Below are 57671 nucleotides of genomic sequence, written 5' to 3' on the forward strand. Positions count from 1 at the left end.
TACGAGCTGTTTCACGACGAATTGGGTCGAATCCAGAAAGGATTACTGCCTCTGGTGTATCATCGATAATTAAGTCAATACCCGTTAACGTTTCTAACGTACGAATATTACGACCTTCACGCCCGATAATACGTCCCTTCATTTCGTCATTTGGAAGATTTACAACCGAAACGGTTGTTTCAGCAACATGATCAGCTGCACATCTTTGCATTGCAAGAGATAAAATCTCTTTTGCTTTCTTATCCGCTTCTTCTTTCGCGCGAACTTCACTTTCTTTTACCATAACAGCGATTTCATGAGAAACTTCACTTTCTACTTTACCAAGAATAATTGCTTTCGCTTGTTCGCGTGTCAGATTGGAAATGCGCTCTAATTCTGTTTGTTGCTTTTGAACTAACTCTCCCACTTTGCTTTCCAACTCTTCAATCTGTTGTTGTCTCGCTACAAGAGATTCCTCTTTCTTCTCTAACTGTTGCTCGCGTTTATCGAGCGTTTCGTCTTTACGATCAAGGTTCTCTTCTTTTTGCATTAAACGATTTTCTTGTTTTTGTAATTCGCTTCTACGGTCACGAATTTCTAATTCAGCTTCTGTACGAAGTGTATGAATTTCATCCTTTGCTTCTAAAAGCGCTTCTTTCTTAAGTGCTTCAGCATCACGATTCGCTTCGTCTAAAATACGTCTCGCTTCATTAGCCGCACCATTAATCTTCGCTTCAGCAATAGACTTTCGAACAAAAAAGCCAACAACTGCACCGACTGTTGCAAGCAAAATGGAGATGAGTATCCAAACTGTACTCGTCATGATTTCACCTCCCCTTGCTATGAATGAAAAAAGACTGTCGGCATGTACATTGAATTACAACATACAGCAAAGACCGTCGTCCCGCTTTTTTAAGGGACTTTCTTCATTTCACAATTAAAATGTCATATTATTATTTCGGTAAGATTTAAACCTTACTCCGAATATTACTTCTCTTCTTGAGAAGAGTATATTGTATATAAGAAAAAATATACATTCTCATTGTATCTATCGTAATTTTCATTGTCAAGCGTTGTCTACTTTTACTTTCTTTGCCTTCAGCCTTGAATGTGACCTAAATTTTAAAAGTAAGGAGCCTACTATACTGGAAAACCTTAGTAATTCCCATTTCTTTTACTTAAAATATTTATATATCCCTCTTTACACAACGCATTTGAAGTAAAAAAATATTTTTTATCTATAGTATTATGCTCCTTAATAGTAGATAAAAAAATAAAAGACACGAGGCCGTGTCTTTTATTTTTTTAATCAAGAAGAGTTGAATCTTCTGCGCCCTCAGCACCAGAATCTTCACTAATTCCGTGATGCTCACGAATAAAGAAAGCAATTTCTTCTCTTAAATCTGTATTTTCTTTTAAGAACTGCTTCGAATTTTCACGACCTTGTCCTAGGCGTTCTTCATTATAAGAATACCAAGCACCGCTCTTTTGAACGATATCAAGCTCAGAAGCCATATCCAAGATTTCACCTTCTCTTGAAATACCTTCTCCGTACATAATATCAACTTCAGCAACACGGAATGGTGGTGCTACTTTATTTTTCACTACTTTTACTTTTGTTTTATTACCAACGATGTCGTTACCTTGCTTTAATTGCTCCGCACGACGCACTTCAAGACGAACAGTTGAATAGAATTTCAACGCACGACCACCTGGAGTTGTTTCTGGGTTTCCGAACATAACCCCAACTTTTTCACGAATTTGGTTAATAAAGATTGCAATTGTTTTTGATTTGTTGATTGCTCCTGAAAGCTTACGAAGTGCTTGTGACATTAAACGTGCTTGTAAACCTACGTGTGAGTCACCCATGTCGCCTTCAATCTCTGCTTTCGGTACAAGAGCTGCTACAGAGTCAATTACGATAATGTCAACCGCACCACTTCGTACAAGTGCTTCCGCGATTTCTAATCCTTGCTCCCCTGTATCAGGCTGTGATAATAGTAATTCATCTATGTTAACGCCTAATTTTTGTGCATATACAGGATCCATTGCGTGCTCCGCATCGATGAATGCTGCTTGTCCACCTTGACGTTGTACTTCTGCAATTGCATGTAATGAAACTGTCGTTTTACCTGAACTTTCAGGTCCGTAAATTTCGATAATACGGCCACGTGGATATCCGCCTACCCCTAGTGCCACATCAAGTGCTAAAGAACCACTAGAAACCGTAGAAACTCTACGCTCCGCTTGTTCTCCTAATTTCATAATTGAACCTTTACCGAATTGCTTCTCTATTTGTTTTAACGCCATATCTAACGCTGCTTGACGATCACTCATTCAAAATTCCTCCTTAACTGAATTGCTAATCTTATTATACCTATTTTCAATTCAATTTGCCAACAAAAATCGAACATTTATTCGATTTTTTTATTTTCTATCAAATAATATCTAAATTTAACCGTAAAAAAACTAGAAGAAACTTATATCTCTTCTAGCTTTTTATATAAATGATAAAATCCATATTTTGCTGTTCGTTCTCTAATTTGTTGACGACTTCCGCTTAAATTAAGAGAAAAGACTACAGTTGGTTCATCCTTAATCGAAAGCCCAACAAATACTGTTCCTGGTTCTTTCTGTTCTGAAGCATCTGGCCCTGCTACCCCAGTGAAACTAATTCCAATATCCGCTTTTAGTACATCCTTAACATTTTCAGCAAGATAACGAGCACATTCTTTACTAACTGCACCATCAGTATGCAACACTTCTTCAGGCACACGTAAAACATATTGCTTCACATCATTATGATAACAAATGACACCGCCTTTAAACACAGAAGAAACACCAGCGTTTTCAGTTACTTGATTTCCAAAAAGACCACCTGTTAAACTTTCTGCACACGCTAAAGTTAACCCTTTTCTCTTCAATAACTCGATTGCCTTATAATGCAAAAATTCTTGGTCATATCCGTAGAAAAATTCTCCTACTCTTTCTAAAATCAAATCTTCCACATGTTGAATTAGTTTCTCCGCTTCGCTAACATTTTGATGCTTAGCGGTTAAACGTAATGTCACTTCTCCATCATTTGCTAACGGGGCAATTGTTGGGTTTGTTTGTCCATCAATTAAATCTTGAACTTTCACCTCTAATTGGGACTCCCCAATGCCGAAGAAACGAAGCACACGAGAATAAATGTTTTCTCCTGTTGTAAAATTACGTAAAAAAGGCTCTACGTAACTTACATACATTGGTTTCATTTCTTTTGGCGGCCCTGGTAATAAAATATAAACTTTTCCGTTCTTATTTACCCCCATACCCGGCGCCATACCGTGGTCATTTGCAAATACTGTTGCTCCATTTAAAACGAGCGCTTGCTTTTTATTATTCTCCGTAAATTCACGGCCTGTACGCTTAAAGTAATTACTTATTAAGGCTAATGCCTTTTCATCATACACAAGCTCTTCATCTAAACTAGCAGCTATCGTTTCTTTCGTTAAATCATCTTTTGTCGGTCCTAATCCGCCTGTAAAAATAAGTATATCAGCACGTTCTTCCGCAGCTTCAATCGCCTTTTGCAATCGCTTATTATTATCACCAACAACAGTATGATAGTACACGTTAATTCCGATTGAAGCTAACTTTTCAGATAAAAACTGGGCATTTGTATTTGCAATTTGTCCAAGTAATAATTCAGTTCCAACCGCAATAATCTCAGCATTCATCCCAATTCCCCCATAAACTTCTATTTTGAGTTTACAAAAGCAGCTCTATTTTTCCAGAAATAATCCCATCCTGAAATAACAGTAAAGATTAATGCAATCCATATGAAGATATCCGCAACTGGAATATGGATTAAATTTAAAGGTACATCGTGTAATAAATATGCTGCAATCGCAATAATTTGTGTCCATGTCTTAATTTTTCCTAGCTGGTTTGCTGCAACTACTTCCCCTGTTCCAGCAAGTACAAGACGTAAACCAGTTACCGCAAACTCACGACTGATAATTACAATAACAATCCAAGCCGGTACATATTGCATCTCTACCAATGTAATAAGTGCTGCCGAAACAAGTAATTTATCAGCTAACGGGTCAAGAAACTTCCCTAAATTCGTTACAAGATTATATTTTCTTGCGTAATGTCCATCAATCCAATCTGTAGCTGAAGCAATGATAAAGATAAGTGCCCCCACTAAATGTTGAATCGGTAAATCAACATCACCAATTTTGTATGAACCCCAATCAAAGGGTGCTAACATAATTACCATAAAAATTGGAATTAAGAAGATTCTAGATATTGTAATTTTATTTGGTAAATTCACAGCTATTCCTCCATCATATCAAAAACATTTGTTCATCGAAAAAAAGTCATCGAAGCGATGACTGTTATTGTGCAGGTTGCTCTATCCCTTGGTTTTTTATCACCAATCTTTGGTGAAGTTCTTTTTCTGGATCCAATGGATAAGCGACCACTTGGCCATTCAGTTTAACTTCAACATTCGTTGCATTTCCAATATTAAGTCGCACTTCTTTTAATGTTGATACATCACGTTTTTCTATTTGGCCCTCTTGTACTGTAGCGTTTAGAATCACATTCCCAGCATCATCTTTAACATCTACATAACTCGCACCTTTACCCGATAATTCCAGTTCTAATGTTTTATTATTATGAATTTCCAAAGTAGATACCTTTCCAGTTGTTCCAACTACTTTCACTTCTTGCTGTCCAGTTGGTTGTGCTGGTTGCTCCTCTTTCTTTGGTTCTTCTTTCTTTGGTTCCTCTTTTTTTGGCTCTTCCGCTTTCACTTCATCTTTCTTCGTATCTAACGGAGAATCTTTCGCTTTTTGAACTTCAATTTTCTCACTTTGAGCACTCGGAACTTTTTCATCATCTTTTCCAGTTAACGCTTGAAACACAAACCAGATTACCACTCCAACTGCGATTACTAACAGCGCAACTAAGATTTTCGGCATGTGATCTGCAATTGGCCATGATGAAGATTTTTGCATTGTTTCTTGTGTTTTTTGTCCCGTTGATACTTGTGGAACTTCACGCTTTTCAGATTGTGGTATCGTACTCTGATGTTCTACGAGCAGTTCCTCTCCATTTAATCCAACCGCATCTGCGTATTGTTTAATGAATGCACGCGCATAAAAAGCTCCTGGCAATACATCATAATTGCCTTCTTCAATTGCCACTAAATGGCGTTTTTGAATTTTTGTAATCTCATGTAGCTGATCAATAGACAAGCCTTTCGCTTCTCTTGCTTCTTTCAGCTTTTGTCCCAATTCCGTCACTACTAACACCTCAATATTTCTTTAAAAGTCAAACATAGAGAAATTATTTTGCGTACCTTGCTCAATTTCATCTACTAAATTATATTGAATTTCTTCATCATAATCGTTACGCAACTCGATAATATAATCAAAATCATCCAATGTGTATTCTGACTGACTCACAAATACATCAGGATGTTCCACAACTTTCGTTGCAGGCAATCTCATAATTTCACGAACGAGCTGCCAATGTCTTTCGTTAGCACGCTTCGTTGACACAATTCCATCTAGGATGAAAATATTGTCATCGCTATACTCATCTTCAATTAATTGACTACGAACAGTTTGCTTAATAAGAGTAGATGATACAAATAACCACCTTTTATTTGCACAAACACTTGCAGCAACAATGGATTCTGTTTTTCCGACACGAGGCATTCCGCGTATCCCAATTAGTTTATGGCCTTCTTTTTTCATAATTTCTGCCATAAAGTCTACAAGTAAGCCTAATTCATCACGCACAAATCGAAATGTTTTCTTATCATCTGCATCTCGTTGTATGTACCTACCATGTCTAACCGCTAGCTTATCTCTTAGCTTGGGCGGACGATATTTCGTTACCGTTATGTTATCCATCGTATTTAAAATTGATTCAAGTCTAGAGATTTGCTCTTGATTATCACACATAAGAAGTAACCCACGTCGTGCATTATCTACACCATTAATTGTGACAATATTAATGCCGAGCATACCGATTAACGAAGAAACGTCACCAAGCAAGCCAGGTCGGTTTTTATGTATTTCATATTCAAAATACCATTCAATCATCCAAGATCACTCCCCTTGCTTACTTTACACCTACGTACTATATTATATGATTTCACCTTAATAGGGAAGCTAAATGTATAATCTACCCTGTGTAATTATTATACAAAAAAAGTAGAGAGGAGAATCTCCTCTCTACTTTTACTTATGTTGTACGAACTTAACCATTAAATTTGCAATTGTATGTTGCTCCTGTTCATCAGCAACTTTCCAAAGCTCAGCTAATAATTTCTCTTGGTCATTGCGTCCTTCTACCTCATTAGCAAGATAGTCGCCAACACGAAACGCCATATCTGATACCGCACCGCCATCTAAACCTTTGTCTTGCGCTTGCTCTAAACGTTCTCCTAAAAAGCTCTTCCACTGATCAAAATTATCTAATACTGACATAATTAAGCACCTCACTATTGAGTAATAAAATCATCCTTAATTTGTGCAACTATTCATTTTTTATGTAAGAATTTTTTAGCAGTGCCAACCGCCATTCACTCCGATAATTTGTCCAGTTATGTAAGACGCTCCTGGTGATACGAGGAATGAAACTGTTTTCGCTACTTCTTCTGGTAATCCTATTCTACCTAATGGTATATCTTCAGCAATTCCCATTTTATCTTCTTCAGAAAAAACACTTAACATTTCCGTTTCAATTGCTCCTGGTGCTACTGCATTCACACGTAATCCACTTAAAGAAACTTCTTTCGCTAAAGCTTTCACATATGAATTTTGTGCCCCTTTTACCATTGAATAAAGCACTTCACAAGAAGCCCCTATTTGTCCCCATATAGATGAAACAATTACAATATTACCACTTCTTCTCCCGATCATAGGCGGAAGTGCCATAGAAAGTAATTTATATACGTTCTTCACTTGAAGTTCTACCATATAATCCAATTCATCGTTTGTTACATCTGTTACTAGTCCAAAAATACTCTTCCCAGCTGCGTATACAATAACATCAATAGGATGTTCAATTTGTCCCCACAATTGCTCTGCTCCATCACTAGAAGCTAAATTCGCTTGAACAGGGATAACTTCTCCCCATGCCTTCTGCAATTCCAATACCTTTTCTTCACTGTTATTGTAATGAACATAAACTGTATATCCATCTTGAATTAATTGTTTCGAAATAGCAGAGCCAATTCCTCCGCTCCCTCCAGTTACTAACGCATACTTTTTCATAAAGTCCCTCTCTTATCTCTACAAGTTCAATTTTCACATAACTAAATAATACCCTCATCTTACAATTTTTCAATGATAAGATGAGGGTATCTTTTTAATTTTATTTTTTCGGTAACACCTGACAAATACTCATTTTGTCTTCTGATAACAATAATTTCGCTACTTCTTGTAAGTCTTGAACGGTTAGTCCTTCTAATACAGTCAATGCGTCAAATAGGCTAGATTCATTAAACGCGTATCGTGTAAATTGATTTGCAATATATTCTGGTGAATTCAACGAGCGTAAAAAACCACCAATTTTCTTTTTCTTCACTCGTTCTAATGCCGCCGCATCTAATTGATCATAATCTGTTTTTAATAAAATATCTTTTAAACGATTTGCCAATTCATCAGGTTGTTTCGTATCACCGCCAACCATTGCAAAACCGAAGTTATTTTCTTCTGTATAGTCATACGAGAATGAATCATCAATAAGCCCTTCATTATATAAAGTTTCGTAATGAACAGAACTTTTCCCAAATAAATAATCTAAGAGTAACGTAAGCGCAATTTCTTGTTTTAAAAGCGCTTGCCCCTTTTCCTTTAAATTAGTCGCTTTAATACCAACTAAACATTTCGGTGTTTGCACAGGCATTGAAATAATTTTTTTCTTTTCATTTACCTCATTTGGTTCTTCTTCAAATGAACGCACAATTTCTGGCTGGTTTTTATAATCTTTTTTCGCTTGATTTTCACGTACTAAATCCATTGTTTTCTCTGGATCAATTGCACCCACAACAAATAATAACATATTGCTCGGATGATAAAATGTTTCATAACATTCATACAATAAATCTTTCGTAATTTTACTAATAGATTCGATTGTCCCTGCAATATCAATTTTAATTGGGTGTTTTACAAACAAGCTATCAATTAACCCGAAGTACAAACGCCAATCTGGGTTATCTTGATACATTTGAATTTCTTGCCCAATTATCCCCTTCTCTTTTTCAACCGTTTTTTCAGAGAAATAAGGCTCTTGCACGAAGTTTAGCAATGTATTTAAATTTTGTTCTACGTTTGAAGTACATGAAAAAAGGTAAGCTGTTCGTGTAAAGGATGTAAAAGCATTTGCCGATGCTCCTTGTTTACTAAACAATTGGAAAGCATCGTGATCTTCTTTTTCAAATAATTTATGCTCAAGAAAATGTGCAATTCCATCAGGCACACGAATCATTTCTTCTTTCCCTAATGGTACAAATGTATTATCTACAGAACCATATTTCGTCGTAAACGTCGCAAATGTTTTATTAAATCCTTGTTTCGGTAAAACATATACATCTAATCCATTAGGAAGTTTTTCATAATAGAGTGTTTCTTTTAATTGCTCATAAACAATTTTCTCCATTTACTCTCCCTCCGTTCCTTGTAAAAAGTAAATTGTATCTAGTTCAATATTTTTAGCAACTTTTACAATTTCTTCTTTCGTCACACTTTCTATACCTGTAAGCCATTCTTCAACTGGACGTGTACGATCTGAAATAATACCATGATATAGCATTTCTACAAAGCCACGTGGTGTATCAATTGCCTCTAATATTTGATTTTGGATGACACTTTTTGTTTGATGTATTTCTTCTTCAGAAAACTCTCCGTTTTGCATCGCAAGCATTTGTTCTTTAATAATCTCAACTGCTTTTTCATAATTTTTCGCTTCGATTCCTGACATAACAAATAATAAACCTTTATGACTTTCAAAGCGCGATGCTGCATAGTACGCTAAACTATTTTTTTCACGCACATTTACGAATAACTTCGAATGAGAAAAGCCACCAAACAATCCATTGAACAATTGCAATGCAAAATAATCTTCATCTTTATATGTGACAAATGTACGATAACCGATGTGTAATTTACTTTGTTTTAATTCTTGTTTTTCAACAACTTCTTTTTCTTCATTATTTCGTCTATGAAGGAGTACATTTCTTTCTCTCACTGGACGAGTTGAAATAGAAAAATACTTACTTACAAGATCAACGGCGTTTTCTGAAATATCACCAATAATATATAGATCCATTTCATCTTCCGCTAACACCTTTTGATAATATTGATACAAACTTTCATTTGTAATAGACATAACACTCTCTTTTTTTCCATTTGCACTTAAACGATACGGTTCTACTTTGCACATTTCTTCAATTAAACGCTCGTTTGCATAACGCATTTTATCATCATAAGTAGCTTCAATTCTCTGTAACAGTGCTCTTTTTTCACTTTCTACGATAGAAGATAGGAAACCGTTCCCCTCCGTTGCTGGATGTAACACAATATCTGACAACATAGAAAGCGCTTTTTCAAATAACGGTGGTGCATCATGTAAATAAACTTCATTTGCAATGTCTACATAAATGGAGATAATATGGTCTTCCCCTTTTTTACTTACATCTACCGCTAAAGAAGATCCGTATAATTCTTCTAAATATTGACGAAGACGAATTACAGAAGGTAATTTTTCTGTCGCACTTTGCAATACGTATGGCAATAGGGCACGCTCTGTCACCGTCTCCTCATTTAAAGGCGCTTTAAAACGAAATACAAAGGTATTCGTTTTATATTTATCAGTCGGAATAATATGTACGCGCAAACCACCTAACTCATGTAGTTGTTGTTCCATTAGTTTCATTTATAGCCCTCCTTTACGTATATAGGAATATTCCTCTTCAATATACAGTTTTTAGAAATAAAAAATCAACTTTTCTCCCTTATTATGCTTACATATGATTCTTTCTAAAAACTTTAATATGTAAGGAACATAGTAAAATTCCGTATTAAATATATTCTATGTAAAAAAGCCCACACTAATGTGCGAGCTTTTTTATACTTATAAAATACTTATCGTTTTCCTTTTTCATAAGGAGTTCCTAAAGCTTTCGGAGCTTCAGAACGACCTACAAAACCGACAAGCGCTAATATTGTGAATATATATGGTAATATCGTTAATAAAACACTTGGAATTTGATCTAATACAGGGATTGTTCCGCCCGTTACACTTAGAGATTGCGCAAAACCAAAGAATAGAGCTGCACCTAGTGCGCCTAGTGGATTCCACTTTCCAAAAATCATAGCAGCTAAAGCTAAGAAACCTTGTCCTGTAATAGTTGCCCCTGAGAAGTTATTAGAAATTGACATTGCAAAAATCGCTCCACCAATTCCAGCAAACACTCCTGAAATACAGACTCCAATATAGCGCATTTTATATACGTTAATCCCCATCGTATCCGCTGCCATTGGGTGTTCACCAACAGCACGTAGACGAAGACCGAACGGTGTTTTATAAATAACATACCAAACAACGAATGCTAAAATAATGGCAATATATGACGTTATTGGTACGTTCGAGAAAAATATTTTCCCTAAAACCGGAATATCCGAAAGGCCTGGAATATCAATCTTTTCAATACGATACTGAATAAAGTCAGTCTGCCCTTTATCAAAAATCTTCTTAATTGCAAATACTGTTAAACCAAGAGATAAGAAGTTAATGGCTACACCACTTACAACTTGATCTGCTCGGAATGTAATAGAAGCTACCGCATGAAGTAATGCAAATAACCCACTACCAATTGCCGCAAATAGTAACGCAATCCACGGAGTCATCGTTCCCCAAGTATCACCCATTAATAAGTTTGTAACGACTCCAATAAATGCACCAAATAGCATTAGTCCTTCTAATCCGATGTTTACAACACCCGATCGTTCACTAAATACACCACCTAGTGCTGTGAAAATGATAGGTGCCGATGTATATAACGTACCCGTCACAAGAATGGCTAATATATCTAAAAAGCTCATTTATTTCCCCTCCTTGCTCATGCGTGTAAGCGCCCATCTTAACACATAACTACATGCAACAAAGAAGATGATACATGCAATAATTACATTAATAAGCTCTGACGGTACATCTGCCTCAAAGTTCATTTGAGGGGAAGCACTTTTCAAACCACCAAATAATAAAGCTGAAAGGATTATACCAAACGGATTATTCCCTCCAAGTAATGCTACGGCAATCCCATCAAATCCTACTCCTGTAAACGAAGACATCGCTGTCATACTCTGGAATGTCCCTAACCCTTCCATCGCTCCACCAATCCCCGCAAATGCACCAGCAATTGTCATGGAGAATACTACATTACGAGAAACTTTCATACCTGCATATTGAGAAGCATGCTGATTAAATCCTACTGACTTTAATTCGTAACCTAAAGTTGTTCGATCTAATAAGAACCACATTAAAATAGCGATTAAAATTGCTACAATAATTCCCCAGTGTAGACGTGAACCATCAGTAATAGAAGCAAGCCAGTCTGAAGATAGTGACGCACTCTCTTTAATATCATACGTTTTGTCATTACCCGCATGTAAGAAACGCTTAATGATGTCATACGTTACATACAAAGCGATATAGTTCATCATAATAGTTACAATAACTTCATTCACTTGAAACTTCCCTTTTAAATATCCCGGAATGAAGCCCCAAATTCCGCCCACCAATGCTGCAAATAAAATAGATAATGGAATATGAAGGAAAGCTGGTAGTGAGACTGCATAACCGAACCAAACCGCTGCAAGCCAACCAACTAACAATTGACCCTCTACCCCGATATTAAATAAACCTGTACGAAATGCAAACGCCACCGATAAGCCAGCAAGAATAAGCGGTATCATTGTACGAAGCGTTTCACCAATCGCACTTGCGCTGCCGAACATTCCTGTCCAAAGTGCACTATAACCAACAATTGGATCATAGCCACTAACTAGCATTACAATCGCTCCTACAAGTAAGCCGAAAATAACGGATAGTACTGGGACTAAAATATTTATCGTTCGTTCTGTTAAAAGCTTTTTAGCCATTTGTACCCACCTGCTCCTTCTTTGTTCCTCCAGCCATTAACAATCCAAGCTGTTGTTCATTCGTTTCTTTCGCATCAACTATTGCTACAATTTCCCCTTCATAAATAACAGCAATTCGATCGCTAACATTTAAGATTTCATCTAACTCTAATGATAAAAGTAATACACCTTTTCCTTTATCCCTTTGCTCTATTAATCTCTTATGAATAAATTCAATTGCTCCTACATCTAAACCACGTGTTGGCTGTGCCGCAATTAATAAATCTGGATTTCGGTCTACTTCACGTGCAATAATTGCTTTTTGTTGATTCCCCCCAGATAGAGCGCGTGCTAACGTTTGCTCACTAGGTGTACGCACATCAAACTGTTCAATAAGAGCCTTTGCTTTTTCTGTAATTTTGCTGAAATTTAAAATCCCTTTCTTTGAAAATGGATTTTTATAATACGTTTGCAGAACTATATTATCTCTAACAGAAAAATCAAGAACGAGTCCGTGTTTATGACGATCTTCTGGAATATGACCAATTCCTTCTTCTGTTATTCTTCTAACAGGCCAATTTGTTATTTCTTTTCCTTTAATTGCAATAGAACCTGACTCAACTTTTCGTAAACCAGTAATTGCTTCTATTAATTCACTTTGTCCGTTTCCATCAATCCCTGCAATCCCAACAATTTCCCCCGCACGAACAGTTAAGTCAAGGCCTTTTACAGCAGGTAGTTGACGTGCATCGTGAACAACAAGGTTTGCAATTGAAAGTACCTCTTCTTTTGGCTTCGCGTCTATTTTTTCTGTTTTAAAATTCACTTGACGTCCGACCATTAATTCTGCAAGTTTATTTTCATCCGTATTTGCAACGTCAACCGTTCCAATCCCTTTTCCTTTACGAATAATCGTACAACGATCGCAAACTTCCATAATTTCTTTCAACTTATGTGTAATAAGAACAATAGATTTTCCTTCTTGCACAAGCTTTTTCATAATTTGAATTAGCTCATGAATTTCTTGCGGTGTTAACACAGCTGTTGGTTCATCAAATATTAAAATTTCTGCACCGCGGTAAAGAGTTTTCAAAATCTCAACACGCTGCTGCATACCAACTGAAATATCCTGTATTTTCGCATATGGATCTACAGATAAACCGTATTGTTCAGACAGTTTTTGAATTTCTTTAGCAGCTTCCTCAACAGCAATTTTCCCTTTTTTCTTCGGTTCATTTCCGAGAATAATATTCTCTGTAACTGTAAAATTATGAACAAGCATAAAGTGTTGATGGACCATTCCAATACCAAGGTCATTTGCTATATTCGGATTTGTGATTTTTACAGGTTTACCTTTAATTTTAATTTCACCCTGCTCTGGTTGGTACAAACCAAATAGTACATTCATCAATGTGGATTTCCCTGCACCATTTTCTCCAAGTAAAGCATGTATCTCACCCTGCTTTACTTGCAGCGTAATATCATCATTCGCTACAATGCCTGGGAATACTTTCGTAATGTTATTCATCTCAATTACGTATTCCATTGTGTTCCTCCTTTTAACAGGGAACATTCCCTATTACACTATTAACTTATTAAGCAATTCGGAAGTTTTATACATACAAAGGTTAGTTCTATGAACTAACCTTTGCTATTTCTCTATTTATTTTTTTAGAGAAGCTTCATATTCTTTATACTCTTTATCTGTAGCTGGCACTTTAATTTCACCGGCTGTAATTTTCTTTTCAAGCTCTTCTACTTTTGTTAAAATTTCAGGGTTAACTTTTTTCACGTTATCAGTTGTTTTTGAAATACCAATACCGTCATCTTTTAAGCCAAACTCTTCAATTTTCCCGCCTTTTAAATTCCCATCTTTTGCTTCTTTAGCTACTTTTTCTACTGCTACATCAACACGTTTAATCATTGAAGTTAATGTTACATTTTCAGGCATACCTTCTTGATGTTGGTCACGGTCAACACCGATTACCCAAACATTTTCACCTTTTTTCTTACGGTTTTTCGCTTCTGTGAACACACCGTTACCTGTACCACCAGCAGCATGATAAATTACGTCTACGCCTTGACCATACATTGCTGAAGCAAGAACTGTACCTTTTTCAGGCTTATCGAATGCTTCTGCATATTCAGATACGATTTCAATGTTTGGATTTACTGCCTTTGCACCAGCTTTAAATCCATTTTCAAATTTACTAATTAAATCACTTTTCATTCCACCAACAAATCCTACTTTATTCGATTTTGTTGACATAGCTGCTACCGCACCTACAAGGAATGATCCTTCATGATCTTTAAACGTAATACTCGTTACGTTCGGTGCATCTACAACAGTATCTACGATTGCAAATTGTTGTTTTGAAGATTCTTTTGCTACTTCTTTAATTGCACCTTCTAATTTATAACCAATTCCGAATGTTAAATCATATTTATCTTTTGAGAATTTTTTTAAATTCGGAATATAATCAGCTTCTTTTTCAGACTGAAGGTAACGATAATTTGTCTTTTCTTTTAAACCATTATCTTTACCAAACTTTTGTAACCCTTCCCAAGAAGATTGGTTAAATGACTTATCATCAACGCCCCCAACATCCGTTACGAGACCAACCTTGAAGTCTTTATTGTCTTTCGTGTCTTTCTTGTCACTGCTCGCCTTATCCGAGTTACCACATGCACCTAAAACTGTACTTGCTGCTAAAGTTAATGATAATAAAAGGCCTGCTTTTTTCTTCATACTAGAAACCCCTCCAAAAATGATATATATTTATTTATTCTTACGCTGCTGTTCCTTACTTCTTGCTGTCACCTCCCTAAAAAGGAATTTACCTACATACGCTTTCTTAATACGTGGAAGCTAAATTTATCAGCTCTAAAGTAATTGATAGAATATAAGATTGGCTCATCATTTTGATCATAGTGCATTTGTTTTAATACAAGCAGTGCTGTTTCAGGCTCACATTCTAAAATTGGTGAGATTTTAGGGTGATAGCCAATTGGCTCAATGTGAGCAACCGCATATGTTATGCGCTTATGCGTGTTATTATGTATCACCGTTAATAATGATTCCTCATTGTAACCCGATAAGTCTGGCAATATTTCTTTTGCAAGTTTATCGATACAATACACAACAGGTTCCCCATCTGCTGTACGCACGCGTTCAATCATCACTGCATTAAAACCATCTTCACTATTAAACTTCTCTTTTTCCTCTTCTGTTAAAGTTGTAGTAGATGATGATAAAAAGATTGTTCCTGGTGTTTTCCCCACACTAGAAATCATATCTGTAATACTAGAAAGTTGTTCTATTCCAGAAGAAAATAATGGCTTTGCATTTACAAATGTCCCTACACCATGTCTACGAATGACAACATTTTCTTCTTCTAAAATACGCAACGCTTCCCTTAAAGTCGCTCTACTTACGCCAAGTTCTTTCGCTAAATCAAACTCTGATGGTAACTTTTGTCGTTCTTTATAAGCGCCATCTTTAATTTTTTCTTTGATGTGATCAATCACCCGTAGATATAGGTGACGACTATCAGATTTTACTGACATAAGACTCCCCCGCATTTCAATTATTCGACCTCTGATGTAAGACTTCTTTTCTCTTTTTTCAACTTACAACATAGTACAAATGACTAAACACCAAAATAAGTGTAATTGTCGAATAAATAATAATAATTTTTTAAAATAAAATTTTCACTCTTTATTGCATAAAAAAAACTTTGCACCATAAACATTCCTCATTTCGAGAAAAAGTTCGGCACAAAGATCCTTTACATCCTTTGTTACACACTTTTCCCCTCATAGTCTAGCAATTCATGGTTGCCAGGTAGAAACTTATGGACCTTATCTCCAAGATTATATGAGGCAGTGATTCTTTTCGAAGTAATCTTACCACTTGCTCTCATACGTGTCAACAAAATCTAACATTTTTCTGCATTAAATATCGAACATTTACATAAAACATACTCAAAGTATTCGTATTCTAAAGGGCACCCCTAAATGTAAGCCCTTTCTTTATCGCTGAGTATAGTATATAACAAAAACACTATATAAAAAAGCCTAATTGTAAAAACAATTAGGCTTTTTTTAAGAACTTTTTTCTTGTACATCATTAATGAGTACTTCTCTCGGTTTACTCCCTTCATACGGACCTACTACACCATTCATTTCCATTGCATCAATTAGGCGAGCAGCTCGCGTATAACCTACTCTAAACCTACGTTGTAACATAGAAACAGATGCTGTTTGCATTTCCACTACAAGTTGAACCGCTTCATCATATAATTCATCTTCTACTTCCTGCTTCGTATCAGGAACATCTTGCGGAATCATATCTTCTTGATATTGTGCTTTTTGCTGTCCAATAACATATTCTACAACTCTCTCAACTTCATCATCTGATAAAAATGCGCCTTGTACACGTACAGGTTTCGATGCACCAATTGGTATAAACAGCATGTCTCCACGACCTAGTAGCTTCTCTGCACCACCACCGTCAAGAATTGTACGAGAATCTGTTTGAGAAGATACAGCGAATGCAATACGTGATGGAATATTTGCTTTAATAACACCTGTAATAACGTCAACTGACGGACGTTGCGTTGCAATAATTAAATGAATACCAGCAGCACGAGCCATTTGCGCTAGACGCATAATCGCATCCTCTACATCAGACGAAGCAACCATCATTAAATCTGCTAACTCGTCCACAATTACTACAATATAAGGTAATTCGGGTTGTTTCGCTTCTGATTGACTATTATGCTCTTTTATATAATCGTTGTATCCTTCAATGTTACGTGTACCACTATGAGCAAACAATTCATAACGACGTTCCATTTCACTCACAACTTTTTTCAATGCTTGCGATGCTTTTTTCGGATCAGTTACAACTGGCGTTAACAAATGAGGCACACCGTTATATACATTTAGCTCTACCATTTTCGGGTCAATCATCATTAATTTTACTTCATGTGGTTTTGCACGCATTAAAATACTAACAATAATACCGTTAATACATACACTTTTCCCGCTACCTGTCGCACCAGCTACGAGTAAATGAGGCATTTTATTTAGCCGGGCTAATACAGCTTCACCTGTAATATCTCGGCCAAGACCAATTAACAACTTCTCTTCCGGATGATTATTAGCCTTAGAGTCAAGAACTTCCCTCAGCGTTACCATCGAAACTTCTGAGTTTGGAACTTCGATCCCTACAGCTGATTTCCCGGGAATTGGCGCTTCAATACGAATGTCCTTTGCAGCTAAAGCAAGGGCTAAATCATCACTTAAACTGACAATTTTGCTTACCTTTACCCCCATATCAGGATACACTTCATATTTTGTAACTGCAGGACCTCTATGCACTTTTGTTACTTTCGCTTTCACTCCGAAACTTTGGAATGTACGTTCTAATTTACGAGCATTCTCATAAATTTCCGCATTTTCATTTGTAACTTGCTTATTCTTTGGAAATTTTAATATATCAAGTGAAGGAAGCTTGTAATCTTTATTTTCTACATTTGAAAATTGAATAGGAGGTGCTTGCGCTTCACTCTCTAACGATTCAACAATTTTTTCTCCACGCTTTTTCTTTGGTTCTTCAATTGGCGGAGTCTCTTCAATAAACGGTGAAGTGATCAACTCTTCTTGCTCTACTTCGATTCGTTTATCCTCTTCTTCATTTACAGGATAATTCTCAGTGAAATTCGAAATAATCGGAGGATCAATTGAGATTTCTTCCATCGGCTCAATAATTTCTTCTTGTTCTGCAGCACGTTTGCTTCTTGTGCTTCTTGTTGTTTTTTTCTTTTCTGTTTGTTCAGCCGTTCTTTTGGCTCTCCAATCTTTATAATCCCCTTGCATCACTTGAAACTGACTTCTAAGAATTCTACCAACTGGAGCTAACACTTCTCCAATATGCTTATTTGTTATACAAAGTATACCGAGAATAACTAGAATAATACCAATGATATAAGCTCCTACTTCGTCAAATAAGAAGTAACATGTTGCGAACATAAGCGCACCAAACATACCACCACCTAAATGAACGCTATCTGGCCCCTTTTTCATTTCAAGAAAGAAGTTATCTTTCGTACTCACAATAACAGAAGTATTTTGCACTGCTCCATCTTTTGTAAGAAGGTTAAATAATGTAATATGACTAAACATTAATATCGCCAATACAATTAAATAAAATCCAATTAATCGTTTATTTAAAAGGTTCGGCCATCCGCGTTTTATAACAAAGGAAACCGATAAAGCTATTACACCTAACACACCAATTATGTACCACTCACCAAAGAAGAAGCGAAAAAATAACACAAACGATTTCCCTACAACGCCTAGCTGTAAAATCGTAATGATTGAAAGTGCAAAAAGAGTTAAACCGACGATTTCATAATACAAAGTTGGCTTTATCGTACGTCTTGCCTTTGCCTTCGTCCCTCTTTGCTTTTGTTTTGCCATTTCTTCACCTCGTGTTCTACATATAAGTAAAGCTCCCTTCAAAACGCTCTATTTATATGTCTGTTTTCTCTATTTTTCTGGTCTTTATATCTTCTATTTTTACACTTCTTGTAAAATGCTAAATAAACAGAAGAAAGCAGCCTACTCATGGCTGCTCAACCGTCTTGTTTTTTATATTATACCATAGCTTCTAAACAAAATCCTTCTTTTTGCTAAAAGGTTATTTTCTGACCGGGCTCAAACTCTAAATAGTGAAGTGGGTCCGTACTTAGCACACGTACAATAGAATAACATCCATGTTCCTCTTCAGAAACCATTAATTCCACACCATTTATATTTACAACTTTTTGACTTTCACATTGTGAATAATCGACCGGATACACAAGTTGCTCTGGCATAATTGTATATAAAATCATTGTAGCATTGTCCCTTCTGTACTATCTTCCGCACGAACATCTATTAATTCGTTTAATTTTCGAATCGCATTTCCAATACCGCCGACATCATCTATAAGACCGTACTTTACTGCATCCCCACCAATTACATTCGTCCCAATATCTCGCGTTAAATTTCCTTTCGCAAACATAAGCTCTTTAAAACGATCTTCTGTTACTTTCGAGTGCTTCGTCACAAAACGAATGACTCTTTCTTGCATCTTATCCAAATACTCAAATGTTTGTGGCACACCTATGACAAGACCTGTTAAACGAATTGGATGAATTGTCATCGTCGCAGTTTCCGCAATAAACGAATAGTCAGTAGAAACAGCAATCGGTACACCGATGGAATGTCCCCCACCTAAAACTAGAGATACTGTTGGTTTTGAAAGTGAAGCTACCATTTCAGAAATTGCTAGCCCAGCTTCAACGTCACCTCCAACTGTATTTAATATTAAAAGCAAACCTTCAATTTTTGGATTTTGTTCAATCGCAACAATTTGCGGAATGATATGCTCATATTTTGTTGTTTTATTTTGCGGTGGTAATTGAACATGACCTTCCACTTGTCCGATAATCGTTAAACAATGAATACGTGATTCATTCATCTGTGGTACATTTGTCTGTCCAAGCTGTTGAATTTTTTCAACTATTGAAGCCTCTTTTCCAGCTTCTTTTGGCTCAGCTTCTTTTTCTTCATTTGTATATCGATCACGTTCTGTCATTTCGCATCCCCTTTCACTCGTATATAACTATTATTTCTTAAGTTATAAATTTCATTCGATAGGGTTAAAAAGAAAAAAGATCACCCATAAGGGTGATCTTTTTATACTTCCATAATAATCGGTAAAATCATAGGTTTTCTCTTTGTCTCTTCGTACAAGAACTGTCCTAATAATTCACGAATATTTTGTTTTAACATTGACCATTCAATTGAATATTCTTTAATTGACTGCTCAACAATCATACGTACAATCTCTGTAGATCGTTCAATTAACGCTTCTGATTCACGAACATATACGAAACCACGTGAAATGATTTCTGGGCCAGAGATAATTTTCTTTTCATCTTTACCAAGCGTTACAACAACTACTAGTATTCCATCTTGAGATAACATCTTTCTATCTCGAAGAACGATATTACCAACGTCACCTACACCTAATCCATCAATTAAAACATTACCAGCTTGTACTTTACCGACTAAGTTTGCTTCATCGTCACCAAAAGCAATTACATCGCCTTTTTCTACGATAAAGATATTTTCTCTTGTAATACCTACATCTTCAGCTAAATATGCATGTGCTTTTTGCATACGGAACTCACCATGTACGGGTACAAAGTACTTTGGTTTCATTAAATTTAACATTAATTTTAATTCTTCTTGGCTACCGTGACCTGACACGTGAACTTTTCGTTCGCCGTAATAAACAACTTCAGCTCCAGCTCTAAATAACAAATCAATAATTTTTGATACAGATATTTCATTACCCGGAATTGGCGAAGCAGCAATGATAACAGTATCACCTTTACGAATTGAAATTTGTTTATGCGCTTGTTTTGCCATTCTAGATAGAGCAGCCATCGGTTCACCTTGACTACCTGTCGTTAAAATAGCTACCTTTTTCTCTGGGAAGTTGTCTACTTCTTGTAATGAAATAACCATACCTTCTGGAACATCTAAATAACCAAGACGTCTTGCAATGTCTACTACTTTCACCATACTACGTCCTACTACTGCTACTTTTCGCCCTGTTTCAGCAGCTGCATCAAATACTTGTTGAATACGATGTACATTCGATGCAAATGAAGCAACGATAATGCGACCTTCTGCGCCGTAGAACACTTTAGAGATTTCTACACCAACTTCTTTTTCTGAACCTGTATAGCCTGGGCGCTCTGCGTTTGTACTATCAGATAATAAGCAAAGTACGCCTTCATTTCCGATTTGTGCCATTTTACCAAGGTCTGCTCCACTATTTCCAATTGGAGTTTGATCGAATTTAAAGTCTCCCGTATATACGACTGCACCTTTTGATGTATGGAAACAAACGCCAACAGAATCCGGAATACTATGTGTCGTTCCGAAGAATGACACCGTTGTAGTGTTAAATTCTACTGTTGAATTTGAATCGATTGTTTTTAGGTCTACACGGCCTAACATGCCCGCTTCACCAAGTTTTTCTTGTATAAGTCCTACTGTTAATTTCGTTGCATAGACTGGAATAGATAATTTACGAAGTACATACACAATTCCACCAATATGATCTTCATGACCGTGAGTAATAAATAAACCTTTTACTCGCTCTTGATTTTCCACTAAATATGTAATATCAGGAATAACGATATCAATTCCAAACATTTCATCTCCCGGGAACATTAACCCTGCATCTACGATAAAGATTTCAGAATCAATTTCAACACAGTACATGTTTTTCCCGATTTCACCTACTCCACCAAGAGCAAATACTTTAACAGACTCATTCTCTTTTCTCTTCATGTTGTTGCCTGGTTTAAAAATCTTGCAAACACTGATTTCACTAAAATTGCAGAGACACCAGGGGAAACTCTACAACCACCATATTTTCACCGTCCAAGACGAATGTCCTTACCGTTATGCGATATCATGTCCTTGTTTATTTTTTAAACCAGGTTTCACCTCTCTTTCATTATATAAATCAAATATCTTATTCGATATGATATGAAAATTTAATTAAATTATAATTTTTCCCAATTTTGCTAAGCATACCCGTACTAAGCTACTTAGCCATATTATACCTGATACAAGAAATAGAACACAAGTTAAATCGTGCGAAAGAAAGAGGAAAAGAACGGAATGACAACAAAAGTATCGAACGTATTTCCTTTATATTTACTCCGATTTTATACTCCATATTATTTTGAAGAACTAGCCATACATACGCTAAATTCATTTCATAATAGGGAGTTTCAAGATTTATTTTTCTAGAATCCAACAAAAACACTTACAAAATGGAGTTTTTTTATGAATTACGTCACATTTGAGGGGATTTCTCTAAAAACAGACACCGTAGTTTATTACGTTTATGCCATAATATCTATCATTTTTTGACTCAGTTAAAGGGGTACGATTATTTTCTTATACACATAATGAAGAAGCGATTAATATTCTTATAAGAACACATATAAGTAAGAAAAAGAGGAAAAGATTTGCATATAGTAAAAAATGACCTAGTTCTACACTAGGTCATTTTTTATTAACGAGGGATAGATTGCATTACAGATTGTAACGTTACTCTTTCTTCTTCTGTTAATGGAAGAAGTGGTAAACGTACAGAACCTACATCTAATCCAACCATTTGTAACGCTGTTTTTACTGGAGTTGGACTTGGCGCCATAAATAATGAATCAGTTACTCTTACAAGTAATTGATGTAATTTTTGTGCCTTCTTAAATTCTCCTGTTTGAAATGCTGTAATCATTTCTTGCATTTCGTTTCCGATAACATGAGAGGCTACCGAAACGATACCTTTCGCTCCAACTGCCATAGCTGGTAACGTTAAACCGTCATCACCGCTGTATACCGCAAAGTCGTCCGCTGTTTTTTCAATGATTTCTGTCATTGTTAACACATCGCCGCCGGCATCTTTAATAGCAACAATGTTTTCTATTTCTGATAAACGAACAACTGTATCAACGGAGATTTGTACAATAGATCGTCCTGGAACGTTATATAGCATAACCGGAAGCGGCGTGCTTTCAGCAATTGCTTTAAAATGCTGATACATTCCTTCTTGACTCGGTTTGTTATAATACGGTGCTACTAGCATTACTGCATCCACACCAACTTCTGTTGCCTTTTTAGTTAAGTCAATAGAAGCATGCGTATTATTGCTACCTGTTCCAGCGATTACGGGCACTCTTTTATCGACAACAGATACGACATGGCGATATAACGCTACTTTCTCTTCTGAAGTTAATGTAGGAGATTCTCCTGTCGTTCCTCCTACCACGATTGCTGTTGTACCGTTATCAATTAAATAATTTACCAATTTCGTTGTCTTTGCAAAATCGATATTCCCGTTTATATCAAACGGTGTTACCATCGCGGTTGCAATTGTCCCAAAATCTATCATGGTCTCACTCCTTATTGTTCCAGTTGCTTTTCTTTTGAAAGCTCAAACGCACTATGTAATGCATTTACAGCCTCCACTAAATCAGTTTCTTTTACAAGAACCCAAATTGTTGTATGACTATCTGCCGATTGCAGGATTTGAATACCTTTTTCCGCTAAAGCTGTAACGATTTTCGCAGTAACCCCTGGGTATCCTGCCATTCCAGCCCCAACGATAGATACTTTCGCACAATGTTCTGTCACAATTGGCTCATATCCAAGGTTCTGTAATAATTTAACTGCATGACTTGATACATTATCACTCACCGTATATGCTACGCCAGTAGGTGAAATATTAATTAAATCAACACTTATTCCTTCGTTCGCCATCTCTTTAAACACATGTTGTTGCAAATCATATGCCGTTTCTTTTGCAAGCACTTTAATTTGCGTTACGTTTGATACGTGGGCAATGCCTGTAACAGGACGTTCTTCTACATCACGACCTCTTGTAGCACCGTCATATGCTGAAATAAGCGTACCTTCACTATCAGAATACGTAGAACGTACACGAAGTGGCACTTTTGCATGCATCGCAATTTCAACTGCACGTGGATGAACGACTTTCGCACCTTGATAAGCCATGTTACAAATTTCGTTATACGTTACAGTTTGAAGATGACGTGCATCTTTTACAATACGAGGATCCGCAGTCATAACACCTTCTACATCAGTGAATATATCGATGTATTCAGCATGAAGTGCAACACCTAATGCTGAAGCTGAAGTATCACTACCTCCGCGTCCAAGTGTTGTCGTATCACCTTTTTTCGTTTGTCCCTGGAATCCTGTAACGACGATTACATCTACATTTTCTAACTCTTCATGTATACGATCGCAATTCATTTCAATAATCTTTGCATTCGTAAAGTCATCATTCGTTACAAAACCAGCTTGTGCACCATTTAATGCTGCTGCTTTTATACCGTTCTCATTCAACATATTAGAGAAAACAATTGCAGAGATTAACTCTCCACACGATAATAATAAATCTTGCTCACGCTTAGAAATAGTAGATTCCTCTTGATTTACAAGACTTAATAACGTATCCGTTGCATATGGTTCACCTTTACGGCCCATAGCAGATACGACAGTAACTACTTTATAACCAGCAGCTAATGATTTTTTTATATGATGAAGCGCATGCTTACGTCCATTGTCATCACGTACTGATGTGCCACCAAATTTTTGAACAATTATTTTCATATTTTGCACCTTCTCTTAGCCGTTTACACTAATTGTAATTTTACTAAGCGCTCTGCAATTTGAACAGAATTCCATGCAGCGCCTTTTAATAAGTTATCAGATACGACCCAAAGATGGAATCCTTTATCGTTATTTAAATCTTTACGGATTCTTCCAACGAATACTTCGTTTTTACCTACTGCAGTAGCTGGCATTGGATATAACTGCTCTTCTGGATTATCTTGTAGAACAATACCTTCCGCATTTGCAAGTAAGCTCTTTAATTCTGCTACTGTTACGCCTTCTTTTTCTACTTCGATGTAAACAGACTCAGAGTGTCCTGATACAACTGGTAAACGTACACATGTTGCCGCTACTTCTAATTCAGGCATATGCATAATTTTTTTCGTTTCGTTAATCATTTTCATTTCTTCAAACGTAAATCCATTATCTTGGAATTTATCAATCTGTGGAATCGCATTAAAAGCAATTGGGAAATGCTTCTTATCACCTGATACAGGAAGAACATTTGCCTTAACTTCTTCGCCATTTAAGATTGCTTGTGATTGTTCATGCAGTTCTTCAATAGCTGCCGCACCAGCACCTGATACAGCTTGATATGTGGAAACGATTACTCGTTTTAAACCATATTGCTGACGAACTGGCTCAAGAGCTACTACCATTTGAATTGTAGAACAGTTTGGATTTGCAATAATACCATTATGTTCTTTTAAGTCGTTTTCATTTACTTCAGGTACAACAAGTGGCACGTTTTCTGTCATACGGAATGCACTTGTATTATCAACAACAATCGCACCGCGTTTTGCTGCTTCTGGCGCTAATTGTTTCGATACAGATCCACCAGCACTAAATAGTGCAATATCTACTCCTTCAAAGCTTTCAGGAGTTGCCTCTTGAACTGTAAATTCTTCGCCTTTAAATACAAGTTTCTTACCTGCAGATCGTTTAGATGAAAGTAACGTTAATTTCCCGATTGGAAATTCTCGTTTCTCTAAAGTATTTAACATTTGTTCACCAACTGCGCCGGTTGCTCCAACTACAGCGACATGAAAAGTTTTTTGCTTTTCCATCACTATGCCCCTTTCTAGATACCAATCCTTCTATAACTTAGAATCAGAAGGAGTATACAATACCCCTTCTAATCTTAATAACGTTAATTTTATCATATTCTACAGTAAGAATGATGGTTTCATCAAAAATTGTCCGTTTTTTTTCGTTTTTTAATTCATATATCTGAATTTTTCTACGACTACCGGTTGCAATTGCTTTCCTTGCAGCGCTTCTAATACTGTATCTTCCAGTAACTCCATACGAGCTACCATTGAGTTCGGTTTTTTCTCTGGCGCATCTTGACCGAATGGGACGAAGTAGATGTTTTTTGTTGCCATTAGGCGCATGAGATTTACCCCATTTAACCCTAAAGCATCATTCGTCGAAACTGCCAATACGACAGGCTTGCCATTTCTTAGCGTCGCTTTTGCTGCCATTAGTACTGGAGAGTCTGTCATTGCATTTGCAAATTTACTCATAGAATTTCCTGTTAAAGGAGCGATTACCATGCAGTCTAATGGAATTTTAGGTCCAAGTGGCTCTGCTCCAACAATTGAATTAATTGCTTTAAAACCTGTTATTTCTTCAATCTTCTTAATCCACTCTGCTCCTTCTCCAAATCTAGTATTTGTTGATTGAACAGTGTATGAAACAACAGGACGTACTTCTGCTCCTTCAGCAATTAATTTTTCTAAGTGCGGCATAACTTCCTCATACGTACAATGTGAACCTGTAAATCCGAAACCAATTCGTTTCCCCTTCAAACTCATTTCTTTTCCTCCTCCTTTGCGATTGCATCTGCTGCTAATAACTGAGAAAGAACATTTGCTAAGATTTGCCCAGCCGTTTTTGGGGCAACAATACCTGGTAATCCAGGTGCTAGCAATGCTTTGACTCCTCTTTTTTCTGCATATCTAAAGTCGGTACCGCCTGGTTTAGAAGCTAAATCAATCACTAACGTATGAGCTGGCATTTTTGCAATAACATTCGCTGTTACAACGAGGTGTGGAATCGTATTAATTACAATATCGATATTTCCTACTTTTTTCTCTATGTCTTGCATATGAAAAGGAGAAAACATCATTTCTGTAATACGTGCAATATGTTCAGATCGTCTTGCTCCAACTTTGACATGGGCTCCTAATGATTGAAATGCTCTCGCAACACTCATTCCTGTTCTACCAAATCCTAGAACCATTACATTGGACCCATGAATTGTATAGTCGGTATGTTGAATTACCATCATTAATGTACCTTCTACCGTTGGAATAGAATTGTATATTGCTACATCATCACGATCAAATAATTTAACAAGTTTTCGGTTCGTAGTAGATACGAGATTTTCCAAGTAAGGTGTACCAATACCTGAATATATAGTAAAGTGTTCTGGTGTATTTTCAATTTGTTCTTTCGTTATTGAAACTTTTTCATTTGAAAAAATAGTATCTACTTCTCCTTTGGCATTTGTACCGGCAACCGGCAAAATAATTGCGTCTACAGAAGTGAAATCTAAATTTTGTATACTTTCTTTTGCTGCCCCTGTGAAACCATGATCTAACTGATCAAAACCTATCAAAGAAAGTTTCGCATCCAATTCAACTAGCTTACGAATTACTTCTAGCTGCCTTGCATCTCCTCCTATGACAGCAATATGCATCTCAGTCAACATTCCCTAATTCACCTTCTTTTTCTGTCATTTATAAGAAAAGTGCCTACTTTTTCTTTTTCCTCCACATCATATGTAATGTACGAGTTTATGGTGATTGAAAATCCAAATGCACATATGATTTATCAGGTTTCTATGTAGATACAAAAAAAGATGACCAAAATGGCCATCCTTCACTCCGAATTTGAACGATCTATACTATCACAAAGAAGCATATCGTGTCCGACTTTCTTTATTTGACTCCATGCCACCCTTACTTCTTGTGGTTCCTTTTTAAAACCTCCCCACTTCCCTACAGGTATTATAAGTGTTTGTATTTGCCCGTCTTTCTCATTAATCTCTAAATCCATATAACCTAAGACTCCCATTTTTTCCGCTTTTTCTATATCTACAACCTCTTTACCACTTAATTCACTTAATCGCATACACACTCCACTCCCCTAATGAATTTTTCATTTGCATTGTCTATAATTAGTACCTATTCTATATGTATAAAAAAAATAACCTTCTCTCATTTAAAAAGAGAGAAGGTTATTTTTTATACATCGTAAAAATTGATTATAGTTTTATTCCTTTTGGAAGTTTTCCGTCTGGACTAATAAGTGCCGCAGAGAACTCGTCAGTAAACATATTGCGAATTAATCCGTCCACATTTTCTTTTGTTACAGTGTTTACACTTTCAATAATCTCATCAAGTGAACGATGTTTACGAAGAAGCAATTCATTTTTACCGTTACGGCTCATACGGCTATTTGTACTTTCTAAACTTAACATTAAGTTTCCTTTTAATTGCTCTTTACTATTCATAAGCTCTTTTTCTGTAATACCTGTATTTTTCAATGTCTCTAATGTTTCTTGCATTGTTTCATACAATGTATCTAATTGTTGGCTACCTGTTCCACCGTAAAGTGTTAACATGCCTGTATCTTCATAAGAAGAGTGGTAAGAAAATACTGAGTAAGCTAATCCACGTTGCTCACGTACTTCTTGGAATAAACGGCTACTCATGCTACCGCCTAAAACATTATTTAATACAATTAAGTTATAAATATCTTCGTGTCCCATTTGTAAGCCTTTATATCCTAGACATAAATGAGCTTGTTCCGTTTCTTTTTTACGGGCTACCTTATTGAAATGGAAAATTGGGCTATGTACTTGTTCACGGTTTGTTGTTCCTTCATAACTACCGAAATATTGCTCCACTGTTTGTAAAAATGCTTCATCAATATTTCCTGCGATTGATACAACTACATTTTCAGGTGTGTAATGATCTTTTATATATTGACGTAACGTATCACCTGTAAACGTATTAAGCGTTTCTTCTGTTCCTAAAATAGGATATCCAAGTGGATGCGTTTCATATGTTGCTTTCGTTAACATATCATGCACAATATCATCTGGAGCATCTTCGTACATTTTAATTTCTTCACATACGACATTCTTCTCTTTTTTCAGTTCTTCCTCATCAAATGTTGAATTAAAGAACATGTCTGCTAAAACATCTAAAGCATATTTAGCATGCTCATCTAATACTTTTGCATAGTAACATGTATATTCTTTTGAAGTAAATGCATTCACTTGACCACCAATGCTATCAAATGATTCTGCAATCTCTCGTGCACTACGTGTTTCTGTCCCTTTAAAGAACATATGCTCTAAAAAGTGAGAAATCCCGTTATTTTTTTCATTTTCATTTCTTGATCCCGCATGGATCCAAATACCAATCGCAACCGATCTTACAGTTGGTATATTCTCCATAACTATTCTTACACCATTTTTACAAGTATATTTTTTAATCAAAAACTTTCCTCCTACTGCCAGTTTCTCTAAATAAGTGCTATTATTTAATGATAACAAGTTTAAGGATGAATGTCATGCAAATGTATTTAATCCACACGTTTTTCATCCAGTAATTCTGTTATATTCCCCACTTTATATCCTTGTTCCTTCAATTTTTTAATCATTGTATCTAATGCTTCTGCCGTTGACGAAGTAGGATGCATTAATACGATAGCACCTGGGTGTATTTTTCTCATTACTCTCTGCAATAGTACATCTGGCTCAGGTCGCTTCCAATCGATTGTATCGACAGTCCACATAATCGTTCCCATTTGGAAATCATCAGCGATTTTCACGACTTCATCCCGAAAACTTCCACTCGGCGGGGCAAACCATCTTACTTTTTGATTCGTTACTACTTCTATCATTCGATTTGTTTTTTGTAACTGCTCTCGTATTTCATCAGACGATAGCGTTTTCATATTAGGGTGCGTATAAGAATGATTTCCGACTTCTTGATTTGCATCGACAATCATTTTTGCAAATCGTAAATTTTCTTTCACCCAACGTCCTTCTAAAAAGAAAGTGGCCTTCACATCATGCTTTTTCAATATCTCTAATATGCGAGGCAAATACTCATTTCCCCATGCCACATTTATTGTTAATCCTACCATCTTTTTATTTGGATGGCCTCTATAAATTGGAGCGGGTGATAAATCTTCTAAATGAACACTCGGTGAGACTTCTTTGAATTCAAGATATTTTTGATCAAATTCCTTTAGCTTCTTCATATTATTATACGATGCTTCAATATCCACTTGTCTTCCATTATATCCAGGTGTTGCCTTCCATATTTTATCAATCATCGCATTTTGAGGTGCAATCTCATACTTTTTTGCATGCTTTTGAATTTCTTCATGCAAGTTATCTTGTGCAAAAACAGAATAAGAGCCTAAACTGACATATAAAGAAAATATACATATGTATGCCAATATACGAACTTTCATATAAACCCTCCCAAATTAACTATATAAAAACATTTTCTTCTTATCTTTGTTAATTTGAGCGTTATAATGAAAACTATACCTATGCTGACATAAAAATATATATAAATCATATTTTTACATAACAAAAAAAGCCAGTTAAACTGGCTTTTACTTATTGCTGCTCTTGTTTGTTTTCTTCTTTAGCAGCTTCTTTTTCTTGCTCTTCTTTTAGCAATACTTTTCTAGATAGATTTACGCGACCTTGCTTGTCAATCTCGATAACTTTAACTGTAATTACATCACCGATTTTTACAACGTCTTCTACTTTACCTACACGCTCAAGTGCAAGTTCAGAAATATGAACTAATCCATCTTTACCGCTGAATAATTCAACGAAAGCACCGAATTTCTCAACACGTTTCACTTTTCCTTCGTAGATTTCACCTACTTGTACTTCGCGAACGATATCTTCGATAATTTTCTTAGCTTTGTCGTTCATTTCTTGGTTTATTGAAGAAATGAATACTGTGCCATCTTGCTCGATGTCAATTTTAACGCCAGTTTCTTCAATAATTTTATTGATTTGTTTACCGCTCGGTCCGATAACGTCACGGATTTTATCTGGATTAATTGTCATTGTAATAATCTTTGGAGCGTACGCTGATAATTCAGTGCGTGGCTCTGGAATAACAGATAACATATGATTTAGAATGTGCACACGACCAACTTTCGCTTGTTGTAATGCCTCTTCTAAAATTTCACGAGATAGACCATCGATTTTAATGTCCATTTGTAGTGCAGTTACACCTTGTGCTGTACCTGCTACTTTAAAGTCCATATCACCTAAATGATCTTCCATACCTTGAATATCAGATAAAATTGTGTAATGCTCACCAGTTTTAACTAGACCCATTGCAATACCTGCAACTGGAGCTTTAAGTGGAACACCAGCATCCATCATTGCTAAAGTACTACCACAAATACTTGCTTGTGAAGTAGAACCATTTGATTCTAAAACTTCAGATACAAGACGTACTGTGTATGGGAAATCTTTTTCAGATGGAATTACAGGCTCAAGTGCGCGTTCTCCTAGTGCACCGTGACCGATTTCACGACGACCTGGTCCACGCATTGGTCTTGTTTCACCAACACTAAATGATGGGAAATTGTAATGGTGCATAAAGCGTTTTGATTCTTCTACACCAAGACCATCTAAAATTTGCACATCGCCTAATGCACCTAATGTACAAATACTTAATGCTTGTGTTTGTCCACGAGTGAACAAACCAGAACCGTGTGTACGAGATAAAATACCAACCTCTGATGCTAATGGACGGATTTCGTCACCTTTACGGCCATCTGGACGGATTTTTTCAACTGTAATAAGACGACGTACTTCTTCTTTTACAATTTTATATAAAATCTCATTTACTTGTCCTAATGTATCAGCGTCAGCTTCCTGCGCTTCGTAATGCTCAATAACACGCTTTTTCACTTCGTTAATTGCATCTTCACGTGCATGTTTCTCATGTACTTGAATTGCTGAATGCATATCTTCTTCAGCCATTTCACGTACAGCTTGGTTAAGATCAGCGTCAACTTCATAAAGTTTCACTTCTGATTTCTCTTTACCTACAGCTTGTACAATCTCTTCTTGGAATGCAATTAGACGTTTAATTTCGTCATGACCAAACATAATTGCTTCTAACATTGTTTCTTCAGGTACTTGATCTGCTCCTGCTTCAACCATGTTAATCGCATCTTTCGTACCAGCTACAACTAAGTGGATATCACTTTGTTCTTGCTGTTCTACTGTTGGGTTAATAACGAATTCGCCATTAATACGGCCAACTGTCGCACCAGCGATTGGACCTTCAAATGGAATATCTGAAATCGATAACGCTAATGAAGAACCAAGCATAGCTGCCATTTCAGAAGAACAATCTTGATCAACACTCATTACAATGCTGACAACTTGTACTTCGTTACGGAAGCCATCTGCGAATAGCGGACGAATTGGACGGTCGATTAAACGACTTGCCAAAATTGCTTTTTCACTTGGACGACCTTCACGCTTAATAAAACCGCCAGGAATTTTTCCGACTGCATATAAACGCTCTTCATAGTTTACTGTAAGTGGGAAGAAATCTACATTTTTTGCTTCTTTTGATGCAGTTGCTGTAGATAGAACCGCTGTATCGCCATATCTTACTAATACTGCTCCGTTCGCTTGTTTTGCAAGCTGACCAGTTTCAACTGTTAGCTGGCGACCAGCTAAATCTATCGAGAAGACTTGCTTTTCTTGACTCATTTAAGTACCCCTCTCAATTTAAAGTATTCAATTCTTCTATGTAAATGGATAGTATATCACAATATTCTACCTCTAGTATTGCCTAAAATTAAGTAAGCTATAAAGCGTAGAAGATATATTTTTACCTAACAAAAAAGCGGGAATATTCCCGCTTCTTTGACTATCGACGTAAGCCAAGCTTTGTGATTAATTCACGGTAACGTGTGATATCGCTATTACGAAGGTAAGTTAGTAAGTTACGACGTTTACCAACCATCTTTAATAGACCACGACGTGAATGATGATCTTTCTTGTGAGTACGTAAGTGCTCGTTTAGAGTGTTAATTTGCTCCGTTAGGACAGCAATTTGAACCTCTGGAGAACCAGTATCAGTCTCATGAGTTCTAAATTGTGCAATGATTTCATTTTTACGTTCTTGTGTTAAAGCCATCCTATTTCACCTCCTATTAATTAAACCCCCAATTACCTAGCAAGCGTCGGTGAGTCGCAATGCCAAGCAATGGTTGTCATAAAGTACATAACATAGAATACTACTTTTCATTTGAAAAAGCAAGTATATTCTTTTCGCTCATAAAATATTCTTGTGCTGTTTTCTTATCTTTTGCGATTTGTTCAACTAACTCATCAATACCGTTGAATTTCTTTTCTGCTCTTATACGCATATGCCACTCTACTGTAACATTTTGATCGTATATATCTTTGTTAAATTCAAATAAGTGCACTTCAATTGATAATTGACGCTCATCTTCTTTAAAAGTCGGTTTATATCCAATATTACATACACCATCGTACCATTCATCGTGAACTTTTAATCTCACTGCATAAACACCTACAGGTGGCAATAAATACTCATCACTTAAACCTACATTAGCTGTCGGGAAACCAATTTGACGCCCACGTTTGTCGCCGTGTATAACTGTTCCCGCTACAGTATAGGCTCTACCTAAAATAGATGGAATTTGCTCCATTTCGCCATTTCGAATTAACTTTCGTAATGCTGTAGAACTTACTTTCTCTTCTTGAAATTCAACTTTTTCAATCACAGTCTGTGTAAACTCCCCTCTTGCATGAAATGGTAAAGTCTCCATCTTTCCTTTTCCTAAACGTCCATATGAATAATCAAACCCTGCTACTACATGCTTTACATTTAAACCAATAATATAATCATCTACAAATTGTTGCGGTAATAACCCTGCAAATGATTCATCAAATTTAATCACATATAATATATCGATTCCTAAGCTTTCGACTATTTTTTCTTTATCACGCATTGGTGTAATATACTCCACATGCGCATCCTTTTTCCCTAAAACAACAGATGGATGAGGATGAAATGTCATAACTGCACTTTTATATCCTCGTTCGTCCGCTATTTTTTTCGCAGTTCGAATTACACATTGATGTCCTAAATGAATGCCATCAAAAAATCCTAATGCCATTACAGTAGGTGGTAATTCTAATTTATTTTGTTCATGTGGATGAGTTAAATGAATAAGTTTCACGCTTGAATTCACCTTTTTCTGTAATAATCCTTCCAATAATTCATTATAGCTTTAGTTCTTGATTATTCACAAGTACTTTCATCGGCTTTAACATGCCAGGATGTTTCGGATGATGTTCATAAATTGCTAAGCAACGATCATTTTTATCAAACACTGTAATAAATGGTGCTGTTATTTCTAATTCATTCTTTAAGAACATACCATTCTTTATTTTCTCTGCTTGCTTTTCATCTACAACCATTTTTGGAAACTTACTTAATGCTTCATCAATTGAAATGAAGATAGACTCTACTGTTCCATTTTGCACGTTTTCTTCAATTTCTTCAAATGATATGCAATCTTCTAATAAAAATTCACCAGATGCCGTTCTTACAAGGTGAGACATATGTGATGGGAAACCAAGTTTCTCCCCGATCATTACAGCTAACGTTCTTACATATGTTCCTTTACTACACGTTACACGGAAACGGAATGAAATATTTTCTCCTTCAAAAACTTCACGATCATCAAGTAATACGAATTCATGAATTGTAATTGTACGAACTGGACGTTCCACCTCTTGTCCTGCTCTTGCATATTCATATAATTTTTTCCCGTTTACTTTTACAGCCGAGAACATTGGTGGCATTTGTTCAATCGTGCCTGTTAATTCCGCAAGGACTTTCTCTACTTCCATACGAGTAATAGTACGATCTACATTTTTCGTTTCAACAACCTCACCAGAAGCGTCTTCAGTTGTCGTTGAAAACCCTAATGTTACTTCACCTTCATATGTTTTCGTTTCACTTGTTAAAAATTGTGCAATTTTCGTTGCTCTTCCAACGCAAATTGGTAATACTCCTGTTACATCTGGATCTAATGTTCCCGTATGACCAATTCTCTTTTCTCGCAATATCTTTCTTAATTTAAATACACAATCATGTGATGTCATGCCTTTTGGCTTATGTAATAATACTACACCTTCCATATATGTTCACCTCATCATAATTCTTTCGTATTAAATATCCAAAACTTATTTTGCATTGAAAAAATGGATAGACAAATGTCTATCCATTATTCTTCACGTTTACCGTCTTTATTAATTTCATGTAAAAGTGTATCAATTCGATGACCATATCCGATAGACTCATCAAACTCAAAGGTAATTTCCGGTGTTTTACGAAGACGAATACGTTGGCCAATTTCTGAACGAATAAAGCCTTTTGCCTTCGCTAAACCTTTTAAAGTATTTTCTTTCTGTTCTTCGTCACCTAAAACAGAAATATATACTTTAGCAATTTGTAAATCACCACTCACTTGTACATCTGTTACTGTAACAAATCCAATACGTGGGTCTTTAATTTTACGACTGATAATATCGCCTAATTCTTTTTTCATTTGCTCGCCCACACGGTTCGCACGTAATTTCATAACTCTTCACCTCATTCAATACCATTCCAAATGTGTTATTGTACGTTCAATTTCAGGAAATGAATCGATGTACTCAAGTACACGATTCATTTCTTTTTCACAGATAACACGATTTGAGGATACGGAAACAATTGCAATTTCTGTACGTTGCCATACATCTTGGTGCCCAACTTCAGAAACAGCTACATTATAGCGCTGTTTCACACGAGTTAACACACGTTGTAAAATTGCACGTTTCTCTTTTAAAGAATGCACATCGTAAATCATACACTCGAATGAGAGTGAAGCGATAATCATCGCTTCACTTCTTCCATAATGTACGCTTCAATGATGTCCCCTTCTTTAAGATCATTATATCTCTCAATTGTAATACCACACTCATAGTTTTGTGCAACTTCTTTTACGTCGTCTTTGAAACGTTTTAACGTATCAAGTTGTCCTTCGAAAATTACTACGCCGTCACGGATAATACGTACGCCACTATCACGCGTAATTTTACCGTCTGTTACATAACAACCTGCGATTGTTCCAACTTTTGTTACTTTAAACGTTTGACGAACTTCTGCTTGACCGATTACTTTTTCTTCGAATTCTGGATCAAGCATACCTTGCATCGCTGCTTCAATCTCTTCGATTACTTTATAAATAATACGGTGTAAACGAATATCAACGTTCTCTAATTCAGCTGTACGCTTCGCGTTCACATCTGGACGTACGTTAAATCCAATTACAATTGCATTAGATGCAGAAGCTAAAATGATATCAGATTCTGTAATCGCACCTACACCAGTGTGAATGATTTTAACTTTTACGCCTTCAACATCAATTTTACGAAGTGATGCTGCCATCGCTTCAACAGAACCTTGTACGTCTGCTTTTACGATTAAGTTAATTTCTTTTACATCGCCCTCTTGGATTTGTTGGAATAAATCTTCAAGGCTTAATTTAGATTTCTCACCACGTTGTGCAACTAACGCTTCTTGTGCACGTGATTCACCAATTTGACGAGCTTTCTTCTCATCAGCGAATGCCATGAAACGATCTCCAGCCTGTGGTACTTCGTTTAAACCAGTAATTTCAACAGGAGTTGATGGACCAGCAACTTTTACACGACGACCAATATCACTTACCATTGCACGAACACGTCCGAATGAAGTTCCAACAACGATTGGATCTCCAACTCGAAGCGTACCGTTTTGAACAAGTAATGTCGCGATAGTTCCTTTACCTTTATCAAGCTGTGCTTCGATTACTGTACCAGTTGCATAGCGGTTTGGATTTGCTTTGTATTCTTCTACTTCACTTACAAGAAGGATCATTTCTAGTAAGTTGTCAATGCCTTCGCCTTGAATTGCAGAAATTGGTACGAAAATAGTATCTCCGCCCCAAGCTTCTGGAACTAATTCATATTCTGTTAGTTCTTGCATTACGCGATCAGGGTTTGCAGCTGGTTTATCCATTTTATTCACAGCAACAATAATTGGTACTCCTGCTGCCTTCGCATGGTTAATTGCTTCAACCGTTTGTGGCATAACACCGTCATCCGCTGCAACAACAAGGATTGTAATATCCGTTACTTGTGCACCACGAGCACGCATCGTTGTAAATGCTGCGTGACCAGGTGTATCTAAGAATGTAATCTTCTTATCGTTTACTTCAACTTGATATGCACCGATATGCTGAGTAATTCCACCCGCTTCGCCTGCAGTTACTTTTGAGTTACGAATAGAATCCAGTAATGTTGTTTTACCGTGGTCAACGTGTCCCATGATTGTAACTACAGCTGGACGTTCTTTTAAGTTCTCTTCATCATCTTGCTCATCAATGAATGTTTCAAACTCAGTCTCGCTCACAATTACTTCTTCTTCTACTTCAATACCGTAGTCGTTAGCAATTAACTCAATTGTATCTTTATCCAAGTCTTGGTTAATTGTTGCCATAATTCCAAGCATGAAGAGCTTCTTAATAATTTCAGATGGCTCTTTGCTTAATTTTTTAGCAAGATCTCCTACTGTAAGGCTTCCAGAGAAAGTAATTTTATCTGGTGTTTCTACAATTTGAGTTTGTTGTCTACCAGCAAAGTTCTCTTGACGTTTGTCTTCGTTTCCTTTGCCTTTTTTCTTTTTCTTATTGCTGTTCTTTTTACTGCGAACAACTTTTTCTTCTACTTCAAACTCATCTGCAACAGAAGGTTTTTCAGTTTGATATTCATTATCTAATTTATTTACTACTTCATCGTCTAACATTGTCATATGATTCGAAACCTCGATATTCATTTCTTTTAGTTTTGTCATAAGATCTTTACTTGAGATATTATGTTTTTTTGCATATTCATGCACTCGAATTTTACTCATACCTTCACCCCCGGTAATTTGTATCGAGCATGCTACGCAGCTTTTTCGCAAAGCCTTCATCTAACACAGCTACAACGACTCGCTCATCTCTCCCAATCGCATGCCCTAATTGTTGTCGATTTTCGACCTTTCTCATTGGTACGTTGTAGTACGTAGTTTTATCTGTGATGCGTTTTGTAGTATTTACTGACGCATCTTCAGATAGCAATACAAGTTTTGCTTTGCCACTTCGTACTTCTTTTAAAACGAGTTCTTCACCCGAAATAATTTTCCGAGCCCGGTTTGCTAGTCCTAAAAACGATTTCCAATCGGACACTTATTTCGACTCCTTCTCAACAAGCTCAAGAAGCTCTTCATATAAAGAACCGTCGATTTTCGCTTTTAGATGATGTTCCAAAACATTTTTCTTTTGAGCTTGAAGAATGCTCTCCTTGTCCTTCGACAAGTAAGCACCTCGTCCTGATTTTTTCCCAGTTAAATCAATGGACACTTCTCCCTCTTTGGAACGAACAATGCGAACGAGCTCTCGTTTTGATTTCATTTCTTGCGTTGCAACACATTTTCGTAACGGAACTTTTCGATTGCTCATACTCATCACCTCTATTCGATTTCGTCTTCCACTGAATCGAATCCAAATGCGATTACGCTATCTTCTTCTGTTACAATACCAAGTTGTTTCGCATCAGACTCACTCTTAATGTCAATTTTCCAGCCTGTTAATTTAGCTGCAAGACGTGCATTTTGTCCACGCTTACCGATAGCTAATGATAGCTGGTGGTCTGGAACAACTACTGTTGTCGCTTTTTCTTCTTCATCTACAAGTACTTTAACAACTTGTGATGGGCTTAATGCATTTGCAACATATTCAACTGGATCATTTGACCAGCGAACGATGTCAATTTTTTCACCTTTTAATTCGTCTACAATGCGTTGTACACGTTGCCCTTTTGGTCCTACACAAGAACCAACTGGATCAACATCAGTGTTCTCTGCATATACAGAGATCTTAGAGCGATCGCCAGCTTCACGTGCTACAGAACGAATTTCTACAGTTCCATCATAGATTTCAGGAACTTCCATTTCGAATAAACGTTTTAAAAGACCAGGATGTGTACGTGATACGTAAATTTGTGGTCCTTTTGTCGTTTTTTCTACTTTCGTAATGAATACGCGAATACGATCATGTGGCTTGTATTGCTCATTAGGCATTTGCTCACTTACAGGTAATAAAGCTTCTACTTTTCCTAAGCTTACATAGATGAAACGAGCATCTTGACGTTGTACAATACCTACCATAATATCTTCTTCACGATCACTAAACTCAGAGTAAATAACACCGCGCTCTGCTTCACGCACTCGTTGTGTTACAACTTGTTTTGCAGTTTGTGCTGCAATACGACCAAAGTCTTTTGGTGTTACTTCAATTTCTAGTACGTCACCATCTTGGTAGTTTGGATTAATTTGTCTTGCTTCCTCTACAGAAATTTCAAGACGTGGATCAAACACATTGTCTACTACGTCTTTACGTGCTAAAACTTGAATTGTTCCCACTTCTGGGTTAAAGCTCACACGAACGTTTTGTGCTTGATTAAAATTGCGCTTATAAGCAGAGATTAAAGCTGCTTCAATCGCATCAATAATAATGTCTTTGCTAATGCCTTTTTCAGATTCTAATACGAGCAAAGCATCTAATAACTCAGTGCTCATGAAGATCCCCCTTCTAACTAAAACGTAACAGCAAGTCGCGCATTTGCGACTTTATCCATCGAAATTTGGATTTCTTTTTTACGTGTTTTAATTGTTAATAATAATGTTATTGTTGTACCATCGTAAGAAAGCAGTTTTCCTTCAAACATCTTTTCACCATCAATCGGCTCATATGTTTTAATTGCCACTTGTTTTCCTACCGCTTGCTGGAAGTCTTTTTCTTTCTTTAATGGGCGTTCCGCTCCAGGAGATGATACATCCAAAAAGTAAAGATGAGGAATTGGATCCTCTTTATCTAAAGCTTCGCTTAAACGTTCACTTACCGCACCGCATTCTTCAATGTCGACTCCCTTTTCAGAATCGATGAATACGCGTAAGAACCAGTCTTGTCCTTCTTTCACATACTCTACATCTACAAGTTCAAGATTTAACTCTTCAACGATCGGCTGCGCAAATGCTTCTACAACTTCTGTGACTTTCTTATCCATAAACAGCCTCCTTCCTGCCGTCATGTACCATTTAAAAGAAGAAGACCCCGCCAATTTAAAAACGGTCTATCTTATTCTTTCTCGTTAGCTAACAAAAGCCCCTGCTGTTCAGCAGGGATTATCTGTCTTAGTATTACCAAATTTAAGAAGTAAAACTTGTAACAAAATATGTATATACGACAGAAATCTTTTACCTATCTACGTAGATAAAACATAGATAGTAACACGAAAGAGTGGGTTTCCCCACTCTTTTCTTTACACAATATACATGACATGGTTATCTCGGTTAATAGTATATCATAGGAAATGTTGATTTGCAAAGACTTTTCCTACCTACTAGAACAGTGATAACTGGTTTTGATCTGGTAAGTCTCCTAAACAACCTTGGCTATCTAAATACTCAATAATTGTTTTCGAAACCTTACTTCGCTGTTGCAAGTCTTCTTTTGATAAGAAGTCTCCATTTTTACGTGCTTCTACAATACTTAAAGCTGCGTTTGTGCCAAGACCAGGTACTGCATTAAATGGAGGGATTAATGTATCTCCATCAATAATAAATTCTGTTGCATGTGAGCGGTATAAATCCACCTTTTGGAATGAGTATCCACGCTCACACATTTCAAGTGTCATTTCTAGTACCGTTAATAAACTCTTCTCTTTCGGCGCAGCATCGAGTCCCTTTTGAGCAATTTCATCAATTCTTGCACGTATAGATGCTGAACCTTTCGCCATTGCCTCTACATCAAAATCATCTGCACGAACTGTAAAATATGCGGCATAGAATAACAGTGCAAAATGTACTTTAAAGTATGCGATACGTACAGCCATAAGTACGTAAGCAGCCGCATGGGCTTTAGGGAACATGTATTTAATCTTCTTACATGAATCAATATACCAACCTGGTACATTATTATTTTTCATGTCTTCTTCCCATTCTTCCGGTACACCTTTACCTTTACGAACCGACTCCATGATTTTGAAGGCTAATGATGGATCTAGACCTTGATAGATTAAATATACCATGATGTCATCACGACAACCGATAACTTCGCTCAGCGTACATGTACCGTTATAAATTAACTCGTTTGCATTACCAAGCCATACGTCGGTACCATGTGATAGTCCAGAAATTTGGACTAACTCTGAGAATGTCGTCGGTTTTGTCTCTTCTAACATCTGTCTTACGAATTTTGTACCAAACTCTGGTATACCAAGTGTACCTGTTTTACAGTTAATTTGTTCTTCCGTTACCCCTAACGATTCTGGACCAGAGAAAATTTTCATTACTTCTGGATCATCCGTTGGGATTGTTTTCGGATCAATACCACTTAAATCTTGTAACATACGAATAACGGTCGGATCATCGTGTCCTAGTATATCAAGTTTCAATAAATTATCATGAATCGAGTGGAAATCAAAATGCGTTGTTCTCCATTCAGCACCAATTGAATCAGCTGGATACTGTATTGGTGAGAAATCAAAGATATCCATGTAATCTGGCACAACGATAATACCGCCTGGATGCTGTCCTGTTGTACGTTTTACACCGGTACACCCCGCTACTAAGCGATCAATCTCTGCATTTCGAATCGTTAAGTTATGATCATTTGCATAACCTTTTACATATCCGTAAGCAGTTTTTTCCGCAACTGTACCAATCGTTCCTGCACGATATACATAGTCTTCACCGAACAGTACTTTCGTATAGTTATGGGCACGTGGTTGGTATTCCCCGGAGAAGTTCAAATCGATATCGGGTACCTTATCTCCTTTAAATCCAAGGAATGTTTCGAACGGAATGTCATGTCCATCTTTTACATATGGAATATTACAAGCAGGACATTCTTTATCTGGTAAGTCAAAACCAGAGCCTACAGAACCATCATTAAAGAATTCTGATTGCTTACACTTCGGACATACATAGTGTGGTGGTAATGGGTTTACTTCTGTAATTTCCATCATCGTTGCAACAAATGATGATCCTACCGATCCACGCGAACCTACTAGATATCCGTCTACTAACGATTTTTTCACAAGCTTATGTGAAATTAAATAAATTACGGCGAATCCATGCCCAATAATACTTTTTAATTCTTTTTCTAAACGTGCTTCTACAATTTCCGGTAGCTCTTCACCATAAATGCTACGCGCCATTTTATAACTCATATCACGCGTTTCATCATCAGCACCTTCAATTTTCGGTGTGTATAGATCGTCTTTTACTGGATGCACATCACCAATTAATGACGCAATCTTTTGTGTATTTGTTACAACAACTTCTTTCGCTTTATCTTCACCTAAGAACGAAAAACATTCTAACATTTCATCAGTTGTACGGAAATGTACTGGCGGTAATGAATGTCGATTTAACGGATTGGCTCCGCCCTGCGAACTGACTAAAATTTTACGATACATTGCATCCTCAGGGTCTAAATAATGCACGTTTCCTGTAGCAACAACTGGTTTATCTAACGTCTCACCTAGTTTTACTAAGTTAGAAATAATTGTTTTTAATTGACCTTCGTCTCGAACAAGTTCACGTTCTACTAAATGACGCAACACCTCTGGAGGCATTACTTCAATGTAATCATAGAACTGGGCAATTTCTTCTACCTCTTCAGGTGCCTTTTGCATCATTGCCTCGAAAACTTCACCTTTATCACAAGCCGTTCCTACTAAAATTCCTTCACGGTATTTTTTTAATAGTGACCTCGGCACACGTGGTACACGGTAAAAGTAATTAAGGTGAGAATATGAAACAAGTTTATATAAATTTTTCAATCCAACATCTGATGTGGCAAGTAACGTCATATGACTTGGACGGCCACGCTTATACGCATCCCCTTGTCCCATGCTATCATTTAATTGATCGTGATATTCAAATCCCTTTTCAATTACGTCTTTCAACATTTTCACAAGTAAATATCCCGTCGCTTCTGTATCATAAATCGCACGGTGATGTTGTGTTAATTCAATATCAAGTTTTTTACACATCGTATTTAATCGATGATTTTTCATTTCTGGGAATAAGAATCGTGCAAGTTCTAACGTATCAATAACGGGGTTATTCGTTTTTTCTAGTCCAGCCTTTTTAAAACCTACGTTAATAAAGCCCATATCAAAGCTCGCGTTATGGGCAACAAGTGTATGGTCGCCCATCCATTCCTCAAACTTTTTAAACACTTCGTCCACTTCAGGTGCATCAGTTAACATATCATCTGTAATACCTGTTAATTCAATGATCGTCGCCGATAATGGTTGATGCGGATTTGCAAAAGATTCAAAGCGGTCAATAATTTCGCCACCCTTTACTTTTACAGCAGCCAACTCAATAACTGTATCGTATACAGCTGATAAACCTGTCGTCTCAACGTCGAAAACAACATACGTTTCCTCTGCAAGTAAACGATGCGCTTCGTTATATGCTATCGGTACACCATCATTAACTAAATTTGCTTCTACACCATATATAACTTTAACTCCAGCCTTCTTCCCCGCAGAATACGCCTCTGGGAAAGACTGAGCCACGGCATGGTCTGTAACCGCAATAGCCTCATGTCCCCATTTACCAGCTTGAGCAACAAGCTTAGAAACTGGAGTGACAGCGTCCATTTGACTCATCGGAGTATGGAGATGCAGCTCTACTCGTTTTTCGCCTTCTGGTGCTTTATCTTTACGAGACGGTCCTGTGATTTCATTAATATCATTTGCAATCATTACTAAATCTCGAACGAATGTATCGTTTTGAACAGAACCACGCGCTTTCACCCACATTCCTTTTTTCAAGGATTGCAGCATTGGAATATCTTCTTTGTCACGCGAGAACATTTTGATCATAATAGAATCCGTATAATCCGTTATTTTTAAAGTTAATAACGTACGTCCACTACGAAGCTCTTTTGTTTCTACATGGAAGACATATCCTTGAACCGTTTTTCTTCTTTCTTCATCTTGAATTTCTCGCATCGGTGTAATCTCTTCATCTGGCTTAATAAGATACCCGAGTGTAATCGGTCCTTCATACACAACGCTGCTTTCTTCAGCTTGCTTCTTCGCCATTTCTTCCATAGCTTGTATAACACGCTCGCGGTCTTCTTGCTGCGTTTGTTCACGAAACTTTTGCATTTCTTCTGTATTTTGCTGTATATGTGTGTCTAACTGAAAACGCGGGAATCCAAAAACTTCGTATTGATCCCCTACTGGTTTCGCAACGTTTTTCTTTAAAGCAGTAGACTCCAACTCGTTATTCACATTTATTAGCAACTTCACTCCATTCACCTGTGGAAGCTGCTTCTTTAAGTATGCGAACATAGGTGAAAATGTAATTCGTTCCGTACAAAGCGGCCAATACGCCCTCACTTCTTCTTCTGTAAATTGTTTATTCTCTGTTTCTAATGCAAATGTTGTTCTTGCAATATGAGAAAATGATTGCTTAAGCTTTGTTTCTAGCAATTCATATAATTCTGTAGGCAAAATACGTGGCACTTGTAAATCAAAATGCCAACTTTTATTCGCTTTATCAATAACGAGCCTTTCAATACCACCGCCTTGTAAATATTGATTTATAAGGTCGTCTGGTATTTGCAACTGCTGGAGCAAAATTTGAAATCGCTCTTGTTGTTCATTTGTTAAAGACATAAGCACTCTCCTTCCATTTGCTATTATAAATTGAAACGTACCACAAAGAAAGATTTCTCACCTCTTCTTTTACAAAATACGTTTACAAAGAAAGAGAAGGTACCCCATTACGAGGTACCTCTTCTTATTTTAAAATATTTGCAATATATGTTTGAAGTTCTTCTACTTTTACTTCTTCAGACTCACCTGTAGCACGTACTTTCACTTCTACAATACCTTCGTCTGCTTTTTTACCAACTGTAACACGAACTGGAAGACCAAATAAATCTGCATCTGCAAATTTAACACCTGCACGTTCTGCACGATCGTCTAATAACACTTCATAGCCTTGTTCTTGTAATGAGTTGTAGATATTTTCACCCATTTCACGTTGTGCATCCGATTTCATATTTACTGGAATTACATGCACATGGAACGGTGCTACAGCTTTTGGCCAAACTAAGCCGTTCTCATCGTTAAACTGCTCTGCAATTGCTGCCACTGTACGAGATACCCCGATACCGTAACAACCCATAATAAGTGGTTGTGTTTTTCCGTTTTCATCCAGGAATGTTGCGTTCATTGCTTCACTATAACGAGTTCCTAATTTGAATACATGACCAACTTCAATTCCGCGTGCAAAAAGAATTGTTCCGTTTCCATCTGGAGATTGGTCTCCTTCTTGGATGAAGCGTAAATCTGTATATTGACTTACTTTAAAGTCACGTTCTGGATTTACATTTACATAATGGAATCCTTCTTCATTCGCTCCTGAACATCCGTTAACAATTGATGCTACAGCATGATCAGCAATAATTTCGATATCACCTGTTACATTAATCGGTCCTAATGAACCAACTTCACAATTTAATAATGCTTTTACTTCTTCATGAGAAGCAAGCTCAACAACTGAAGCGCCGTATACATTTTTCACTTTCACATCGTTTACTTCGTGATCACCACGAACAAGTACCACTACTAATTTCTCATCTACTTTAAACACCATAGACTTAATGCACTTGTCAGCTGCAATGTTTAAGAATGCGGATACTTCTTCAATTGCTTTTTGGTCTGGTGTTGCTACTTTTTCAAGTGCTTTTTCTGCTTCGTCACTCTTCGTATACGTAGCTACAACAGGAGCCATTTCGATGTTTGCTGCATAATCAGATGTGTCAGAGTATGCAATTGTATCTTCACCAACATCAGATAATACCATAAATTCATGTGTATCTTTTCCGCCCATTGCTCCAGAATCAGCAATAACTGCACGGAAATTCAAGCCACAGCGAGCAAAAATGTTAGAGTATGCTTTATATAAACGATCGTATACTTCATCTAAGCTCTCTTGTGTAGCATGGAAAGAGTATGCATCTTTCATTAGAAACTCTCTTCCACGTAATAAGCCGAAACGAGGTCTTTGCTCATCACGAAATTTTGTTTGAATTTGGTATAATGTTAACGGTAATTTTTTATATGATTTCACTTCATCACGCACAAGATCCGTAATTACTTCCTCATGTGTCGCTCCTAATGCGAATTCACGAGCATTACGATCTTTCATACGCATTAATTCAGATCCGTAAGAATACCAACGACCTGATTCTTGCCATAATTCCGCAGCTTGCATAGCTGGCATTAATAATTCTACAGCTCCTGCGCGCTCCATTTCTTCTCGAACGATACGTTCTACTTTGTGTAATACTTTTAATCCAAATGGTAGAAAGCTATAAATACCAGAAGCATTTTGACGCATAAAACCTGCACGAAGTAATAGCTGATGACTCTTAATTTCAGCATCAGCTGGAACTTCACGTAATGTAGGACTGAATACCATACTTTGTTTCATTTATTTGCACCTCTTCATTTTACTCTTACACGCAGTAAAACCCCTCACCTCGAGTTAGGTGAGGGATTTTATTCTACGAGCTCTATTTCATTATAAGTTTCACTTTATTTTACAAGAAAAACTTACGAATGTCATTCCAAGTTACAACTAACATAAGTAACATTAATAATGCAAAACCAATAAAGTGAACCATTCCTTCTTTTTGGCGATCAATTGGTTTCCCTCGTAACGCTTCAATTAAGAAGAAGAATAAACGGCCACCATCTAAAGCAGGAACTGGTAATAAATTAAATAAACCAAGATTAATGCTTAGAACTGCAGCTAAACTTAGTACACGCGTAAACCCATAATCTACAACTTGATCTGTTAGATTATAAATTCCTACTGGACCTGATAACTCATTAATAGAAAATTGACCAGTTACTAATTTAACAAGAGATTCAAAAATTAGTTTCGTCCATTGGTACGTTTGTTCAAATCCTGATTTAATAGAACCCATTACTGTTTTCTCTACAGGAGAATACACACCGATTCTACCAACTTCGTCTTTTCCTTCTTTATCGAGTGTTGGCGTTACTTTCACATTAAACTGTTCATTATCACGCTTTACTTGTAACGTAATTTCTTTATTTGGGTTTTCACGTACAATAGTAACAACATCTTTCCATGTACTTGTGTTTTTCCCATCAATAGCTTGAATTGTATCATTCTCTTTCAATCCAGCTTGCTGTGCTGCACTGTTATCCATCACTTTTCCGACCATTGGTTTGTCAATAGGAACCCCTTGTACAAATCCAAGAATCACAAAAATAACAAATGCTAAAATGAAGTTCATTGCAGGACCCGCAAAGATTGTTAAAGCGCGTTGCCCTAGTTTTTTCGAGCCAAATTGTCTATTATACGGAGCAATTTGAATTTCTTCCCCCGCAGTAATAATACGAGCCTTTTCATTCACTCGGAATGTTTGAAGCTCTTCCTCGTACTCTTCATAGCCCGAAATTGTTAAATTATGCTCCAAATCAGCTTGTTCGACTTCAATAACACGAACATTTGGATACTTTTCATATCCATCAAAAACTAATTTCACAACTTCGTCTTTTTCATTTAATACAAGGCCAACCTTTTTCCCAGGCTTTAACTCAACTGTGTCCGCATCCTCGCCGGCCATTCTTACATAGCCACCAAGGGGCAGTAATCGAATCGTATACACCGTTTCATTCTTTTCAAATGAGAATATTTTCGGACCAAAACCAATCGCAAACTCGCGGCATAAAATACCTGCTCTTTTTGCGAAATATAGATGCCCTAGCTCATGGAAAAATACGAGTGCACCGAAAATTAATATAAAGGCAATCGCTGTATTCAATTCCATAACCACCTTTGCTAAATTTGTTCCATCACAAACCGTCTTGTGGCCGCATCAATTTCCAAAATTTCCTCTAAGCTCGGTCGTGCAATGACATTGTGATGGTTCATTGCTTTTTCAATGAGGTCTTCCACTGTTAAGAAACCAATTCTCTTTTGTAAAAAGGCTTCAACAGCTACTTCATTCGCTGCGTTCATTACAGCTGGCATACTTCCACCTGCTTTTCCAGCTTCATACGCAAAACGTAAACAACGGAATCGTTCTTGGTCCATTTTCTCAAAATGCAACGTCCCTATTTCCCATAAGTTTAACTGTTTTGTGTCTGAAAGAGGCAATCTATCAGGATATGTAAGTGCGTATTGAATTGGTACTCGCATATCAGGTGAACCAAGCTGCGCCATTACACTACGATCTTCAAATTCAACCATAGAATGGATAATACTTTCTTTATGTAAAACAACATCGATTTGCTCATAAGGGATACCAAAAAGCCAATGTGCTTCAATTACTTCTAGTCCCTTATTCATCATTGTAGCAGAATCAATTGTAATTTTCGAACCCATTGACCAGTTTGGATGTCGAAGCGCATCTTCTACGGTCACATGATGCAATTCATCCCTCGTTTTATCACGGAAACTTCCACCAGAAGCCGTTATAATAAGACGAGAAATTCTTTTTTCATTTTCACCATTCAAGCACTGAAAAATAGCCGAATGTTCACTATCTACTGGAAGTAACGAAACATTATGTTTTCGTGCTGCTTCCATTACAAGATGTCCTGCAGTTACTAACGTTTCTTTATTTGCAATTCCAATTGTTTTTTTCGCCTCAATTGCACGAAGTGTTGGTAACAACCCTACGCTACCTACAACAGCATTTACTACAATCTCCGCATCTGGATGTAATGCTACTTCTAAAAGTCCTTCACTACCATATACAATTTTTGTATTACCAGAAACAGATTGTAATTTTAAAACATCTTCCTCTCTTTGCACAGAGACGATTTGCGGAGAAAATTCTTGAATTACCTTTACTGCGTAGTCAATATTTTTCCCTACAGAAAAAGCAACGAGACGGAATTGGTCTGGGTGCGAGCGTAATACATCTAAAGTTTGTGTACCAATTGATCCGCTTGCACCTAATAAACTAATGTTTTTCATGACTCCAACCCCTCGTTCATTTATTAATTGTATTGTAATAAGAAGTAGAGAATTGGTAAAACGAATAACCAACTATCTGTTCGGTCTAATATACCACCATGCCCAGGTAAAATTGTACCTGAATCCTTTACGCCATAATGACGTTTAAAAGCAGATTGTACTAAATCACCAATTTGTCCAAAAATAGAAATGATAATTGTCAGCACAATTAAAATTACTACATTCGATTCGACTGGGAAGAACACGTTGTAAACAAGTGCCACAATAATTCCACAAACGATACCGCCTAATGAACCTTCAATCGTTTTATTCGGACTAATTTCTGGCCACAATTTTCTCTTGCCCAATGCTTTTCCTACGAAATATGCGCCTGAATCAGTAGCCCATATAACAAATAATGCGCAAAATACATATTTAATTCCTAATATTCTCGTTTCATTTAAATATAAGAATCCCATTGCCACATATGTCGTTGCCATCAGTAAAAATGAAGCATTATCAAAAGTAAATGTATTCTTAGAAAGGACTGTATATGATAAAAGTAATAAAACAATCACAAATGTGATTTCCAATTTACCTAATCCAATCCATGTAAACAGTTCTGATGCACTACTTGGAATTAAAAGAATCCACAATAATACTGCAGCTAAAACTGTCGGTACTGAAATAAGCGTAAGCTTATTCATACGAATTAATTCATATAAACCTATAGAAGCAAGTGCATACACTAAAACCGTAAAAGGCACGCCACCGTATATTACGATGGGAATGAATAGCGCGGCAGCAACCACTCCAGTAATAATTCTCTGTTTCACTACCAAACCCTCTCTTTCTACACGCCTCCGAATCTGCGCCCTCTATGTTGAAAGTCAGTAATCGCATTTAGCAAATGTTCTTCTTTGAAGTCTGGCCAATACACGTCTGTAAACCAAAACTCCGAATATGCAATTTGCCATAACATGAAATTACTAATACGTAGCTCTCCGCTTGTTCGGATTAACAACTCTGGATCAGGTAAAGAACTCGTCATTAAGTAGGAGGAAAGCATTTCTTCACTTACCTCTTCAGAACGAATTTTTCCTTCCTCATTATCTTTCATCATATGTTGCACAGCAGAAACGATTTCATCTCGACTTCCATAGTTTAACGCGAAATTAAGAATTAATCCCGTATTCTCTTTCGTATCTTCCATGGCTTTCTCCATCGCTCTGCGTGTATGCGTAGGAAGACGATCTTTTTGCCCTATTACTCGGACTTGTACGTTTTCTTCAATCAATTCTGGTAAAAATGTACCTAGAAATTCTTCTGGAAGCTTCATTAAATAATCAACTTCCTTTTTCGGTCTTTTCCAGTTCTCAGTTGAAAAAGCATAGAGAGTTAACACTTTCACATTAAGTTTACTTGCAAATTTTGTAATTTTCTTTACAACTTGCATACCTTCATGATGTCCCGCAATACGAGGCATTGCTCTCCTCTTTGCCCATCTTCCATTCCCATCCATAATGATGGCAATATGTTCTGGGATATATCCTTTTTTCACTTCTTCAACGAGATGATCAAACGATGTGTCCTTTTTACCTTTAAAAAAAGGAAAGTTTTTAAACATCATTCATACCCTCCAGCAAGCAGACGTATGCCTAAAAGTGTAAAAAGACCCCCTTAAGAAGAGGGTCATATTTGCGAAGTTATCGCTATTACACTTCCATGATTTCTTTTTCTTTGTTTTTTGCGATTTCGTCAACTTTTGCAATATATTTATCTGTTTCTTTTTGGATATCTTCAGTATATCCTCTTAAATCATCTTCTGTAATCTCGCCAGCTTTTTCAAGCTTCTTAAGATCATCATTTCCGTCACGACGTACGTTACGAACAGCAACTTTTGCTTCTTCAGCATATTTTTTCACAACTTTTACAAGATCACGACGACGCTCTTCTGTTAGTGCAGGGAATGCAATACGAATTACAGTTCCATCATTAGAAGGGTTTAAGCCTAAATCTGCTTTTAAAATTGCTTTTTCAATATCACCGATAGAAGTTTTATCATAAGGTTGAATTACTAGTAAACGCGCTTCTGGAACTGTAATGTTCGCTAATTGCACAACTGGTGTTGGTGCACCATAGTAATCAACTTGTACCTTATCTAATACAGACGCGTTTGCACGACCAGCACGAACTGTTGCTAATTCACGAGAATAAGCAGCAACTGCTTTTTCCATTTTTTCATTTGAAGACTTCAATACTTGTTGTCCCATATTTATTTCCCCCTTACCACTGTTCCGATATTTTCGCCTAAAACGGCACGTTTAATATTACCTTTTTCCATAACTGAGAATACAATTAGTGGAATATCATTATCCATACATAGAGAAGAAGCTGTAGAATCCATTACACCTAAACCTTCTTTTAATACATCTAAGTAAGTAAGCGTTTCGTATTTTGTAGCTGTTGGATCAATAGATGGATCCGCATTATATACACCATCTACATTGTTTTTCGCCATTAAAATTACATCTGCTTCAATTTCTGCCGCACGTAATGCTGCTGTTGTATCTGTAGAGAAGTATGGGTTACCTGTACCTGCTGCAAAGATAACAACACGTTTTTTCTCTAAGTGACGAACTGCTTTACGACGAATGTAAGGTTCTGCAACTTGACGCATCTCAATTGAAGTTTGTACACGAGTTTGAATTCCGATATTCTCCAAGCTATCTTGAAGAGCTAATGAATTCATAACTGTCGCTAACATGCCCATGTAATCTGCCCCTGCACGATCCATGCCCATTTCACTTCCAATTTTTCCACGCCAAATGTTACCGCCACCAACAACAACAGCAACCTCTACATCAAGTTCTGCAATTTCTTTTACTTGTTCCGCAACTGACTTAATAACAGTTGGGTTAATTCCAAATCCTTGCTCTCCAGCTAAAGCTTCTCCACTTAGCTTTAAAACGACACGATTATATTTCGGTTTACTCATAATGAACCTCCAATTGCTTACATCTTTATTTTAAAAAAGGGAACACAATGTGTTCCCTAATCTGTATTAGTTACTACCTTTTACTTGGTTCATTACTTCTTCAGCAAAGTTGTCTTCGCGTTTTTCGATACCTTCACCAACAGCGTAGCGAACGAATCCTTTTAATGTTCCGCCTTTAGACTCAACGAACTGACGAACTTTCATATCAGGGTTTTTAACGAATGCTTGGTCAAGTAAGCAAATCTCTTCGAAGAATTTGCCTAGACGGCCTTCAACCATTTTCGCAACGATTTTCTCAGGCTTGCCTTCGTTTAATGCTTGTTGTGTTAATACTTGACGCTCATGCTCAACTTCTTCAGCTGTTACAGCATCGCGGTCGATGTATTTAGGGTTAACTGCAGCGATGTGCATTGCAACATCTTTAGCAGCAGCTTCATCAGTAGAACCTTCAAGAACTGTTAATACACCAATGCGTCCACCCATGTGTAGGTAAGCACCGAATGCATCTGCATCAGTTTTTGATACGATTTCGAAACGACGAAGTGTAAGTTTTTCACCAATTTTAGCGATTGCTTCGTTGATGTGCTCTTCAACTTTTTTACCGTTTTCCATTGTTTGAGCCATAGCTTCTTCAACGTTAGCTGGTTTGTTAGTTAATAAGTGAGCAGCTAATTCTTTAATTAGTGTTTGGAAACCTTCGTTTTTCGCAACGAAATCAGTTTCAGAGTTTAATTCTAAGATTAAAGCGTCGTTACCGTTTGTTTCGATGAAAGTTAAACCTTCAGCAGCAATGCGGTCTGCTTTTTTAGCAGCTTTCGCAATACCTTTTTCACGTAAGAAGTCAATTGCCTTCTCCATGTCGCCATTAGTTTCTGTTAAAGCTTTTTTGCAGTCCATCATACCTGCGCCAGTTTTTTCACGTAATTCTTTTACCATTTGAGCAGTGATTGCCATACTTTTCATCCTCCTAAAATATGTATTTATACCTTTTATAAAGGTGTTTATACCTTAAAAAAGGTGATAAAAGGCCGAACCCCTTATCACCTTTCCAACTTTGTTACGCAGTAACAGTTTCTTCACCTTGTTTTGCTTCAAGGATCGCGTCTGCCATTTTAGATGTAAGAAGTTTTACAGCACGAATTGCATCATCGTTTGCTGGGATAACGTGATCGATTTCGTCTGGATCACAGTTTGTATCAACGATACCGATGATTGGAATGTGTAATTTGCGTGCTTCAGCAACTGCAATACGCTCTTTACGAGGGTCTACTACGAATAATGCACTTGGAAGACCTTTCATATCTTTAATACCGCCTAAGAATTTCTCAAGACGCTCTAACTCTTTTTTAAGTTGAACAACTTCTTTCTTAGGAAGTACTTCGAAAGTACCATCTTCTTGCATTCTTTCGATGTCTTTAAGACGCTTGATACGCTTTTGGATTGTTTGGAAGTTTGTTAAAGTTCCACCTAACCAACGTTGGTTAACGAAGTACATACCAGCACGAGTTGCTTCTTCTTTAATAGCTTCTTGTGCTTGTTTTTTAGTACCTACGAATAAGATGTCTCCGCCTTCAGCAGCGATGTCGCGCATCGTTCTGTAAGCTTCCTCAACTTTTTTCACAGTTTTTTGTAAGTCGATGATGTAGATACCGTTACGCTCTGTGAAAATGTAACGCTTCATTTTTGGGTTCCAACGACGAGTTTGATGTCCGAAATGAACACCAGCTTCAAGCAATTGCTTCATAGAAATTACTGACATAATATAGTTCCTCCTAAATGGTTTTTGATATCCTCCGTTTACTTCATCTCTAAGCGAAACTACAAACGTAGCACCAACACTTAAATCAGTAAACGTGTGTACTTTGTACTGACACCACTGCTTACTATATCATACTGAAATATTACAATCAAGTCGAAAATGCGAACAATGTAAAACTTTCTTTGTTCATACTCGAATTCTAGTATTACCAACCTTCTTTTCTTTTAAGCAAAAAAGTAAATACAATTAATAGTTTTCCCAGAAAACACGCTTATGACACTTTTCACAAGCATCTTCTATCCATTGCACAAAAAAACTCTCCTCAATTGAGGAGAGTTTTTTATAAATTAGTTTGTTTTTAATTTAGCAAGTTCTTGTAGAAACTTGTCGTTTAGCACTTTAATGTATGTTCCTTTCATACCTAAAGAGCGAGACTCAATAACACCAGCACTTTCTAATTTACGTAGTGCATTTACGATTACAGAGCGAGTAATTCCTACGCGATCAGCAATTTTACTTGCAACAAGTAAACCTTCTGTTCCATTTAATTCTTCGAAGATATGCTCAATTGCTTCTAACTCACTGTAAGATAATGAGCTGATTGCCATTTGAACAACAGCTTTACTACGCGCTTCCTCTTCGATTTCTTCTGCTTTTTCACGTAAGATTTCCATACCTACAACAGTTGAGCTGTACTCAGCAAGGATTAAATCATCATCTAAGAACTCTTGACCAAGACGAGCTAATACTAATGTACCTAGACGCTCACCGCCACCAACGATTGGTACGATTGTAGTTAAACCTTGACCGAATAATTCTCTGTTTTCTACTGGGAATGCTGTGTAAGCACTGTTCACATCTAAGTTTGAAGATGTTTCTGTAATGTTGAATAAGCTTTGTGTATATTCTTCTGGGAATTGACGTTCTGCAAGCATTTGCTTCATGCGTTCGTTTTCGATTTGTTGGTGAATTGCATAACCTAGTAATTTACCACGACGGCTAACTACGAATACGTTTGCTTCGATTACTTCACACATTGTGTCAGACATTTCTCTAAAGTTTACAGGCTTCCCTGCTGCGCTCTGTAATAACGCATTTAATTTTCTCGTTTTTGCTAATAATTCCATTTCAAAAGTTCCTCCTACATGTTACTCACATATTTTTTCATCACTTGGAAACTAGGGCGAGTCACCTGATGACACTATTACAAAATAAACTGGCTCACATCTTTATTTTTAGCAATTGTTGCTAATTTCTCCTCAACGTATTGAGGTGTTATCGTTATTTTCTCTAACGTAATTTCAGATGCTTCAAACGATAAATCTTCAAGGAGCTTCTCCATAATCGTATGAAGTCTTCTTGCTCCAATATTATCTGTATCCTGATTAACTTGATAAGCAATCTCAGCAATCTTACGAATAGCTTCGTCTGAAAATTCAATTTCTATACCTTCAGTCGCTAATAATGCCATATATTGTTTAATTAACGCATTGTCAGGCTCGATTAATATTTTAACAAAATCGTCTGTCGATAATTTTGTTAATTCTACTCGAATCGGAAATCTCCCTTGCAATTCCGGAATTAAATCCGACGGTTTAGACATATGGAACGCTCCAGCTGCAACGAATAAAATATAATCCGTTTTTACTGATCCGTATTTTGTCGCAACATTCGACCCTTCTACAATTGGCAGAATGTCACGTTGCACACCTTCACGTGATACATCTACGCTATTCGACTGCTTACCAGCAATTTTGTCAATTTCATCGATAAAAATAATCCCGAGCTGTTCAGCACGATAAACAGCCTCTTGTGTAACTTCATCCATATCAATTAAGCGCTGTGCCTCTTCATTTGTCAAGAGTTTTCTTGCTTCTTTTACAGAAAGTTTACGTTTTTTCGTTTTTTTCGGCATAAAACTTCCTAGCGCATCTTGGAAATTCATTCCCATTTGTTCCATGCCAGTTCCTTGTAACATATCAAACATGGAAGACTGTTGTTCAGTCACTTCAATCGATACAATTTCTTCTTCAAGAAGCCCTGCAGCAAGCTTTCTCTCCACATCTTGACGTTTCTTTTCGATTTCAACATCTTCTTGTGTATCAGACGTTTGATTCGAATTTTGAGCGCCTCCAAAAAGCATCTCTAATGGATTTTTGAATCCAGATTGCTTCTCCGGACTCGGCACTAAAATTTCAACAAGACGTTGATTCGCTTGCTCTTCTGCTTTATCTTGAACTTTCACTACCATTTCTTCTTTTACGATACGAACCGATGTTTCCACCAAGTCACGTACCATCGACTCTACATCTCTACCCACATATCCAACTTCTGTGAATTTTGTAGCCTCAACCTTAATAAAAGGTGCTCCAACGAGTTTCGCCATTCGTCGTGCTACCTCTGTTTTCCCAACACCTGTCGGTCCAATCATTAAAATATTTTTAGGCGCAATTTCGTCACGTAAATTTTCAGCTAATTTACTGCGGCGATATCGATTTCTCAACGCTACAGCAACCGCTTTCTTTGCGTCTTTTTGACCGATGATGTATTGATCTAATTTTTCCACAATTTGGCGCGGAGTAAAATGTAAATGCATATAAAATGCCTCCCTTACGATTCTACAATTCTTCAACAATTATGTTGTGATTCGTATAAACACAAATATCGCCAGCAATCTCTAAACTCGCTTTCGCAATTTGCTTCGCTGTTAAGTGTTCACTTGCATATTGCTTTAAAGCACGACCTGCAGAAAGTGCATAATTCCCACCAGATCCAATTGCTAAAATACCATCATCCGGTTCAATCACTTCTCCTGTACCTGAAACAAGGAGCATAGTTGTTTTATCCATGACAATGAGCATCGCTTCTAGCTGACGTAACATTTTATCGCCACGCCATTGTTTTGCCATTTCAACAGCAGCACGCTGCAAGTTGCCATTATACTCTTCTAATTTCCCTTCAAACATTTCAAAAAGAGTAAATGCGTCAGCAACTGATCCTGCGAAACCAGCTAAAACTTTACCTTGGAAAAGTTTACGAACTTTACGAGCTGTATGTTTCATTACAACAGCATTTCCCATTGTCACTTGGCCATCTCCAGCCATTGCACATTCTCCATTATGATGAACTGCAAATATCGTTGTAGCGTGGAAATTTCCCATAGAAAAAACTCCTTTATTTGTTTTTATAGCTTTTAAAGCAATTTATGCCCGCGGGTGATGCTTCATGTAAACAGAACGCAATCTTTCTTTAGAGACATGCGTATAAATTTGTGTCGTCGACAAATTTTCATGGCCTAATAGCTCCTGTACAGTACGTAAATCCGCCCCTTCATCTAGCATATGTGTAGCAAATGTATGCCTTAACATATGGGGACTTATCCGCATTGTCAGCGAAGCCTTTTTAATGAGTTCATTTAAAACATAACGAACCCCACGACTTGTTAGCGGTGTACCTTTCGCATTTAAAAATACCATATGAGAATCTTCGTCAGTCTTATTAACTAACTGTTTTCTCCCATTCTCTATATAAGTAATTAAAGAATCTTGCGCATAGCTTCCGAACGGAATATACCTTTGTTTTTTTCCTTTTCCCATTACTAAAATTGTTCCCACCGCAAAGTCAATATCGGTAAGTTGTAAATTGACACATTCACTCACACGGACCCCAGTCGCATACATCAACTCTAATAAAGCTTGATTCCTTTGACCTAATGGCGTTTCCGTGTCAGAAACTTCAAATAATTCCTCTAACTCTTCAGCATATAAAAACTTTGGGATTGACAATTCTTTTTTGGGGAGTGACGCAAGTGCAAACGGATTATCCTTTCGATAACCTTCACGCATCAAAAAACGATATAAACTTCGTAAGCTTGATACTTTTCTTGCGACAGATTTACGGGCTAACTTTTCATCGTGCAACGTCGTTAAGTACAAACGAACATCCGCGTATGTAACGTCTAAAAAAGAGGATATGCCTTCTCGTTCCATAAATTGCACAAAATGTTCTAAATCATTTTGATAACTTGCAATTGTATATTTTGAATAATTTCTTTCAATTTGTAAATATCCAACGAATAATTGTAACAATTTCTTCACATTCACACAACTCACCTCAATAAAGGCTACTAAATCGTATCACAACTTAGTAGCCTTTGCAAGAAATTTAACTAAATATTTACAAAATTTCGAATCGTTTCTAAAGCGCGTGCTGCGTACGCTTCATTTCGTTCTACTTTCTTTTTAATCTTCTTCTCTAACGGTGCAAATAGACCGAAGTTCGCATTCATC

53 protein-coding genes and 1 riboswitch (2 of these 54 running past the window's edge) are annotated in these 57671 nt (G+C 36.8%); all 53 genes read right to left on the reverse strand.

Annotated features, from left to right (window positions below):
* Positions 1-802: the 5' portion of a ribonuclease Y gene (rny, locus tag C3Y97_RS19095; RefSeq protein WP_000204911.1), read on the reverse strand. The gene continues 761 nt to the left of window position 1, outside the view; only the first 802 of its 1563 coding nucleotides appear in the window; its start codon is at positions 800-802; its stop codon lies off the left edge, out of view.
* Between the two features lie 482 nt (positions 803-1284).
* Positions 1285-2316, reverse strand: coding sequence for a recombinase RecA (recA, locus tag C3Y97_RS19100; RefSeq protein ID WP_001283860.1), 1032 nt, complete (start codon positions 2314-2316; stop codon positions 1285-1287).
* Between the two features lie 143 nt (positions 2317-2459).
* Positions 2460-3698: a competence/damage-inducible protein A gene (locus C3Y97_RS19105; protein ID WP_000990691.1), complete on the reverse strand. Its 1239-nt coding sequence runs from the start codon at positions 3696-3698 to the stop codon at positions 2460-2462.
* Positions 3699-3718: 20 nt separating this feature from the next.
* Entirely contained in the window at positions 3719-4297 is a 579-nt protein-coding gene (gene pgsA / locus C3Y97_RS19110) for a CDP-diacylglycerol--glycerol-3-phosphate 3-phosphatidyltransferase (RefSeq protein WP_001052967.1), read from the reverse strand.
* A gap of 64 nt (positions 4298-4361) precedes the next feature.
* Positions 4362-5273 (reverse strand): helix-turn-helix domain-containing protein, encoded by a 912-nt coding sequence (locus C3Y97_RS19115; RefSeq protein ID WP_000137461.1) that lies wholly within the window; start codon positions 5271-5273, stop codon positions 4362-4364.
* A 21-nt stretch (positions 5274-5294) separates the two neighbouring features.
* Positions 5295-6080: a DUF3388 domain-containing protein gene (locus C3Y97_RS19120; RefSeq protein ID WP_000574107.1), complete on the reverse strand. Its 786-nt coding sequence runs from the start codon at positions 6078-6080 to the stop codon at positions 5295-5297.
* 138 nt (positions 6081-6218) lie between these two features.
* Positions 6219-6467 (reverse strand): DUF3243 domain-containing protein, encoded by a 249-nt coding sequence (locus C3Y97_RS19125; RefSeq protein WP_000114450.1) that lies wholly within the window; start codon positions 6465-6467, stop codon positions 6219-6221.
* Positions 6468-6542: 75 nt separating this feature from the next.
* The gene (ymfI, locus tag C3Y97_RS19130; RefSeq protein ID WP_000759604.1) at positions 6543-7256 is read right to left on the reverse strand and encodes an elongation factor P 5-aminopentanone reductase; all 714 of its coding nucleotides are present in this window, start codon (positions 7254-7256) and stop codon (positions 6543-6545) included.
* A 100-nt stretch (positions 7257-7356) separates the two neighbouring features.
* A complete protein-coding gene (yfmH, locus tag C3Y97_RS19135; protein ID WP_000411976.1) occupies positions 7357-8643 on the reverse strand; it encodes an EF-P 5-aminopentanol modification-associated protein YfmH in 1287 nt (428 codons plus the stop codon).
* Complete coding sequence (gene yfmF / locus C3Y97_RS19140) at positions 8644-9918, reverse strand: EF-P 5-aminopentanol modification-associated protein YfmF (protein ID WP_000772418.1); 1275 nt, start codon at positions 9916-9918, stop codon at positions 8644-8646.
* A gap of 209 nt (positions 9919-10127) precedes the next feature.
* A complete protein-coding gene (locus C3Y97_RS19145; protein ID WP_000008856.1) occupies positions 10128-11087 on the reverse strand; it encodes an ABC transporter permease in 960 nt (319 codons plus the stop codon).
* Entirely contained in the window at positions 11088-12146 is a 1059-nt protein-coding gene (locus C3Y97_RS19150) for an ABC transporter permease (protein WP_001085254.1), read from the reverse strand. It abuts the gene before it with no gap.
* Positions 12139-13671: an ABC transporter ATP-binding protein gene (locus C3Y97_RS19155; protein ID WP_000456914.1), complete on the reverse strand. Its 1533-nt coding sequence runs from the start codon at positions 13669-13671 to the stop codon at positions 12139-12141. Before C3Y97_RS19155 ends, C3Y97_RS19150 begins: the two co-directional genes overlap by 8 nt.
* Positions 13672-13788: 117 nt before the next feature.
* Complete coding sequence (locus tag C3Y97_RS19160) at positions 13789-14874, reverse strand: BMP family lipoprotein (RefSeq protein ID WP_000725771.1); 1086 nt, start codon at positions 14872-14874, stop codon at positions 13789-13791.
* A 92-nt stretch (positions 14875-14966) separates the two neighbouring features.
* Positions 14967-15692 carry a GntR family transcriptional regulator gene (locus tag C3Y97_RS19165; protein WP_000114182.1) on the reverse strand — a complete coding sequence of 242 codons (726 nt, stop codon included), beginning with the start codon at positions 15690-15692 and terminating at the stop codon, positions 14967-14969.
* Positions 15693-15924: 232 nt separating this feature from the next.
* Positions 15925-16026, reverse strand: a riboswitch (purine riboswitch).
* A gap of 203 nt (positions 16027-16229) precedes the next feature.
* Positions 16230-18611: a DNA translocase FtsK gene (locus C3Y97_RS19175; RefSeq protein ID WP_001118779.1), complete on the reverse strand. Its 2382-nt coding sequence runs from the start codon at positions 18609-18611 to the stop codon at positions 16230-16232.
* 212 nt (positions 18612-18823) lie between these two features.
* Positions 18824-19027 (reverse strand): YlzJ-like family protein, encoded by a 204-nt coding sequence (locus tag C3Y97_RS19180; RefSeq protein WP_000605036.1) that lies wholly within the window; start codon positions 19025-19027, stop codon positions 18824-18826.
* Positions 19024-19773 (reverse strand): translocation-enhancing protein TepA, encoded by a 750-nt coding sequence (tepA, locus tag C3Y97_RS19185; RefSeq protein WP_000139806.1) that lies wholly within the window; start codon positions 19771-19773, stop codon positions 19024-19026. Before tepA ends, C3Y97_RS19180 begins: the two co-directional genes overlap by 4 nt.
* 101 nt (positions 19774-19874) lie before the next feature.
* Positions 19875-21545 carry a ribonuclease J gene (locus C3Y97_RS19190; protein ID WP_000823096.1) on the reverse strand — a complete coding sequence of 557 codons (1671 nt, stop codon included), beginning with the start codon at positions 21543-21545 and terminating at the stop codon, positions 19875-19877.
* Positions 21546-22281: 736 nt separating this feature from the next.
* The gene (dapA, locus tag C3Y97_RS19195) at positions 22282-23160 is read right to left on the reverse strand and encodes a 4-hydroxy-tetrahydrodipicolinate synthase (RefSeq protein WP_000564765.1); all 879 of its coding nucleotides are present in this window, start codon (positions 23158-23160) and stop codon (positions 22282-22284) included.
* A gap of 11 nt (positions 23161-23171) precedes the next feature.
* The gene (gene dapG / locus C3Y97_RS19200; RefSeq protein ID WP_000692451.1) at positions 23172-24404 is read right to left on the reverse strand and encodes an aspartate kinase; all 1233 of its coding nucleotides are present in this window, start codon (positions 24402-24404) and stop codon (positions 23172-23174) included.
* A 23-nt stretch (positions 24405-24427) separates the two neighbouring features.
* Positions 24428-25474 (reverse strand): aspartate-semialdehyde dehydrogenase, encoded by a 1047-nt coding sequence (asd, locus tag C3Y97_RS19205; protein ID WP_000414846.1) that lies wholly within the window; start codon positions 25472-25474, stop codon positions 24428-24430.
* Between the two features lie 150 nt (positions 25475-25624).
* On the reverse strand, positions 25625-26224 hold the full coding sequence (dpaB, locus tag C3Y97_RS19210; RefSeq protein WP_000053596.1) for a dipicolinate synthase subunit B: 600 nt from the start codon (positions 26222-26224) through the stop codon (positions 25625-25627).
* Entirely contained in the window at positions 26221-27123 is a 903-nt protein-coding gene (gene dpaA / locus C3Y97_RS19215; protein ID WP_000954739.1) for a dipicolinic acid synthetase subunit A, read from the reverse strand. The genes dpaB and dpaA overlap by 4 nt, the downstream gene beginning before the upstream one ends.
* Positions 27124-27293: 170 nt before the next feature.
* The gene (locus C3Y97_RS19220; RefSeq protein ID WP_001239759.1) at positions 27294-27545 is read right to left on the reverse strand and encodes a YlmC/YmxH family sporulation protein; all 252 of its coding nucleotides are present in this window, start codon (positions 27543-27545) and stop codon (positions 27294-27296) included.
* A 133-nt stretch (positions 27546-27678) separates the two neighbouring features.
* Positions 27679-28920, reverse strand: a complete 1242-nt coding sequence (locus C3Y97_RS19225) for a M16 family metallopeptidase (RefSeq protein WP_000592996.1) — start codon at positions 28918-28920, stop codon at positions 27679-27681.
* A gap of 86 nt (positions 28921-29006) precedes the next feature.
* A complete protein-coding gene (locus tag C3Y97_RS19230) occupies positions 29007-29906 on the reverse strand; it encodes a polysaccharide deacetylase family protein (RefSeq protein ID WP_000868217.1) in 900 nt (299 codons plus the stop codon).
* A 151-nt stretch (positions 29907-30057) separates the two neighbouring features.
* Positions 30058-32196 carry a polyribonucleotide nucleotidyltransferase gene (gene pnp, locus C3Y97_RS19235; protein ID WP_000076737.1) on the reverse strand — a complete coding sequence of 713 codons (2139 nt, stop codon included), beginning with the start codon at positions 32194-32196 and terminating at the stop codon, positions 30058-30060.
* Between the two features lie 160 nt (positions 32197-32356).
* Positions 32357-32626 (reverse strand): 30S ribosomal protein S15, encoded by a 270-nt coding sequence (gene rpsO, locus C3Y97_RS19240; protein WP_001229392.1) that lies wholly within the window; start codon positions 32624-32626, stop codon positions 32357-32359.
* 100 nt (positions 32627-32726) lie between these two features.
* Positions 32727-33698 (reverse strand): bifunctional riboflavin kinase/FAD synthetase, encoded by a 972-nt coding sequence (gene ribF / locus C3Y97_RS19245; protein ID WP_000766706.1) that lies wholly within the window; start codon positions 33696-33698, stop codon positions 32727-32729.
* 43 nt (positions 33699-33741) lie between these two features.
* Positions 33742-34665, reverse strand: coding sequence for a tRNA pseudouridine(55) synthase TruB (gene truB, locus C3Y97_RS19250; RefSeq protein ID WP_000399352.1), 924 nt, complete (start codon positions 34663-34665; stop codon positions 33742-33744).
* Positions 34666-34751: 86 nt separating this feature from the next.
* Positions 34752-35108 (reverse strand): 30S ribosome-binding factor RbfA, encoded by a 357-nt coding sequence (gene rbfA / locus C3Y97_RS19255; RefSeq protein WP_000776437.1) that lies wholly within the window; start codon positions 35106-35108, stop codon positions 34752-34754.
* A 15-nt stretch (positions 35109-35123) separates the two neighbouring features.
* Positions 35124-35405, reverse strand: a complete 282-nt coding sequence (locus tag C3Y97_RS19260) for a DUF503 domain-containing protein (protein ID WP_000582363.1) — start codon at positions 35403-35405, stop codon at positions 35124-35126.
* On the reverse strand, positions 35402-37462 hold the full coding sequence (gene infB / locus C3Y97_RS19265; protein WP_000036343.1) for a translation initiation factor IF-2: 2061 nt from the start codon (positions 37460-37462) through the stop codon (positions 35402-35404). The genes C3Y97_RS19260 and infB overlap by 4 nt, the downstream gene beginning before the upstream one ends.
* Before the next feature lie 4 nt (positions 37463-37466).
* Complete coding sequence (locus tag C3Y97_RS19270) at positions 37467-37778, reverse strand: YlxQ family RNA-binding protein (RefSeq protein WP_001286523.1); 312 nt, start codon at positions 37776-37778, stop codon at positions 37467-37469.
* Positions 37779-38051 carry an RNase P modulator RnpM gene (rnpM, locus tag C3Y97_RS19275; RefSeq protein WP_000071127.1) on the reverse strand — a complete coding sequence of 91 codons (273 nt, stop codon included), beginning with the start codon at positions 38049-38051 and terminating at the stop codon, positions 37779-37781.
* 11 nt (positions 38052-38062) lie between these two features.
* Complete coding sequence (gene nusA / locus C3Y97_RS19280) at positions 38063-39169, reverse strand: transcription termination factor NusA (RefSeq protein ID WP_000102604.1); 1107 nt, start codon at positions 39167-39169, stop codon at positions 38063-38065.
* Positions 39170-39186: 17 nt separating this feature from the next.
* On the reverse strand, positions 39187-39657 hold the full coding sequence (rimP, locus tag C3Y97_RS19285; RefSeq protein WP_000359096.1) for a ribosome maturation factor RimP: 471 nt from the start codon (positions 39655-39657) through the stop codon (positions 39187-39189).
* A 336-nt stretch (positions 39658-39993) separates the two neighbouring features.
* Positions 39994-44295: a PolC-type DNA polymerase III gene (locus tag C3Y97_RS19290; RefSeq protein ID WP_000060005.1), complete on the reverse strand. Its 4302-nt coding sequence runs from the start codon at positions 44293-44295 to the stop codon at positions 39994-39996.
* A 124-nt stretch (positions 44296-44419) separates the two neighbouring features.
* Entirely contained in the window at positions 44420-46120 is a 1701-nt protein-coding gene (locus C3Y97_RS19295) for a proline--tRNA ligase (protein WP_000814299.1), read from the reverse strand.
* Positions 46121-46229: 109 nt separating this feature from the next.
* Positions 46230-47486 carry an RIP metalloprotease RseP gene (rseP, locus tag C3Y97_RS19300; protein WP_001090243.1) on the reverse strand — a complete coding sequence of 419 codons (1257 nt, stop codon included), beginning with the start codon at positions 47484-47486 and terminating at the stop codon, positions 46230-46232.
* Positions 47487-47503: 17 nt separating this feature from the next.
* On the reverse strand, positions 47504-48646 hold the full coding sequence (gene dxr / locus C3Y97_RS19305) for a 1-deoxy-D-xylulose-5-phosphate reductoisomerase (RefSeq protein ID WP_000790373.1): 1143 nt from the start codon (positions 48644-48646) through the stop codon (positions 47504-47506).
* Positions 48647-48669: 23 nt separating this feature from the next.
* On the reverse strand, positions 48670-49461 hold the full coding sequence (gene cdsA / locus C3Y97_RS19310; protein WP_000813592.1) for a phosphatidate cytidylyltransferase: 792 nt from the start codon (positions 49459-49461) through the stop codon (positions 48670-48672).
* 17 nt (positions 49462-49478) lie between these two features.
* Positions 49479-50255, reverse strand: coding sequence for an undecaprenyl pyrophosphate synthase (gene uppS, locus C3Y97_RS19315; RefSeq protein WP_000971296.1), 777 nt, complete (start codon positions 50253-50255; stop codon positions 49479-49481).
* A gap of 85 nt (positions 50256-50340) precedes the next feature.
* Entirely contained in the window at positions 50341-50898 is a 558-nt protein-coding gene (frr, locus tag C3Y97_RS19320; protein ID WP_000531501.1) for a ribosome recycling factor, read from the reverse strand.
* 2 nt (positions 50899-50900) lie between these two features.
* Complete coding sequence (pyrH, locus tag C3Y97_RS19325; RefSeq protein ID WP_000042668.1) at positions 50901-51623, reverse strand: UMP kinase; 723 nt, start codon at positions 51621-51623, stop codon at positions 50901-50903.
* A 66-nt stretch (positions 51624-51689) separates the two neighbouring features.
* Entirely contained in the window at positions 51690-52577 is an 888-nt protein-coding gene (gene tsf, locus C3Y97_RS19330; RefSeq protein ID WP_001018578.1) for a translation elongation factor Ts, read from the reverse strand.
* Positions 52578-52680: 103 nt separating this feature from the next.
* Positions 52681-53382, reverse strand: a complete 702-nt coding sequence (gene rpsB, locus C3Y97_RS19335; protein ID WP_000111485.1) for a 30S ribosomal protein S2 — start codon at positions 53380-53382, stop codon at positions 52681-52683.
* Between the two features lie 347 nt (positions 53383-53729).
* On the reverse strand, positions 53730-54509 hold the full coding sequence (codY, locus tag C3Y97_RS19340) for a GTP-sensing pleiotropic transcriptional regulator CodY (protein WP_000421290.1): 780 nt from the start codon (positions 54507-54509) through the stop codon (positions 53730-53732).
* Between the two features lie 77 nt (positions 54510-54586).
* A complete protein-coding gene (hslU, locus tag C3Y97_RS19345) occupies positions 54587-55978 on the reverse strand; it encodes an ATP-dependent protease ATPase subunit HslU (protein ID WP_000550078.1) in 1392 nt (463 codons plus the stop codon).
* Positions 55979-56000: 22 nt separating this feature from the next.
* Positions 56001-56543: an ATP-dependent protease proteolytic subunit HslV gene (hslV, locus tag C3Y97_RS19350; protein WP_000526272.1), complete on the reverse strand. Its 543-nt coding sequence runs from the start codon at positions 56541-56543 to the stop codon at positions 56001-56003.
* A gap of 42 nt (positions 56544-56585) precedes the next feature.
* The gene (gene xerC / locus C3Y97_RS19355; RefSeq protein ID WP_136363614.1) at positions 56586-57485 is read right to left on the reverse strand and encodes a tyrosine recombinase XerC; all 900 of its coding nucleotides are present in this window, start codon (positions 57483-57485) and stop codon (positions 56586-56588) included.
* Positions 57486-57550: 65 nt separating this feature from the next.
* Positions 57551-57671, reverse strand: partial view of an FADH(2)-oxidizing methylenetetrahydrofolate--tRNA-(uracil(54)-C(5))-methyltransferase TrmFO gene (gene trmFO, locus C3Y97_RS19360; protein WP_000213003.1) — the final stretch only. Its footprint extends 1184 nt past the window's final position; only the last 121 of its 1305 coding nucleotides appear in the window; its start codon lies off the right edge, out of view; its stop codon occupies positions 57551-57553.

The sequence above is a fragment of the Bacillus sp. DU-106 genome, from assembly GCF_004799705.1.
Taxonomy (GTDB): Bacteria; Bacillota; Bacilli; order Bacillales; family Bacillaceae_G; genus Bacillus_A; species Bacillus_A cereus.

Coding starts and splice junctions, on each gene's coding strand:
- recA (WP_001283860.1), bottom strand. CDS start 2,316: ATGAGTGATCGTCAAGCAGCGTTAGATATGGCGTTAAAACAAATAGAG.
- C3Y97_RS19105 (WP_000990691.1), bottom strand. CDS start 3,698: ATGAATGCTGAGATTATTGCGGTTGGAACTGAATTATTACTTGGACAA.
- C3Y97_RS19120 (WP_000574107.1), bottom strand. CDS start 6,080: ATGATTGAATGGTATTTTGAATATGAAATACATAAAAACCGACCTGGC.
- C3Y97_RS19125 (WP_000114450.1), bottom strand. CDS start 6,467: ATGTCAGTATTAGATAATTTTGATCAGTGGAAGAGCTTTTTAGGAGAA.
- ymfI (WP_000759604.1), bottom strand. CDS start 7,256: ATGAAAAAGTATGCGTTAGTAACTGGAGGGAGCGGAGGAATTGGCTCT.
- yfmH (WP_000411976.1), bottom strand. CDS start 8,643: ATGGAGAAAATTGTTTATGAGCAATTAAAAGAAACACTCTATTATGAA.
- yfmF (WP_000772418.1), bottom strand. CDS start 9,918: ATGAAACTAATGGAACAACAACTACATGAGTTAGGTGGTTTGCGCGTA.
- C3Y97_RS19145 (WP_000008856.1), bottom strand. CDS start 11,087: ATGAGCTTTTTAGATATATTAGCCATTCTTGTGACGGGTACGTTATAT.
- C3Y97_RS19150 (WP_001085254.1), bottom strand. CDS start 12,146: ATGGCTAAAAAGCTTTTAACAGAACGAACGATAAATATTTTAGTCCCA.
- C3Y97_RS19155 (WP_000456914.1), bottom strand. CDS start 13,671: ATGGAATACGTAATTGAGATGAATAACATTACGAAAGTATTCCCAGGC.
- C3Y97_RS19160 (WP_000725771.1), bottom strand. CDS start 14,874: ATGAAGAAAAAAGCAGGCCTTTTATTATCATTAACTTTAGCAGCAAGT.
- C3Y97_RS19165 (WP_000114182.1), bottom strand. CDS start 15,692: ATGTCAGTAAAATCTGATAGTCGTCACCTATATCTACGGGTGATTGAT.
- C3Y97_RS19175 (WP_001118779.1), bottom strand. CDS start 18,611: ATGGCAAAACAAAAGCAAAGAGGGACGAAGGCAAAGGCAAGACGTACG.
- C3Y97_RS19180 (WP_000605036.1), bottom strand. CDS start 19,027: ATGATTTTATATACAATTATGCCAGAGCAACTTGTGTATCCGGTCGAT.
- tepA (WP_000139806.1), bottom strand. CDS start 19,773: ATGACAGAACGTGATCGATATACAAATGAAGAAAAAGAAGCTGAGCCA.
- C3Y97_RS19190 (WP_000823096.1), bottom strand. CDS start 21,545: ATGAAGAGAAAAGAGAATGAGTCTGTTAAAGTATTTGCTCTTGGTGGA.
- dapA (WP_000564765.1), bottom strand. CDS start 23,160: ATGATAGATTTTGGGACAATTGCAACCGCGATGGTAACACCGTTTGAT.
- dapG (WP_000692451.1), bottom strand. CDS start 24,404: ATGAAAATAATTGTTCAAAAATTTGGTGGCACATCAGTACGTGATGAC.
- asd (WP_000414846.1), bottom strand. CDS start 25,474: ATGGAAAAGCAAAAAACTTTTCATGTCGCTGTAGTTGGAGCAACCGGC.
- dpaB (WP_000053596.1), bottom strand. CDS start 26,224: ATGAGTTTGAAGGGGAAACGAATTGGTTTCGGATTTACAGGTTCACAT.
- dpaA (WP_000954739.1), bottom strand. CDS start 27,123: ATGTTGACTGAGATGCATATTGCTGTCATAGGAGGAGATGCAAGGCAG.
- C3Y97_RS19220 (WP_001239759.1), bottom strand. CDS start 27,545: ATGCGATTAAGTGAATTAAGTGGTAAAGAGGTTGTAGATATAGAAAAA.
- C3Y97_RS19230 (WP_000868217.1), bottom strand. CDS start 29,906: ATGAAAGTTCGTATATTGGCATACATATGTATATTTTCTTTATATGTC.
- pnp (WP_000076737.1), bottom strand. CDS start 32,196: ATGAGTCAAGAAAAGCAAGTCTTCTCGATAGATTTAGCTGGTCGCCAG.
- rpsO (WP_001229392.1), bottom strand. CDS start 32,626: ATGGCTTTAACACAAGAACGTAAAAATGAAATCATTGCACAATTTAGA.
- truB (WP_000399352.1), bottom strand. CDS start 34,665: ATGGAAGGTGTAGTATTATTACATAAGCCAAAAGGCATGACATCACAT.
- rbfA (WP_000776437.1), bottom strand. CDS start 35,108: ATGAAATTACGTGCGAACCGTGTGGGCGAGCAAATGAAAAAAGAATTA.
- C3Y97_RS19260 (WP_000582363.1), bottom strand. CDS start 35,405: ATGATTATCGCTTCACTCTCATTCGAGTGTATGATTTACGATGTGCAT.
- infB (WP_000036343.1), bottom strand. CDS start 37,462: ATGAGTAAAATTCGAGTGCATGAATATGCAAAAAAACATAATATCTCA.
- rnpM (WP_000071127.1), bottom strand. CDS start 38,051: ATGAGCAATCGAAAAGTTCCGTTACGAAAATGTGTTGCAACGCAAGAA.
- nusA (WP_000102604.1), bottom strand. CDS start 39,169: ATGAGCACTGAGTTATTAGATGCTTTGCTCGTATTAGAATCTGAAAAA.
- rimP (WP_000359096.1), bottom strand. CDS start 39,657: ATGGATAAGAAAGTCACAGAAGTTGTAGAAGCATTTGCGCAGCCGATC.
- C3Y97_RS19290 (WP_000060005.1), bottom strand. CDS start 44,295: ATGTCTTTAACAAATGAACAACAAGAGCGATTTCAAATTTTGCTCCAG.
- C3Y97_RS19295 (WP_000814299.1), bottom strand. CDS start 46,120: ATGAAACAAAGTATGGTATTCAGTCCTACATTACGTGAAGTTCCAGCT.
- dxr (WP_000790373.1), bottom strand. CDS start 48,646: ATGAAAAACATTAGTTTATTAGGTGCAAGCGGATCAATTGGTACACAA.
- uppS (WP_000971296.1), bottom strand. CDS start 50,255: ATGATGTTTAAAAACTTTCCTTTTTTTAAAGGTAAAAAGGACACATCG.
- frr (WP_000531501.1), bottom strand. CDS start 50,898: ATGGGACAACAAGTATTGAAGTCTTCAAATGAAAAAATGGAAAAAGCA.
- pyrH (WP_000042668.1), bottom strand. CDS start 51,623: ATGAGTAAACCGAAATATAATCGTGTCGTTTTAAAGCTAAGTGGAGAA.
- tsf (WP_001018578.1), bottom strand. CDS start 52,577: ATGGCAATCACTGCTCAAATGGTAAAAGAATTACGTGAAAAAACTGGC.
- rpsB (WP_000111485.1), bottom strand. CDS start 53,382: ATGTCAGTAATTTCTATGAAGCAATTGCTTGAAGCTGGTGTTCATTTC.
- codY (WP_000421290.1), bottom strand. CDS start 54,509: ATGGAATTATTAGCAAAAACGAGAAAATTAAATGCGTTATTACAGAGC.
- hslU (WP_000550078.1), bottom strand. CDS start 55,978: ATGCATTTACATTTTACTCCGCGCCAAATTGTGGAAAAATTAGATCAA.
- hslV (WP_000526272.1), bottom strand. CDS start 56,543: ATGGGAAATTTCCACGCTACAACGATATTTGCAGTTCATCATAATGGA.